The following is a 43,547-nucleotide window of genomic DNA, read 5'->3' as shown; positions in this document are numbered from 1 at the left end:
ATAATTACAAGAAACTTATCCTGGATAATGTAGAAGAATAATTAGATCTCACTAGATGTACTTGCTCGGGTGCATACCTATTTGCAGAAACGTAAATAGCTTGAATATTTTCCTCATAAGTGAATTTGTCCGTTTGACCAAAATACTCTATACTAGAATCTGAAATAGCAATATGGTTAGTCGTTTTAGTAAAACTCATTTTCCCTCCGACCGAAAATGTACCCCAAGAAATAGGAAAATCTAGATCTAACTTACTTGATAAATTACCCGTATCTTGATTATTTTTATTAGTCCAAAGAGTATAAGGTTCTATTATGTTATGGTGGATTCTTGTTTGATTAAACTGCTCATTGTGTTTATCAGAAGAATAGTTTAAATAATCTAAATCAACAGTGATTTTTGTACCTATTGTATCTAATTTAGAAAAAAATGAAAGTGTAAATCCGTGATTAGAATTCTCTTTTTCTATATACCCAAAAGATTCCTGAATCTTTTCTATTTCTTTGTTTTGCATGGAATAAATATCTGTTTTCCCATATTGCCTCACCTTTGGTTTAGTACTATTTCCTAAGTATTGAAAACTCAACCTAGTTTTATCTGTTATATTATATCCTAAATTTAAAATAGCTCCAAAACTATATCCCTTGGTTTTATTGTAGACTTCACTTTTCCAATGCGCAGTAGGATAGTAATAATTTATATCATTTGTATAAACATCCTCTTTATGTAGAACTGACACATCTAAGAGGACACTAAATCTTTCTTTTTGATAGCTGAAATTATTTCCTATAGAAAATGATGGATAAATTGCTTGTTTATAATGCGATCTAGCTGTATTGCTCCAACTATTTTTAGTTGTTTTTTTTAGATTAATATTAATCACCCCACTATCTCCTTCTGCACTATAGTTTGAAGGAGGAATAGTAATTACTTCAATATTTTTAATATTATCCGTTGCAATGCCTTTTAAAAAGTTTATCAAATCATCTCCTGATAATTCTACAAGCCTATCATCAATCATAATGCCCGCATTACTTTTACCAATCATGGCAATATTGTTATTTTGAACGCGCACACCAGGGGTTACTCTCAAAGCATCCAGCACATCTCCACCTGCTGAATTAATAGAATTTTCAACGTTAAAAATCAATCGATCTGCCTTTCTTTCAATTCGTTTCTTTTGTGTTGCTATTGTAATCTCATCTAGGAGCATAGCGTTATCTACCTCAACCACTCCTAAATCTATATTCTCTGTTAACACAATTTTCTCACTCAAAAACGCTTGTTGATAATTTTTTATAACCAATAGATAATTTCCGCTCCCTGCTGAAATTTTAAAATCACCTAAACTATCTGTATATACAGAACTAGCTAATTCATCATTATCAGTTCTGGCTAAATAAACTAAAGCAAATTCTAAAGGATCCTTGTTTTGATCAATCACCTTTCCTGTTAACATGTGTTGCTGCGCGTAAAGAACACTGTCTAAACAACAAAAGAGTAATACACAAAAGGCAATAAGAGTAGATTTCATAATTTTTTTGTCCAAGTTTACATTAGTTAACAAATAAGCATGTTTGTTTTTTTTATCTTTATCCTAAACTACAACTAAAAAATTATCTAAAAAACTAAGAATAAACAACTTAACAAAAACAATACTTAGGATATTATTTTTGTTAAAATCCCGCATAATGAGAATTACAACTATAAAAGATTTTGTTTTTTAACCACTTGAATAAGCTCTAGGTTATCGCGAACGTCAAACTCTTTCAACATTTTACTAATCCGCTTTTGTACTGCACTATGACTTAGATTTACAACCTCCGGTAATTGAGAAACTTTAAATCCAGCCCCTAAATAACTCAGTATTTCTCTATTTTTAGATTCTAAAAGTGATGTGGTCTTTTGAAGTTGCGCAATCGCTTTTTTCACTCCATTACTATAGTAAATCTCATTTATCCCTTCAGCGTTAACTATCGCTCTGAATTGATCAGGAGTAAAATCCGATTTTAGAATTAAAGCGTTGAGAATTTCTTGTTTATAAATATTGTACAACACAATAGAGGCTTTCTGACTGATTACCATAATAATCTTACAATCAGGAAAACATCTTCGAATAACTTTTGCACAATCAAACCCTGTTCGTATATTCTTTTCTTCAAAAGCTTCCAGATTATGTCCAAGAATGGCTACATCAAATTTTAATCGTTGTAAAAGTTTAGTATAAACCTCCTCACAACTCTTTGCTGTGTAATACTTGTTAACAGAATTATTTAGGGCTAATATATAGCCATCCAAACACATTAGGTGATCATCCGCAAGTAATATATTCATCTTTATTCTTTTATTTGAAAGCAGTCAAAAAAGATTATTTTTTCGCTTGAAAAACAACCACCACTCACTTCTTTTATTCTTTTAATAACCAATTTACACACTTACATAAAAATTAAAAAACAATAAACACATTTTAATAAAATAAAAATTAAAAATAATTAACATTAACAAATAAATATTAATTAATATTTAAAAAACAAAGATTTAACTCAAACCAAGGAGAGTAGAAAGATTACTCTATGTGATTTTTTATTCAACTCGAAGAACATTATATATGACGATCTAAAAAAGACGGTAAGCGCTTGTATGAACACGCAAGAAATGGAGAAGAGATTGAAATTAGTACCCGTCCTATCACAATCTCCGATTTTGAATTAACGCGTATTGCACTACCTGAAATTGACTTTAGAGTGGCTTGCTCCAAGTTAACGTATATTCGTTCACTGTCTTTTGATTTTGGAGAAAAACTACAAAGCGGTGGTCATTTAACAGCTTTACGCCGTACAAAGATTGGCGACTATGACGTGGCTAATGCATGGAGCATTGAAGCGTTTGAAAAAAAAGTAATGGATTCTAAATCAATATAAAAAACAAGAGGCTACACTGTTGGTGTAGCCTCTCTCATTTGATCGTATTAAAGCAATTATTCATTTAAAATTACCTCCTCAAGCTGAGACAGCTCTTCTGGTGTAAACATACGATACGTTATTGTAAAGGTTTTTTGCTTAGGCGTTTCTAAAGAAAAACCACCTGCACCAAAACCATCTGTTACATCTAGGGTAAAATGGGCGTGTTTCCAATATTCGAACAGATCGCGATCCACCCAAAAGTCGAAACCACAAACTTCTCCGATCTTAACATCCTTACGTCTCAAGTAATATCCTCCTTTGACAAAACACATGGGTTGTGTCCCTTCACAACAGCCTCCAGCCTGATAGAACATCAAATCTCCATTTTCGGCTTGTAGTTCTTCAATCAGTGCTTTTGCTTTTTCTGTTACATCAATACGGCTAACTTTTGACATCTCTTTATCTGTTTTAGAAAAACCCTAATTTGTTTTTATTGTATGAAATCAACATGTTTTTTGTTTGACGGTAATGCCCTAACATCATTTTGTGATTCTCACGTCCAATACCCGACTGTTTATACCCTCCAAATGGAGCACCTGCAGGATAGTTGTGATAGTTATTGACCCAAACGCGTCCTGCCTTAATTGCTCTTGGAATTTGGTATAACTGATGCGCATCGCGGGTCCATACCCCTGCACCTAATCCATATAGCGTATCATTGGCAATTTCTATCGCTTCTTTCTCGTCTTTAAACGTTGTAACCGCTAATACAGGCCCGAAAATTTCTTCTTGGAAAATGCGCATTTTATTATGCCCTTTAAACAACGTAGGTTGGATGTAATACCCCGCTTCTAAATCACCTCCTAGATGGTGGATATCACCCCCTACCAACACTTCAGCTCCTTCTTCTTTCCCTAATTTTAGGTAAGAGCTAATCTTGTCGTATTGAATTTTCGAAGCCTGTGCTCCCATCATTGTTGTTGGATCTAATGGATTCCCCATTTTTATCGCTTTTACGCGTTCAATAACACGAGCTATAAATTTGTCGTAAATACTTTCTTGAATCAGTAAACGAGACGGACAAGTACAAATCTCTCCTTGATTAAAAGCAAATAACACCGCACCTTCAATTGCTTTATCTAGGTACTCATCATCGTGATCCATGATCGATTCAAAGAAAATATTAGGTGATTTCCCTCCTAATTCAAGCGTAACGGGAATGATGTTTTCTGTAGCATATTGCATTACCAAGCGTCCTGTAGCAGTAGATCCTGTAAATGCAGCTTTGCTAATTTTAGGGTTTGTTACCAATTTTTGTCCCAATTGAGAACCAAATCCATTGACAACATTAATCACACCTGCCGGAACAAGATCTCCGATTAACTCCAGGAGTACCATAATAGAAATAGGAGTACTTTCTGCAGGTTTTAATACCACACAGTTTCCTGCAGCTAATGCTGGTGCTAATTTCCAAACAGCCATTAAAATCGGGAAGTTCCAAGGGATAATTTGAGCAACAACACCTAGTGGTTCATGGACAATCATCGAAACCGTATGTTCATCTAGTTCTACCACTGAGCCTTCCTCTGCGCGTATCACCCCTGCAAAATAGCGGAAGTGGTCAATAGCTAACGGAATATCCGCATTCATCGTTTCTCGAATTGCCTTTCCGTTGTCAATCGTTTCCACTTGAGCGATATAGTCCAAATTTTGCTCCATACGATCAGCAATTCGATTTAAGATGTTGCTGCGTTCCGTCGCTGATGTGCGACTCCAAGATTCAAAAGCCTTTTCTGCAGCGTCAATAGCTAAAATTAAATCTTCTTCTGTGGAGTGAGCTGCTTTCGCAAAGGGTTTTCCCGTAATTGGGGTAATAGAATCAAAGTAGTCTCCCTTTACTGGCTCTACGAATTTTCCGTTGATGTAATTTCCGTATTTTTCTTTAAACTTGGGGAATTGCATGTTGTTTGACATAAATAATAGTATTTTTTTATGGTTAATTCTCCTAATATACAATTAATTACAAGTCAAGACAATGGCAAAAATTGGATTGTGTAAAATTTAACACAACAAGAAAATATCCCTTTCAGTCATAGGTCAAGGTTTTTCTTCTTTCATTGCATATTGGCAAGATAGTTTTACTTTTGTTGAAACACAGAAATTTATGAAGAAAATAGTAGCGCTTATCAGCTTACTTTGCACGATAAGCTACGGACAACAGACTGTCTTTCAAGAAGGAGATTTGATCTTTCAAAACCTCCAATGCGGTCCTTTATGTGATGCTATTAACGAAGTTACTTTTGGGTATGAGGGGTTAAATTTCAATCACATTGGCATGGTGATTGAACACGACGGTAGCTTACAAGTTATTGAAGCTACTTGGCCCGAAGTTTGCATTACACCTCTAGATCAGTTTTTGAGCAAAACCCCTGAAACGATGTATTTGGGAAGATTGTTACCTAAGTATCAGAAAATGATCCCAGCAGCAAAAACTTTTGCTATTCAACAAGTTGGCGTTCCCTATGACGATAATTACTTATATGCCAATAACAAGTACTATTGTTCAGAGTTAATTTACGATGCCTTCAAATCAGCCAATAAGAATAAAGAATTCTTTCCGCTTTATCCGATGACCTATCGCTCAAAATATACAGGTGAACCCTTTCCAGTTTGGGTAGACTATTTTGAAAAACGCGATCAAGTCATTCCTGAAGGCGCTTTGGGGTGTAATCCAGCAGGAATGTCCTTGTCAAAAAATATCACTATTGTAGGTCCTATTGTACAATAGTGATACTTCAATTTTATTGATCAATAGAGGTCATCAAAGCTGCTACTTCTTGTTGCACTTGTTGACCTTTATTTTTGGTATACCATTTATTCAACAAGATAATTCCATCCTCGTCAAACTTTCCGTTTTCAGCCTTATAATCGTTAACCAATTTCACCGCATCAGCAGGACGAGGTCCCCAATCCCCCATAACATTCAACGTATCCTTTGCTACAATGAGCAATTTGGGAATAGCTCTTCCTCCGTTAGTCAGATACTGATCCATTAATTCGAGGTGACGATCGCGAAATACAATACGCAACTCGACCTTTCCTGTTAGTTCAGCCATTTTGTTTAACATGGGTACAGATTGAGCTGCATCTCCACACCAGCTTTCCGAAATCACCAACCAAATGTAATCACTACTAAGGTTTTCCATCACTAGAGCCACTTCTGGTTCAACACGTAGTGTCTTATCCAAGCGATGTAAACGCGCTTCATTCAGTTCTGCATAAGGTAGATAATCAGCAGACAACTGCAATTCCTCTGGATTGTTCTGGAGGGCATCCGTGACATACGCACGAAACTCCGCATAAGAAAAACTATTATTCAAGTCTTTTAGGTCAACTTTATTCATTTTTGTGTAATTTTATTAGTTTGAATTCAAAGTTAAACTTTTAAACACTAATCTCTCAATACTTTATTTATGAAAACGCCTAAAATAGGTTTGGCATTATCTGGCGGGGGGTACAAGGGAATTGCGCATGCCGGTGTGCTTTCATTTTTAGTAGATCAAGATATCAAACCTAAAATTCTTGCAGGCACAAGTGCAGGCTCCATTGTTTCTTGTTTGTATTCCATCGGGTTATCTCCAAAGGAGATTCTCGATTTTTTCAAATCTGTCAATATTTTAAACTGGCATTTTTTTACTTTCAAAAAAGCAGGATTAATCGATTCAAATGCCTTTGAAAAATACTTATTTTCCATTTTTGAAAATAGAACATTGGACGATCTCCCCATTCCTGTGGTTATCAATTCTACAGATATTGCCAAAGGGGAAATCCACGTTTTCCATCCCAATACTCGTGTCATTGACGCCATACTAGCGTCGAGTGCTTTTCCCGCTATTTTCTCTCCTCACACGATCAATGACCAGTTGTTTAGTGATGGAGGAATACTCAATAACTTTGCGACGGATTTAATCCGCGAAGAGTGTGATTTTTTAATTGGCAGCAATGTTTGTCCAATCGAACAATTAGACAAGAAGAATTTAAATTCACTGCGTTCTGTGGCCATACGCGCTTATGATCTGATGGCAGCCAATCACAATCGAACACAGTCGGCTTTGTGTGATTGGTTGATTGAATCGCATCACATCACACAATATTCGACTTTTGAACGAAACAAACAGCGCATGGACGAAATTTTTGACTTGGGATATCAAGCAGCTGCAAGAACCTTTAAAAATCATCAGGATAAATTCGCAAAAGCTGTTTTATAGTAGTATATAATCTTTATATTTGCAAAACTTTAAAAATATCATATCCATGAAATACAAAAGAATTCTGCTTAAATTAAGTGGAGAGGCTTTAATGGGAGAGAATCAATATGGAATTGACCCTAAGAGATTAGCTGAGTACGCAGCTGAAGTAAAAAAAGTACACGATTTAGGTGTTGAAATAGCGATTGTTATTGGTGGTGGAAATATTTTTAGAGGAGTAGCAGGAGCTAGTGTTGGTATGGATCGCGTTCAAGGAGATTATATGGGCATGCTTGCAACCATCATCAACGGGATGGCACTACAAGGGGCTTTAGAAGACGCAGGAATGCTGACTCGCCTTCAGACAGCCTTAAAAATTGAAGCTGTTGCTGAGCCTTATATCAAAAGAAGAGCAGTTCGTCACTTAGAAAAAGGAAGAATTGTTATTTTTGGTGCAGGAACAGGAAACCCTTACTTCACAACAGATACCGCAGCGGTACTAAGAGGAGTAGAAATTAATGCCGATGTTATCCTTAAAGGAACTCGTGTTGACGGTGTTTACAATGCAGATCCAGAGAAAGATCCAACAGCTGTAAAATTTGAACAAATCACTTTTAGTGACGTATTGACTAAAGGTTTAAATGTAATGGATACCACAGCTTTTACATTGAGTAGAGAAAACGAATTACCTATTGTGGTGTTCGATATGAATAAAGAAAACAATTTACTAAAAGTTTGCCAAGGAGATGATTCAGTAGGAACTACTGTTTCCGTAAACATTAATAAATAAACGTTATGACAGAAGAAATAGATTTAATTATTGCAAGTGCAAAAGAGGCAATGGACGGTTCTATTGCTCACTTAGAAAAATCTTTATTAAATATTCGTGCTGGAAAAGCAAGCCCTCAAATGTTAGGTGGTGTTTTTGTAGACTACTACGGTTCACAAACTCCACTATCACAAGTAGCGAGTGTGAACGTTCCAGATGCTCGTACGCTTACCGTTACTCCTTGGGAAAAAAGTATGTTACAACCTATTGAAAAGGCAATTATGATTGCTAACTTGGGACTAAACCCAATGAATAATGGAGATAACATTATCATCAATATCCCTGCTTTAACAGAAGAAAGACGTAAAGACTTGGTAAAACAAGCGAAAGCTGAAGCTGAGGAAGCAAAAATTGGTATACGCAATGCGCGTAAAGAGGCAAACAACGATATCAAAAAAGAAGAAAAAAACGGAGTTTCTGAAGATGTTTGTAAAGACGCTGAAGAGCAAGTACAAAAGCTAACAGACGCTTATGTGAAGAAAATCGATGATATCTTCGTACAAAAAGAAGAAGAAATTCTTAAAGTATAATAGAAAGTCCGCACGATGCGGACTTTTTTGTTTCTATAGTTTTCAACTATTTTACATCTCTTCTTTTCCTTACAAAATATACAAATCTATATTTCTTCTATAAAAGCGTATTTTCCATGCTAATGTTTGATTAATAACGTGCTTATTTACGCAAATATCTATTGTTTTTTAGTACATTTGTTCGTATTTCAATTCAATGATTTGATCTACTAGGTAACAAAAATATATTCAAAAATGAAACACACCAAAATTATCGATCTGCTTACCGGAAAGGCACTTTTGCACGAAGTAAAAGCAAAGGGCTGGGTAAAAACATTTAGAAACAACCAGTTTATTGCTTTAAATGATGGATCGACAATCAATAACATCCAATGTGTTGTTGACTTAGATAAGTTTCCTGCTGAATTACTGAAAAAGATTCACACAGGAGCAGCTATTTCTGTAAGAGGTACCTTAGTTGAAAGTAGAGGAGCTGGACAAAATGTAGAAATCCAAGTTGAAAACTTAAAAGTTTATGGTGAATCCAATCCAGAAGAATATCCTATTCAACCTAAAAAACACTCGCTAGAATTTTTACGCGAAAATGCTCACTTGCGCATTAGAACGAATATTTTCGGCGCTATTATGCGTGTAAGAAGTACCCTGTCTTTTGCAGTACACAAATACTTCCAAGACAACGGTTTCTTTTACTTCAACGCACCAATCATTACAGGATCTGATGCAGAAGGAGCTGGAGAAATGTTTAAGGTTACGAATTTCAACCTAAATAAACTTCCAAGAACAGCGGAAGGTGAAGTTGATTTCTCAGAAGATTTCTTTGGGAAAGCGACAAACTTAACTGTTTCTGGACAATTAGAAGCCGAGACTTATGCAATGGCCCTAGGATCAGTGTATACCTTTGGACCGACATTCCGCGCAGAAAACTCGAATACATCTCGTCACTTAGCTGAATTTTGGATGATTGAACCTGAGGTTGCCTTCAACAAATTAGCCGACAACATGGATTTAGCAGAAGATTTCATCAAGTATGTAATCAGCTATACCCTAGAAAAATGTCACGATGATTTAGTTTTCTTAGAAAGCCGTTTACTAGATGAGGAGAAAAGCAAGCCACAAGCAGAACGCAGTGAAATGTCTCTTCTTAAAAAATTGCGTTTTATCACAGAAAACAATTTCAAACGCGTAAGCTACACTGAAGCAATCGATATCCTCAAAGCTTCTAAACCAAATAAGAACAAAAAATTCAATTATATCATTGAAGAATGGGGAGCTGATTTACAAAGTGAACACGAACGCTATTTAGTGGAGAAACACTTCAAATGTCCTGTAATTTTATTTGATTATCCTGCAGATATTAAAGCGTTCTATATGCGTATGAACGAAGATGGAAAAACCGTTCGCGCTATGGATATTTTATTCCCAGGTATTGGAGAAATTGTCGGAGGTTCTGAAAGAGAAGAACGCTACGATGTATTACTAGACAAAATAGAGAAAATGGGCATCGACAAAGAAGAACTTTGGTGGTACCTCGATACTCGCAAATTTGGTACTGCTCCACACAGTGGTTTTGGTCTTGGATTTGAGCGTTTAGTCTTATTCGTTACAGGAATGACAAACATCAGAGATGTGATTCCTTTTCCTAGAACTCCTCAAAATGCAGCGTTTTAATTATTCATAGAAAGAAACCCTACAAATGTTTACTTTTATCGTATTTTTTCCGTAATTTAGGATGAATGTCGATTAAAAGTAAACATTTTTATTTCGTTAATTTTATTTAGCATGCTCAAACAAAGCTTACAACTTAAATTATCTCAGAAATTATCTCCTCAGCAAATTCAATTGATGAAGCTTATTCAGTTACCTACTTTGGCCTTTGAACAAAGACTAAAGGAAGAGTTAATTGAAAATCCTGCATTGGAAACAGGTAAAGAAGAAACAGCTGATGAGTTCGATAGCTTAGATAATGAGTTTGACGACTTTGACAATGAACGCATTGACGCAGAAGATATCAACATTGATGATTATCTCAGCGACGATGAAATTCCCGAATATAAATTACAGGCTAATAACTACAGCTCTGATGACGATGACTATGAAGCGCCTATCATTGCAACGGAGTCCTTCCATCAAAATTTAATTAACCAATTAAACACCTTCATCCTCTCTGATGAAGATCGTGTTATTGCGGAATTTTTAGTTGGTAGTGTAGATGAAATGGGATATATCCGAAGAGAGATCCAAGACATCGTTGATGATTTAGCGTTCACCCAAGGGGTTTACACCAACTTAAAGACGGTAGAAAACATCTTGGCCCTTGTTCACGAACTTGAACCGATTGGCGTAGGTGCGCGTAATCTTCAGGAGTGTTTGCTGTTGCAACTCAAACACAAAACGCCAACCGATGCTATAACGGTTGCTAAAGATATTATCGAAAATCAATTCGATGCCTTTACCAAAAAACATTACGACAAGCTGTTGTCCCGTTACAATATCACAAAAGATCAATTGCGCAAAGCCATTGATGAGATTGAGAAACTCAATCCTAAACCAGGTGGCGCTTATACAGGAACCAATCGCTTTATTGAGCAGGTGATTCCCGATTTTACAATTAAAATAGTAGACGGTGAAATTGAGTTAACTTTAAACAACCGCAATGCACCAGAACTACACGTTTCTCGCGATTATCAAGAGATGTTACAAACGTATAAGGATTCTACACAAGCGAGTGCCTCACAAAAAGATGCTGTACAATTTATTAAGCAAAAACTAGATGGAGCAAAATGGTTTATTGACGCTATTAAACAACGTCAAGAAACGCTTTATGTGACTATGAGTGCCATTGTACACTATCAAGAAGAGTATTTCTTAACAGGAGACGAAACCAAACTAAAACCAATGATCCTCAAAGACATTGCCGATTTAGTAGGGTTGGATATTTCGACAATTTCTCGTGTTGCCAATAGCAAATACGTAGAAACTCCCTATGGTACAAAACTGATCAAAAACTTCTTTTCAGAAGCGATGATGAATGATCAAGGGGAAGAAGTATCAACCATTGAAATTAAAAAAATACTAGAAAACATCATTGCAGAAGAGGATAAGAAAAAACCTCATCCAGATGATAAAATAGCCGATTTACTCAAAGAGAAAGGATATCCTATTGCGCGAAGAACTGTTGCTAAATACAGAGAACAACTTGATATTCCTGTTGCTCGCATGAGAAAGAGAATTTAATTTACCGTACAACAAACCTTTAGTTAAAATAGGCTGGTCCTTATGAAAAAAACAGCTCAACTTGTTTCTTATCTTTTTCATCCTATTCTATTGCCCTTACAAACCGTTGGGTTGTACTTTCTAATTCAATATTATTATTTTACGCCTCTTGAGCTATCAATTATCCTTAGTCAAGTTGCGATTGTAACTTTTTTCATTCCCATTTCGATTTATTACTTCATGCGTTCTTTGCGCATACTGAAATCGAGTGTTATGGTCAGTGAAACAAAAGAACGTATCTTTCCCTTTGCCATTAATATTGCCCTGCTCTATGCTCTCAAATCACTGGTTTTATACAACAATAGTGCGTATGAGTTAAAGCTATATTTTTGGGGATTACTAGTTACCTATTCGCTTTTGTTGATTGGAGCCATCTTCAAGCAGAAATACAGCGTACACACAGCGCTATTAACCGCAGGTCTAGCATTCTTCACACTTTTGCTTATTCAACAAAAAACACCAGCACTGATTTTGTTAATTGTCTGTATTTTAATCACAGGACTAACAGCAAGTGCCCGTCTTTATCTAAAAGCACACACCTCCTATGAAGTATTCATTGGGGCTTTGTTGGGTTTTCTACCTCAACTTGGTTGTTGGTACCTCTTAACTCAATAAAAAAAAGAGCCACTAGGCTCTATAAAATATAAAAGATAACTCCGACCTTAAACAGCCTGAGTTTTTCAGAATCACCTTTGATTGGTGCGTCTTTATAAATGGTATTCAAACCATAATAGGCATAAAAATTCCAGGTATTAAATCCAGCTCCCACATACATTCCCATCAACCAATTATTGATATTCTCATCATTTCTTGCGGTGATTGAATATTGATCTGTCGTCGTTTTAACTCGGTTACCCAGTACATAACTAGCTTTAAACCCAACATAAGCTCGCCAAAACTTATGGCTTGCAGGCGTTGAATTTCTCCACCTTAATTCGATGGGAAAGTCCAACATATGCAAAGACAAGCTACTGCGTTTAAAGTCAGTTAAAACCGTGTGAGTTCCGTCTTCTGCCAAACCGAAACTATTGCGTAAATTTTGATATGAAAAACCAAACCCAGGGGCAATAGCTATAGTTCTACTTTTATTGATAGGAAAATCACGCAGAAAGCCAACATCTAAACCCAAGGAAACCGAGTTCGATTTAAATCCCCCCGGTTTCCCCTGCATTAAAGTATGAGACAAACCAAAATAAAATTGATCTTCTCTGTATTTTAAATCTAAAGCCGCTATACTATCCTTTTTTTGTTGCGTTAATTCCACAAGCGCTCCTGATTCTTGTCCAAAAGAAAGAGAACTAAACAAACAGCAAACACCAAGTAAAAAGAGATTCTTCATAGCACTAATTTATAAAATTAAAACGAATAGACTAACCCTACACCTAAGGTTTGTTTGAACTGAATTTTCGGTCCTTCCATCACTTGTACACCGCCTCGTTCTACTTTATTCTTCACGTTGTCATCATAAATCAAGTTGACTCCCACATTAGCGCGTACAAAATCGTTAACCTTCATATCCAACTTCAAATCCCACATGACATCAATATTACCAAATTGATCGATATAATCACTGTATAACGTCAATTTTGTATCGATAAAAATATTGGTAAAAATTTCTTTTTTCCATTCTGTACTCAACAAGAGTCCTACTTCAGCCTTGTAGCGTTTACCGTTTTTAAGAATATTCCCCTCTTCATCTTTAATTGCTGAGTCCACACCAAAAGCGCCTTGATTTGCTAAAGTTTGATCGTTAACAAAGGTTGCTTTATAGGTGATTGGTGAAACATAGTATTTGATTCCCGTTTTGGAATCCATGTATTCTCCCCCAACCCCGACATATAGATAAGCCGGTGCTAACCATCTAGAAACAGGATCATCGGTATTAGGATAGTTGAACCCATCGGTAAACTGCGTTCTAAAATTCAATTTAGACACATAGTACCAATCAGAAGCTAGTGAATATTTATAACCAAATGTTGAATTGAGTTCCAACACATCATCTGTCTTGCGCAATTCGCGGTCTGACTGTTTATTTACGCCATAGCGAATGTTTAATACATTATCCCAAATCAAACGACCTTTGATGTACTTTCGGGTAAAATCTCCCTTCAATAAGCCCGAAATAGAGTTTTCTCCCCCTGCACTCCAATTGACAAAAGCAATTTGATTAAAATCCAATCCCACTCTGTTTTTTTTCTCCCAGTAGCCAATAATTTCATTATTTACTGGAATTGCTGACAGTTGAATTTGAGGATTAAATTTCGTTTTGATTGCGCTGTATTTGGGTTTACTGCGTTCAACAAAAACTTCGGGTTTAAAAAAAGCCAAATCTTCTCTACTTCCCATATTCATATAACTCATCAACAAATCTTCTTCTGCGTAATTTTTACGCGGTAGAAAATTCATCAAAGGGTTAAAGGGATTTTCTTGTACGTTTACTGTATCCTTTACAACCTGAGTATTGGGTTGTGGATTCACTGTAGGAGTCGTTCCTTCCTGTGCGAAAGTTGCCCCTCCATACAAACTGAGTACAACAGAAAAAAAAGCAATCTTTTCTAATTTGTTCAAAACTTTTCTGTAATTAATTTAACAATCGAATCTACGTCTATACCACAAACTTGTTGTTGTTGTTTGACGGTTCCATGTTCAATAAAAACATCTGGAACACCTAAATTCTCTACACTTATATTGGGAAAATGTTGAGAAACAAATTGCGCTATACTACTGCCAAAACCACCTTTTACACTACCGTCTTCTATCGTAACAATATGTTGATGGGTTTGACAAATTTCATGCAATCGTTGCTCGTTTAACGGTTTAACAAACAAAAAATGCTCATGTGTCCATGCATCGGTCTCACATTGCTGAAAGGCCTCTATTACATTATTGCCAATAACTCCCGTAGAAATTAGGGCAAATTTATTGCCTTTTCTCAAGTTTTTAGTTATTGATACGTTAAGTTTTTTAAAATCCGTACGCCAATTGATCTCTACAACCCCTTTGCCTCTAGGATAGCGAATCGCCCAAGGCGTATCAATTCCCAATTGAGCGGTATACAAAAGGTTTCTCAACTCTATTTCATTCAACGGTGCCGCGATGACCATATTGGGAATACAATTGAGATAGGCTAGATCAAACACCCCTTGATGTGTTGCCCCATCCTCTCCTACTAATCCGGCGCGATCTAGACAAAAAACCACGGGTAATTTTTGTAAAGCCACATCGTGAATCAGCTGATCGTAGGCCCGTTGCAAAAACGTAGAATAAATCGCACAATAGGGAATCAACCCTTGTGTAGCCATTCCCGCAGCTAAGGTTACTGCATGTTGCTCTGCAATACCCACATCCAAAGCGCGAGTTGGAAACGCCTCCATCATATATTTCATCGAGCTTCCCGTTGGCATAGCCGGTGTAATACCGACAATCAGCGGATTTTGTTCTGCTAATTCCACGAGCGTATGCCCAAAAACATCTTGGTATTTCGCAGGATACGCTTTCTCTTCTTTTTGGATGAGTTCTCCTGTTGCACTGTCAAATTTTCCTGGTGCATGATATTTAACCTGATCTTCTTCAGCCTGTTTTAACCCTTTTCCCTTGGTGGTAATTACGTGTAAGAATTTTGGACCCTTGTGTTTCTTCAACTTCGTCAACTCCTTAATCAATTGCTTTAAATCATGTCCGTCAACCGGTCCTCTATAGTCAAAATGCAAAGACTTGATCATGTTATTACGCTTGTGATTGCGTCCTTCTTTTACTGCTGTTAGATAATCTTTCAATGCGCCCACACTAGGATCAATACCAATGGCATTATCGTTCAAAACAACAAGCATATTAGCATCACTAACACCGGCGTGATTTAGTCCTTCAAAAGCCATTCCCGCTGCAATAGAAGCATCACCAATCACCGCAATATGCTGTTTATCGTGATCGCCTTTTAATTTGGAGGCGATTGCCATACCCAAAACAGCAGAAATTGAAGTAGAGGAATGCCCCACTCCAAAAACATCATACACACTTTCCTCTCGATTGGGAAATCCACTGATTCCTCCTTTTTGTCGATTGGTGTGAAATACCTCCTGACGTCCTGTGAGTAATTTATGCCCATAAGCTTGATGTCCTACATCCCAAACCAATAAATCATTCGGCGTATCAAAAACATAATGCAAGGCAATTGTCAATTCAACCACCCCTAAACTCGCTCCTAAATGCCCTTCCTTAGTAGCAACGATATCGATGATAAATCGTCTAATTTCAACCGCCAGTTCTTCCAATTGAGCTACACTCATTTTTCTGATATCTGAAGGTTTTTTGATTTGTTCTAACAACATGGGAATACGTGTAACATTTATATCAAACAAAATTACAACTTTGTTTCTTGTTTTTGACTTTTGTGAAGTTGCTTTTTTACCAGCTACTTTTTTGTACGCTGAAAAAATTCGCGATTTAAGAGAATATCATCCAAGTATTGAGAAAACTCTCCTCTTTTCTCTTTATCGCATTAGGTTTATATTTATTTTGGTATTCGATGAATCTACGCTACGCTCCGATTTCCTCTTTCCTCTTTCCTCTTTCCTCTTTCCTCTTTCCAATATCCTTCCCTAGAACTAGTGATTTTTTTACGATATAAAATAAGTGCAACCGTTTTTCACTTAACTTTGCTTAAACTTTAAAGAAGATGATGGATCTATTCACGGATGAATACTTTATGCGCATTGCGTTAAGTGAAGCACAAATGGCCTTTGAAAAGGGGGAAATTCCCGTTGGTGCAATTGTTGTTTCCAACAATCAGATCATTGCCAAGTGTCACAACCTTACCGAGTTATTGCATGATGTCACTGCACATGCAGAATTACAAGCCGTTTCTTCTGCAGCTAATTATTTAGACGCTAAATACCTGAAATCATGCACTTTATTCGTAACTTTAGAACCCTGTCAAATGTGTGCTGGCGCCTTGTATTGGAGTCAGATTTCCAGAGTCGTTTGGGGGGCGAGTGATGAAAAAAGAGGTTATCAAGCAATGGGAGGACAACTCCACCCCAAGACGGCGATTACACCGGGTGTTTTGGCCGATGAATGCGCGACACTAATGCGTTCATTTTTTGAAAAAAGAAGATAAAAACAAAAGCTATGAATAAAAAAATTGTATTAACTGTAGTGTGTTTGCTCTTGGCCTTCCTACAGGCATGTAAAAAAGACCAGATGCAAGATTTCCCGCTTTCAGATCCCAAGGATTTTAGCGAGTACATCAGCGCTTTTACCACGGGGATGATTTCGTCCAAATCGCCTATTGACATTGCGCTAACGAAAAATTTCGGGGACTGGAAAGACCAACAAGAAGTTGATGCTAAATTGTTTACCATTTCACCTGAAGTGAAGGGAAAACTGTACTATTTAGCCAACCAAACCTTGCGTTTCGAACCTTCAGAACGCTTAAAACAGGACCAAAAGTATTATATTACCTTTCATTTAGGTAAGGTAACCGCTGTTGAACAACAACAAGAATCGTTTTCTTTTGTCGTGCATACCGTGCCTCAGCAATTTACTGCAACATTCACCGATCTACAATCCGCAGACAAAGACAGCTACCTTCAGCATGGAGTGATTCAGTCAAGTGATTGGGTCAGTGTGGAAGCAATGAAAAAAATAGCTACTGCTCAACAGGGAAAGCAAAACACAGCACTTACTTTTCAAGTAAATGACGGGCAAGAAGCGAAAGAATTTCCCTTCACCATTCGAGGGATTCAGCGCCAAGCAGAACAAAGTGAATTAACGTTGACGTTAGATTCAAAAGCCGTTCAACTCGATCAAAAAACATCTTTGGACTATGAGATTCCTGCCAAAGAAGTTTTTGAAGTACATCAGATTTTAACAACAATAGGAGACAATCATGCCTTTGCTGTTAACTTTTCGAATCCCATCAAAAAGAATCAAAACTTAGAGGGATTAATCCGCTTACAAGGATTGGAGCGTTTACCTCTAACTTTTTTAATTGAGGGAAACCTAATTAAAGTTTACAGTGAAAAGGCATTACCCGAAGAAGTTACACTATTGGTGCAAGAAGGTATTGTCGATAGTTATGGCAATCGCTTGAATAGCATTCACTCGGAAGTCATCACCTTTGCTATCCCAAAACCAGAAGTTCAATTATTGCAAAACGGAACTATTTTACCTTCTTCTGAAAATTTAAAGATCAACTTCAAAGCAACCTCTTTAAGAGCCGTAGATGTAAAAGTATACAAGGTTTTTCAAAACAACATTTTACAATTCTTACAGTCTAATAATTTAGACGGTTCGTATTCTCTTTATACGGTAGCAGCTCCTATTGCAAAAACGACGATCGAATTGACAAATCCCGATCCAAAAGCGCTATTGCGTTGGAATGCTTATGCTTTAGATTTATCGACGTTAATCAAACCCGACCCAGGTGCGATCTACCATGTTAAATTCTCCTTTAAAAAAGCCTATGCTATTAACTGTGCCGACGCAGGAGACAGCGAAGTAGATTTCGATACAGAAGACGAGTTAGATCCAGAAGATGACGAATATGATTCTTACTATCGTTATTACCCTTGGGAAGAGCGTGAGGATCCGTGTTCAGATGCTTACTACTATTACACCCAAATGCCGAGTACCAATGTATTGGCTAGTGACTTAGCGATGATCGTCAAAGGAGGAAATGACAATGTATATACTGCTGTTGTAACCCATATTTTAACAACTGCACCTGTCAATGGTGCTACAGTTGAATTCTATAGCTACCAACAGCAACTATTAACCACTGCAAAAACAGACAATAACGGAATTGCAAAGGTTAATCTAGGCAAGAACAAAGCTTATTTTGCTCTTGCCAAACAAGACAACAATACAACCTACATCAAAATAGATCAGGCAAATGCCCTTTCTGTCAGTAATTACGATGTAGATGGAACGACCCTTCAAAAAGGAATGAATGGCTATGTGTACACAGAACGCGGTGTTTGGCGTCCTGGAGATGCGATTTACATCGGATTTATCTTGGATGATATTGCCAATCCCCTACCGGAAAACCACCCAATCAAATTGACGTTATCTGATCCTTTTGGAAAAGTAACCGAACAAGTGGTACAAAAGAAAAATACAGCCAATCACTATGCATTTAAAGTACAAACCGACCAAGAAGCCCCTACAGGCAACTGGGAAGCTGTTGTACAAGTAGGAGGTGCTAAATTTCACAAGCGAATTAAAGTCGAAACGATCAAACCTAATCGCTTAAAAATAAAGAACAACGCCGAAGGAAAAGTGATCACTTCAGATTATTACAACAAGCAAATTGACTATACCGTTGAATGGCTACAAGGAAGTACCGCAAAGAACTTAAAAGCAGATGTTCAAATCAAATTGCTACCGGAGCAAACAACTTTTAAAACGTATCCAAACTACCGTTTCAACAACAATTTATCTTCTTATGCTACGGAGGACATCAATGTATATTCGGGCAGAACAAGTGAAAGTGGTACCTTTTCATTTGCTTTAAACTTAAAGAATACGGTTGAAAATTCGGCTATGTTAAAAGCTATTCTGACAACGAAGGTCTATGAAAACGGCGGAGATGTATCAACCGATGTTTCTACTTTGACGTATTCTCCTTATGCAAGTTATGTCGGAATTAAAGCCCCAGAGGCGAATAAATACGGCTATTATGAAACGGATAAACCGCTTGCTTTTTCTCTTGTAGCTGTTAACAGCGACGGGAAAGCCTTAGCACAAAATGTACAAGTAGATGTTTACCGCAAGAAAGGATACTGGTGGTGGAGTTCTAATGACTATGGGGTATCGAATTACAATGCATCGGATTACTACAGCTTGTACAGTTCGGATCAAGTAACCACTTCTGCCAATGGAGGAACGAAGTACGAATTGAAAATTCCGGAACAAGATTGGGGGAATTATGAAGTGGTTATTACCAACTTAAACAGTGGACACATTGCTTCTCAACAGGTTTATGTCGATTGGCCGTATTGGTCAGCTAAGACCAAACACCGAGAAGGAAAAGATGCCATTGCCTTGTCGATTGCAACAGATAAAAAAGAATATACCGTAGACGAGAAAATCAAGTTGTCTTTCCCTTCTAGTGAAGGAGGAAGAGCTCTTGTGTCAATCGAAAGTGGCAGTAGCGTTTTAGAAACGCATTGGGTTCAGACCAAACAAGGGGAAACGACCTTTGAGTTAACAGCTACAGCAGCTATGGCTCCAAATGCCTATATCAATATTACGCTGATTCAACCCCATGCGTATACAATTAACAATGCGCCTATTCGCCTTTATGGTATTGCGCCAATTAGCGTCTACAACAAGAAGACAAAATTAGAGCCTGAAATCATCATGCCTGATAAATTGCGTCCTGAAGAAAAGTTCACGCTAAAAGTAAAAGAGAAAAACGGAAGTAAAATGACGTATACCGTTGCCATTGTAGAAGATGGTTTACTGGACCTTACGCGTTTTAAAACACCTACACCATGGCAAAACTTCTATAGTAAATCAGCTTTAGGCGTTCGCACCTGGGATGTTTTTGATTACATCATAGGGGCATATGGCGGAACGATCAACCAAGTATTCAGCATCGGTGGTGACGAAGATTTAGGTGCAGGACAAGTCAAAAAAGCCAATCGCTTTAAACCAGTGGTTATTTTCTCTGGTCCACATACTTTAGAAAAAGGCAAAACGGCGTCACATGAAATTAAGTTACCTAAATACATCGGTTCCGTACGCACCATGATTGTCGCTTCTAGCTCAGAGCACAGAGCGTATGGCAATACAGATAAAACGGTCAAAGTAAATAATCCGTTAATGATTTTAGGATCCTTGCCGAGAAGAGCCGTTCCAGGGGAGAAAATCACCCTACCGGTTACTGTTTTCGCAATGGAAAATCACGTAAAAAACGTACAGATTTCGGTTAAAACGGATGACAAATTTAAAATCAGCGGTCCTGCAACTCAACAGCTATCTTTTAGTGAGCCAGACGAAAAAATCGCTTATTTTGAGCTAGAAGTAGGCAATAAAACGGGAATTACTAAGATTGAAATCGAGGCAACTTCTGGAAAAGAAAAAGCGACGTATAGCATTGAAATGGATGTTCTCAATCCTAATCCAGTTACCACGCGAACCCAGATTGTTAGCATCGATCCACAGCGTGAAGACAACTTAGATTGGAGTCCTTTTGGCATTACAGGAAGCAATAAAGCAACGTTAGAGCTTTCGGCTTTCCCGAATATCAACTTGACTACGCGTTTAAATTATTTAATCACCTTCCCTCACGGGTGTACGGAACAAATTACATCGGGTGTATTCCCTCAGCTGTATTTAGCAGATCTAATCACATTAGATGACAGTAAAAAACAAAGTATCCAACGCAACGTAAATGAGGGAATCCAACGCTTAGCACAGCGTCAGTTCTCCGATGGTGGATTCGCTTACTGGCCAGGAAATAGTTATGCTGATGATTGGGCAACCTCTTATGTGGGTCATTTCTATCTGGAGGCTGAGAAAAAAGGGTATGTATTACCTGTTAACAGTAAGGCAAATTGGATTGCTTATCAACAAAAAATGGCTCGTCAATGGAAACATGATCAGCGTTATTCAACTGATTTTGCACAAGCTTATCGCTTGTATACCTTGGCACTTGCGGGGCAGGCAGATATTGCTTCTATGAACCGACTACGCGAAACGCAAGGAATTTCTACCAATACGAAATTCCGCTTAGCTGCTGCTTATGCGCTTGCTGGACAAAAAGACGCTGCACAGAAACTAATCGCTCATTTATCTTTGGATAATATCGCAGGTTTCTCTTACTATGGTTCTTATGAACGCAATTTAGCCATGGCCTTAGAAACCATGATAAACAGTAACGGCAACAAAGTTAGAACACATGAATACGCCATTGAATTAGCAAACAAATTGGGATCCTCTCAATGGATGAGCACACAAACAACTGCGTATGCCCTTAATGCAATTGCCAGTTATGTTACGATCAACAAACCAAGTGACGGGATCAATGTACAGTATACCTATAACGACCAAGTGGCAACAGTTAATACAACCAAAGCCTTAGTTAGTGCAGAGCTAAAAAACAGCAAAGCAACCAATACACTTGGAGTGAAAAACAAAAGCAATGCAATCGTATATGCGCGTTTAACCTCTAGTGGGATTCTACCGGTTGGACAAGAACAAGCAGATCAAAGTAATTTGAATATTAAAACAACGTATCGCTCAACGAATGGCTTAACAATTAATCCAACGAGTATCGAACAAGGAACGGAGTTTATTTGTGAAATTTCCATCTCGAACACGAGTAATCGCAGTATTCAAAACGTAGCCTTGACGCATATTGTACCATCAGGTTGGGAAATTGTCAACCTTCGTTATACGGATGCTGGCGGAACCCAAAACCAGGTAGATTACACCGATATTCGAGACGACCGCACGATGTTCTACTTTACCCTACAAGCGAATAGTACGAAAACGCTTCGCGTAACACTCAATGCTTCTTACCTAGGTAATTACTATTTACCAGGTGTACAAGCCAATGCAATGTACGATAACGCCTACCGCTGTCGAACAGTTGGACAATGGGTAGAGGTAATTCAATAACCTTCTAAATCAATATAAATACAGGGATTCACATCCCTGTATTGCTTTATATGAAATTCAGACTCAATCTACAATGGAGCACATGGAGCACAAAAAAGAAAGTGCTTTCTATTCTAATGGGAATCGCTTTGATTGCTTACTACTTTTGTTTGCCTCAAACCCTATTTGACAAGCCCTATTCTACTGTGATCGAAAGCAAGGATCACCAACTTCTTGCAGCTCAAATTGCCCGTGACGGTCAGTGGAGATTTCCCGCTATGGAACACGTGCCCGAAAAGTTTAAGACGTGTATTATCACCTATGAAGACGAGTATTTCTACTACCATTGGGGGTTCAATCCGGTTTCCATCGTCAAGGCTTTCTTTTCCAACCTATCGGCTAAGAAAATAAAAAGAGGAGGTAGCACACTAACCCAACAAACCATTCGCTTAGCGAGAGATGGTCAACAGCGTACCTATTTCGAAAAAATAATAGAACTCATCCAAGCGACTCGTTTAGAATTTAAATACAGTAAAGCGTCTATTGTAAATTTATACGCCTCTCATGCTCCTTTTGGAGGAAATGTCGTTGGACTTGATGTAGCAGCGTGGCGTTATTTTGGCACATCACCAGAGCAACTCTCTTGGGCAGAAAGTGCCACTTTAGCCGTTTTACCCAATGCACCGCGTTTGATCTACCCTGGGAAAAATCAGGAGATTTTGCTTGAGAAACGCAATCGACTTTTGAAGAAATTACTAGACAACAAACACCTCGACTCAAGTACCTATGAATTAGCGATTGCAGAACCTTTACCACAAAAACCACATGAGCTGCCACAGCTAGCCCCGCATCTCTTGCAGTTTGCTGCAAAAACCAACAGAGAAGAACGCCTTGTTACCACGGTGGATTACGCCGTCCAACAACGAGCCAATGACATCGTAGCCAACTACTATTTGCATTACAAACAGGCTGAAGTTTACAATATCGCTGCTTTGATCGTCGACGTAGAAAATCGAGATATTGTGGCTTATATAGGAAATTCCCCTACGACAACAGCCCATCAAAAAGACGTCGATATTATTCAAGCTTCCAGAAGTACGGGAAGTATCCTAAAACCCTTTTTGTATGCTGCTATGTTAGATGATGCTTCACTAACTCCTCATCAGTTAGTGGCGGACATTCCCATTGTTATTGCAGGATATAAACCGACGAATTTTTCCAATAGTTACGAAGGTGCTGTAACGGCAAACGAAGCACTATCACGTTCGTTAAATATTCCTTTTGTATTGATGTTACAACAATATGGCGTGTACCGTTTTTATGACAACCTCCAACAGCTCAAATTATCCTCCATTAACAAAGCTCCGGATCACTACGGGTTATCCTTAATCTTAGGAGGAGCCGAAAGCAGTTTGTGGCAATTGACTAGAGCCTATGCGGGTATGGTAGGAACGGTAAACTATTACAACCAAGAACAACACTATCGCACCAAAGAAATTCAAGACTTAAACTGGAAGGCTGCTGTGACACAATCCTTTGGGGAACAAACGAAAGAGAAGACAATTTGGGGTGCAGGAGCTATTTACAACACTTTTGACGCCTTAACGAAGGTAAATCGACCCGAAGGTGATGAAGCGTGGCAATATTACGACTCAGCGCTTAAAATTGCATGGAAAACAGGAACGAGTTTTGGTGGACGTGACGCTTGGGCGATCGGTGTAAATAAAAAATACGTGGTCAGCGTGTGGGTGGGCAATGCTACCGGAGAAGGTCGACCGTCTATTAGTGGCGTTCGCATGGCAGGTCCTCTACTTTTTGATTTGTTCAAACTCCTTCCCAGACAAAGGGAAATTGCTGCACCACTCAATGATTTAGAAGAGGTAGTTGTATGTCAAAGTTCAGCTTACCTTGCTGGATCCAATTGTTTACAAACAAAAACGGATCTCATTGCTTTCCGCGAAAAGAAAACAACACTTTGTCCTTACCACAAGCTCATTCATTTAGACCCAACACTGCAATACCAAGTTAACAGTCAATGTGAAGCCATCGATCAGATCAAGCCTACTCCTTGGTTTGTTCTACCGCCAACAATGGCGTATTTCTACCGAAAAACACATAGTGATTATCAAGATATTCCGCCTTACAGAAGCGATTGTTCAACTCAAGATCAGCTCAAAAAGATAGAGTTCATCTATCCCAAACACGGAGAACACATTTACTTGACGAAAAATTTTTACTCCGAATTACAGCCTTTTATTGCCAAGGCAAGTGCGAGTAGCGCAAATAAAACGTTGTTTTGGTATTTAAACGAACAGTATATCGGTACAACCAAACAGTTTCACGAAATGGCCCTTCGCGGAAATACGGGAATTAATTATCTGACGATTACCGATGAAGAGGGGCATACACAAACGATCGAGTTTTACATCGAAAAACACAACTAACAAAAAACCCAAAACGGATGCCGTTTTGGGTTTTTCGTTATTCTGATATTTCCTTTCCTTTATCATCAAAGAAATGGTATTCTAAATACGTGTAAGCGTCACGCGGTACAATTTTGATCCATTTCTTGAATTCCATCCACCACTTCATTCGCAATGACGGCAGACCTTTCGTAAGGTATGCAGCCACAAAAGGGTGCGTATTCAAGATTATTTTGCAAGATGGATCTCTTGCAATAATATTTTCGATACTCGCTCTAATCTTGTCTATAACTAAGATTGGTGCTTCGATCTCACCGTGTTCGTTTGGATCTTCCTCTCTAGTTTCGATCGACACTTCAGGGCGAACGCGTTGTCTAGTGATTTGAATTAATCCAAATTTACTCGGTGGTAAAATTTTGTGTTTGGCTTTATCATCGCTCATTTCTTCTTTCAAGAAGTCGTACAAGGTCTTTCTGTTTTCGGGATTTCCCATATCAATAAAATCGACCACGATAATTCCCCCCATATCTCTTAACCTCAACTGACGTGCTATTTCAGCAGCCGCAATTAAATTAACTTCAAGGGCAGTGTCTTCTTGCGATTGTGCTTTATTCGAACGATTACCGCTATTCACATCAATAACATGTAACGCCTCCGTATGTTCTATAATCAAATAAGCACCTTTGCTCATAGAAACGGTTTTACCAAAAGAGGTTTTAATTTGGCGTTCAATGCTGTATTTCTCAAAAATCGGAACTTCTCTCGACTGATAATGTTTAACAATCGACACCTTTGCAGGGGCAATTTCTTGCAAATAGTCCTTCGTTTGATAATACAGATCCTCATCATCCGTAATAATACCCGTAAAGGTATCATTAAAAACATCTCTTAATATGGAAGAAGCTTTATTGACTTCCCCCAACACTTTCGAAGGATGATGTGCAGTTGTTAACTTTTTGCACATATTGTTCCATTTGGCCATTAAGTTGCGTAAATCTTTGTCGATTTCGCTCACTTTCATACCTTCTGCAACTGTGCGTACGATTACACCAAAACCTTTGGGTTTGATAGACTGTACTAGTTTTTTTAGGCGCTCCTTTTCTTCTTTGGATTCAATTTTTTGAGAAATTGAAATGCGATTCGAAAAAGGTACAAGTACGACGTATCGACCTGCTATGGATAGCTCCGAACTAATACGAGGTCCTTTGGTTGAAATTGGTTCTTTTACAATCTGAACTAATAAAGACTGATTAGCGCTTAATACATCCGTAATAGCGCCATCTTTATCAATTTCTTCTTCAAAGACAAAGTTCTCTAGGGCGTAATCTTTTAATTTACCTCCACTTACAAGTTTAGTGAACTTCAATAGCGTTTTTAAGTTTGGGCCAAGGTCGTGATAGTGCAAAAATGCATCTTTTTCAAAACCTACATGAACAAACGCTGCATTCAATCCGGGAACGGGTTTTCTAATTTTAGCGATAAAGATATCGCCGACTTGAAAACCATAACCTTCATCTGCTTCACGCTCTCTATGCAGTTCAATTAGTTTTCCATCTTTTAATAAGGCAAAATCTACTGTATCAGAATTCGACCTAATAATTAGCTCTTTATTCACACTGTACATTTTTATCCATACTCATTCATTACACTGCTTTGGTTATTCGGAGTATCCGTTCAAAACAAAATGAGTTTGTATAGATGGATTAAACATTATTTTAAAAACAAGTGTGTACTTGTTTATTCCTTCTTTAACTTGATAAGATAGCTATCAATGAACGTACTGTTGAACTTTCTTAGAAAAGAAAAAAGTAGTTTTAAACTACTTTTTCTTTTTGTGACGGTTAGCTCTCGCTCTTTTTTTACGCTTATGCGTTGCTACCTTATGTCTTTTTCTTTTTTTACCACTTGGCATAATGTGTGTAATTTAGAGATTAATAAATTATTTTACTTTTACTTCTGTGTTTGATTTTACACCTTCTACAAACACTTTAGCTGGTTTAAATGCAGGAATGTTGTGAGCTGGAATCCTAATTGTTGTGTTTTTAGAAATGTTTCTTCCAGTTTTCTCAGCTCTTGTTTTGATGATAAAACTTCCAAAACCTCTTAAATACACATTTTCACCTGTTTCTAACGACGCTTTTACTTCATCCATAAAAGATTCTACTGTCGCTTGAACGTCACCTTTCTCAAGCCCTAATTTCTCTGAAATTTTAGCTACAATGTCCGCTTTAGTCATTTTAGATATTAATTATATTTGTTGTTGTCCGTTTTTTTTAGAGTGTGCAAATATATTAATTTATAATCCAATAATTCAATCTTAATCGATTAAAATTTAATTATATATCGTTTATTTTTGCCCTTCACACATTTTAATCATGATTTTCTCTAACAAACTAATAGCTTGGTACTTAGACAACAAACGCATTTTACCTTGGCGTGAAACAAAAGATCCTTATTCCATTTGGCTATCAGAAATTATTCTTCAACAGACGCGCGTAGCGCAAGGATTACCCTATTTTGAGGCTTTTAAACAGGCTTATCCTACCGTTTTTGATCTAGCAAATGCCCAAGAAGATGATGTTTTATTGCTTTGGCAAGGATTGGGTTACTATAGTCGAGCGCGTAATTTACACGCTACAGCTAAAAAGGTAGCCCACGAACTAAACGGACAGTTTCCAACTACTTATCAAGAACTACTCACGTTAAAAGGCGTTGGCGAATACACCGCTGCTGCGATTGCCTCTATCGCTTATAACGAGGTTGTTCCCGTAGTGGATGGAAATGTTTTCCGAGTTCTCGCACGAATTTACGGAATTACATCTGATATAGCTACTCAAAGAACAAAAAAAGAATTTCAAGCCGTTGCCGCGGGTCTGATTTCACCGCAACAGCCTGCGATTTTCAATCAAGCCATTATGGATTTTGGCGCGATTCAATGCACGCCCAAAGGGACTAATTGCGCTCCTTGTCCTTTTATTGCAGACTGTGTTGCTTATCAAACCAATCAGGTAGATAAACTACCGGTCAAGCTCAGTAAAGTCAAGGTGAAAAATCGATACATGGATTTTCTGATCTTTTTAGATGAGAACAAGCATACCCTTTTAGAACAGCGCACCCAGAAAGACATTTGGCAAAATCTCTACCAATTTCCGGTTATTGATCGGTTTACGGATGAGACAATTGACTTAGAAAAACAGGTGTATGCGCGCTATCCGCATCAACCTATAACGCAGCTGAGCTGTCTGACTGAAGAAGTAATCCTTCACCAACTATCCCATCAAAAACTACACATTCGCTTTTGGATGATTCAAACTCAGACGCTACAGGGAGCAACAACCCCTTGGCAGGATTTAAATAAATTTGGTTTTCCGATTGTAATTCATAACTTTATTCAATCCTTAACCGTATAATTTTTGCATCTATGAATGGTACATTGAACAAAGTTACCCTAATTGGCCACTTGGGCGAAAATGTCAAAATACACTATTTTGAGAACGGCAATTGCATTGGCCGTTTTCCCTTAGCAACCAACGAGGTGTACATCAACAAAACAAGCAATGAACGCATTACTTCTACGGAATGGCACAACATTGTAGTTCGCAATAAACAAGCGGAAATATGCGAAAAACACCTAACGAAAGGAGATCGAATCTATGTAGAAGGAAGAATCCGAACTAGACAATGGACAACGGAAGAAGGCATACAAAAGCAAATTGTCGAGATTATTGTAACGGAATTCATGTTTCTCGACACTAAAAAAGACAGTAGTAAAACAACTACACCAGAAGAAATTGAACGCAAAAAGGCGATTGACAACTTCTCCATCCCAGGAGAAAGCAACAATGACAATTTGCCCTTTTAATCGGATAAGTAAATCAACCCTATGTTCCACAAAACACTTTCCTTATATGGCATAGCCTTTTTAGGCTTATTCCTTACTTTAGGTTCTTGTAAAAAAGAAAGTACCCCAAGACCCAACGCTTATTTAGCGCTTAATTACCCTGAACCTTCTTATCAAAAGTACGAGAACTCCTATCATCATTTTACTTTTGATCTAAACAAAAATGCCTCGGTAAAAGAACTTAAACCAACTGCTTTTGAGGTGCATTACCCCCAAATGAAAGCAACGATTTTCATGAACTATAAAACCGTTGACAACAATTTAGATGCCTTGCTAAAAGATGCACAAAAATTGACGTACGAACACTTCATCAAAGCAGATGAGATCGTAGAGCAACCTTTTATTAACGCAGAAGATCGCGTTTACGGCATGTTCTATCACGTTGGAGGTGATGCAGCAACCAATGTGCAGTTTTACGCTACAGATAGCGTTAAAAACTTTGTTGTGGCGTCTTTGTATTTTTACGCCAAACCCAACTTTGACTCCATCCTTCCTGCGAGTCATTATATCCAACAAGACATGCGACAAATGCTAGAATCTTTACAATGGGAACATCAGTAAGCCTAAAAAAGCAATTCAAACGCAAAGAAGGAACTTGTTGTATAGTACTACTACTTCAACAAAAAAAGGATCTTTTATTTTAGAAAAATATAGCTATAAAAAAAGCTTTCGTTTGACGAAAGCTTTTTTTGATTAAAGCGTTTTAACCGCTAAATTTTCTACTTTATAACTACCGTTTGCAATTTTCTGAACGGTTTGTGTCAATGACTCTCCATTTTGTTTGGCGTCATCAAAAATGACAGTTGCTGTTTTGCTTTCAAAATCAACCGTTGCTTCTTTTACTCCTTGCAATCCTGTCAACTTTCCTTCGATCATTTTAGCACATCCCAAAGCACAAGTCATTCCTTCGATTTGAAACGTAGCTTCCTCCATATTTCCTGCTACTTCCGTTGATTCAGTAGCTGCTGTTTCTACTTGCTCTACTGTTTCTGTAGGCGTTGCTTCTTTTTTTGTTTCGCTTTTACATCCCACTAAAAAAATACCTCCTACTAAGGCAACTAATCCAAGTTTTACTATTTTCATCTTGTTTTTATTAACGAATTAATACATTGCTTTTACAACTACAAAAATACAAAAAATAAACGCGCATCATCTTGCAATTCACTCTTTTTGTTTTGAGAATCAATACCTCAAAGGAAGTCCCCTTGTATTTCCGAGGTACACCCCTTGTTTTCAAAAACAAAAAGTCGCTATTCGTAGTGAATAGCGACTTCTCAAAAGAATTATAATTAATTTTAAAAAAGATTATTTAAAATCTGCATCCGATACTCCTTCGTTAACTTTAATCTCTTTGATTCTCATTTCGATTTCAATACCGACATTCATCGATTGAACGAAAGGAAATTTAATTCCTTTTACTTCTTTGTAATCAGAGTAGTTAACCACTTGTTGCATTTTTTGCCCCATTTGTTCCACTTCTTGTACCACAGCTACCTTTAACCCTGTTGTTGTATCATAATAGCTCGTTGTATTTCCGACTTTTACGCCATACGCATCAACCCCATTAATAGCTTCAATACCAGTTAAGACAGCTGTTGCATCTACTTTTAATTCACCAAAAGGAACTGCATCCGCTTGTGCTGCTTTTAGTTCTTCTCCAGCTAAATCCGTTTTTTGTCCTTGTACAATAGCATATCCCATTTTTGGTGTAATCACTTGCTTAGACATCACTGCACCCATCATTTTTTGTTCGGATGATAAAAAGCCTTCTTTGATTTTATTAACCATTTCCAACTTCATTCCTTGTACTTCAGCTTCACTCGTAATCAATAGTGACTTAACGGCTTTTACTTTCTCATCTCCACCAATGGCTTGGATGTAGTTTGCCAAAACAGTTTGCACCGTTACTCCAGCAGGCACTTCTTTTTTAAACACCGGCTTTTCAATTGGATTGGCTTCTTTATCATAGAAATACATTGGCTTATTTAACCCTTCTAATCCTTGGATAACATCTGCTCCTTTTCCAACAATAACGATACGCATATTGTCATTTAAGAAATATTTCTGTGCTGCTTTTTGAATATCTGCAGGTGTCACTGCATTAATACCCTTGATGTAATTTTCGTAAAAATCAGCAGGTAATTTGTGTAGTTCTTTATTTAAAGCATAGCGAGCTACAGTTTCTGGTTTTTGAATTTCCATTACAAAATTTCCGATATACTTCGCTTTTGCCATTGTCAACTCTTCGTCTTTGACTAAAGTGTTGCGCATTAATTCAATCTCTTTAATGAACTCCGTAACTGCGCTATCTGTTACCACATTACGCACAGAAGCTGCTGCTCTAAATTTTCCTGGGTATTTACGAGCCGTACTGATTGAAGAGTATGCTCCATACGTCCATCCGTGAGCCTCACGCAAGTTTAAGAACAAACGTCCTTCACCACCACCACCTAAAATTTGGTTGGCTAAGATGGCTGCAAAGTAATCGTCATCTGTCATTTTCAACTCAACCTCATTGATCAATGCGATTTCAGATTGAACCGCATTTGGCATATTAACGAAATCGATTTGCGTCTGTGCTACATTTTTATTGGTTGTTGACGCCTCAAAAGTTGTTGTTGACTTTTTCCAACTGTCAAACAAAGATTTAATTGTCTTTTCTGTTTTTTTGTAATCAACATCCCCAACAACCACTAAATAAGCGTTATTTGGTGTAAAATATTTAGTGTAATAGTCTTGTACATCTGCTAAAGTAACATTAGATACGGTAGCCTCTGTTTCAAACTCTCCTGCTGCGGTATTCTTACCGTATAACAAAGCATCTTCCACGCGACTTGCAACAGCAGTTACACTTTTCTCACTAGTTTTTAATGATTCAATGATTTGCGCTTTAGCTTTGTCAAACTCCTCCTGTGTGATTACAGCATTCAATGCACCATCAGCCAACAACCCAACAATGGTTTCGTTGTATTTAGACAATCCACTTGCATAAGCTCCACTTGAGAAAAAACGCACATTAGCTCCTAAGAAATCAATTTCCTCATTGAATTGCTCTTTAGACATTTTTTTCGTTTGATTTCCCAATACTTGAGATAAGATAGAAGTAACTCCAGCTTTATCTCCTTCAGCAATTAAAGGATTATCAAGGGTTAGTGTATACGATACTTGAGGTAATTTATGATTGGGAACAACCAATACTTTTAGTCCATTCTTCAACGTAAATGAAGTAGGTTTTCCTACGTGTACCACAGGTACAGGCCCTGAAACGGGTTGTTTTCTATCTTGTGCTTGTAATTGAGCAGCAGCTAATGCAAAAACCAAACTAGCTGCATAAATATATACTTTTTTCATTTCTATTTCTTCTTGTTTAGCATTAGTTATTCGCTTCTTTCTCTGGCATATAATCCAAGGTTAATCGCTGATTTTTATTCAGATATTTTTTAGCTACTTCGCGAATTTCTTCACGTGTAATATCTTTGTACATCTCAATATTGGTATTAATCAGATTGGTATCCCCATACAATAAGCTATACGTTGCTAAATTATGAGCTAATCCCTCTAAGTCCGCATTTCCTCTCACGTATTCATTTTCTAATACGTTTTGCAATTTTTGAAAGTCGCGCTCAGAGATCAATTCTGTTTGTAACTTTTCAATTTCTTTATCGATTTCAGTCACTAAATCTGCTGTCGTGTACCCTTGCATAGGTAAACCGAAGATTAAATAAGCACCATAATCTTCTTGACTTAAATTAAATGCGCCAATTTCTAAAGCTTTCTTCTGTTCGTCTACAATTTTCTTGTACAATCTAGAGCTTTTTCCACCGGATAAAATTGTTGAAATCATATCCAATACACGAGCGTCACGTGTCTTCATGGAAGGTGTGCGATAAGCTTGCACCAACATTGGAATTTGAACATTCGGATCATGATACTCTGCTCTGATTTCTTTGGTGATCGGATTTTCTTGCATGGTTACACGCGTAATAGGATTTCCTTTTTCAATAGCACCAAAGTACTGTTGAATCCACTTTTTAGCTTGAGTAGTTTCAAAATCACCAGCCACCACTAAAACTGCGTTATTAGGAATATAAAACTTCTTGTTAAACGCTAAGAATTCCTCTAAGGTAGCAGCATCTAGGTGCTCCATAGATCCGATAGGAGACCAACGGTAAGGGTGATTGGTAAATAAATTCGCTTTAACTTGAGGAAGAAGTTGTCCGTATGGTTGGTTGTCCATGCGCAAACGCTTTTCTTCTTTAACCACTTCATTTTGTGTATCCACACCAATTTGGTTGATGATCGGATGCATCAAACGCTCTGATTCCATCCACAAACCAAGTTCTAAATTATTTGACGGAAACACTTCATAGTAATACGTTCTGTCGTCTGAAGTATTGGCATTGTTCTTTCCTCCATTTGCCGTAACCAACTTAAACCATTCCCCGCGCTCAATATTCTTTGTTCCTTCGAATAATAAATGTTCAAAGAAATGAGCAAAACCTGTACGTTCAGGATTTTCATCCTTTGCACCTACGTGATACATTACTGAGGTAATAATAACAGGAGCTGATTTATCCTGATGTAAAATAACTTTAAGCCCATTATCTAAAGTGTATTCTTCGAATTCCACTTTTTGAGCAGACGCTGTCATTCCGTAAAAAAGCGCGCCTAAAATCAAGAGTGATCTTTTCATTATATAGTTTTGAATTTAGTTTATAGTATGATAAGACGCTTTTTTTTCTAAATGTTACAGGCTAGTTAACTTTTAGTATCAATTTTAACATTTACAAGCTTTACTATATGAGGGTCTGCTCGTTAGTGTACCTTAAGCGAATTAACATATCAGACGACAACAGCATAAAAATGAGAAAACAAAAAGCAAAAAATACTTGACCAATTAAAAAAGAATTGTAACTTTGCACACTTAAATAAACCTTAATAATTTATTGTTATGTACGCAATCGTAGAGATAGCTGGGCAACAATTCAAAGTTAGCAAAGACCTTAAAGTTTATGTTCACCGTTTGGCAACAGAAGAAGGAGCGACTATCACTTTTGATAAAGTTCTTTTAGTTGATGACAACAACAACATTACTGTAGGCGCCCCAGTTATAGAAGGTGCTTCTGTAGAAGCTAAAGTTTTACAACACCTTAAAGGTGACAAAGTAATCGTTTTCAAAAAGAAAAGAAGAAAAGGTTACAAAAAGAAAAACGGTCACAGACAAGCTTTGACTCAAATCGTAATTGAAGGAATCAACTTCGGTGGAGCAAAGAAAAAAGCGACTAAAAAAGAAACAGCTGAAGCAGCTGAGTAATTAACAATTTTAAAATTATAACGTCATGGCTCACAAAAAAGGTGTCGGAAGTTCGAAGAACGGTAGAGAATCAGAATCGAAACGCTTAGGTGTTAAGATTTACGGTGGTCAAGCAGCTATCGCTGGAAACATCCTTGTAAGACAAAGAGGTTCTAAGCATAATCCTGGTGAAAACGTTTATATGGGAAAAGACCATACTTTACATGCTAAAGTTGACGGTGTTGTTAAATTCCAAAAGAAAAAAGACAACAAGTCTTACGTTTCAATCATTCCATTCGAAGCTTAAGAATCTATCTATCTGTGTGAACAGATAAAAAGGTTACAAAATAAAAAAAGGTATTGTGTTTTCACAATACCTTTTTTTTTGAAAGAAGACTAGGTTCGTTGTTTGTTGTTATCAACCACTCAACCTTTCTATCTCACCTATTTTATATTTATTTTGGTATTCGATGAATCTTCACTACGTTTCGATTTTAGCTGTGCTTCGATTTCTCCTCTCTCCTCTATATCTCACCTAGTTTATATTGGTTTTGGTGTTCGATGAACCTACGCTGCGCTCCGATTTCCTCTCTCCTCTCTCCAATACACTATTCTTATTTAGAAAAAATAAAAATAATATTGCACATCTCATTTATCTTATTTATTTTTGGTCTAAATTAAATTATAACTAAAAACATAATAATTTTCTCATGATGAAAGTAACTAAACTCTTATCTGCTTTAGCAGTGCTTGCGTTAATTTCAGTTGGTACTACAAGTTGTTCTAGTGATGATAACGTAATCAGAAATGAAAAAAACAACGACCAAAAGGAAGTAGGTTCTGAATTACCTTTTGAAGGAAACTTTGCTTATGCACATGCTGGAAACCCAATTCCATTTGAATTCACAAAGAAAACAATTAGCATGAAAATGTCAGGAATGGCTGGTAGCGGTCTAGAAGATGACAACTATAATGTTATTAAAGTATACAAAGACAAGAACAATGTTTTAAAAGCTGTTGCAAAAAACACAAAAGAAAGCGAATACAAAGCATTTTTCTTCAAAAACATCAAAGAAGAATCATTAGACATCAATATCAACTACTCATTTAAGTCAGAAATTGAAGCGATTGAATCTACTTACCCAACGGCTGGTGATATTACGCCAGATCACGGAAACAATATCTTCCCTTGGTTAAAACTGACCAGAACAGGTGGTGAAGAACCAGTAAAAATCAACTTACCTGTTCAAGGAAAATACGTTTTCTCCTCTCAAGGTTATACCTACTTCTACAAATTCTCTAATACTGTAGTAAACTTCAACGATTCTTATGACATGAAGGTATTACAACACAATACAAACACCAATAAAGTATTATTAGAAGGTGTAGGTGAAAAAGCTGGAACTTTCTATGTACTACAATTAAACAACATCACGGAGAACACAGTAGATGTAGCACGTTTAACTTATGGTGAAGCAGACGCTAAAACAAAAGCAGAGGCTGAATTTGCATTGGCTTCAGAGTTAACAGGAGGTAGATTCAATACATACACAAAAGAAGGTACAGATGGTGGTGAAACTACACCTGCCTTTACAGAATTAAATGGTACTTATTTATCAGCGATAATTAAAGTAAATGGAGCTGACATGGGACAATATGAGTTTCACATTGGAGAGAATGATGAAGCGTTCATCTTTATGGGAGACTTCAGAGGTACAGGTACGTTTACTCCAGGAGGAAAAATCGAAATGAAACGCGTATTTGCAGACGAATCAAAAGGACAAATCATCTATGAAATCTTACATTCTGAAGGATACTATGATGGTAGAACAGGCGAGTTCTTAACGCTATACGTAAGAGATTATAAAGAGACAGCAAACAAAGCTACATTTGCTATTGCGACTAAAAACGGAGAAGGTTCAATTGCAGCAAGCAAAGGAAATGCTATCGGAAAAACATTAGAAGAAGCGAAAGCAATCGCTGCTCCAGATGCCATGAAAATGTGGAATGGAGGAATGATGGAGTACGCTCACGTTTGGATACCAACGACAAAAAAATAGTACATTTTCCATATTTGATTAACCAATGAAAAAGGCTTTTGAACCTAAGTTCAAAAGCCTTTTTTTTATTTTGTTACTTTAATTGTATGATACAATTCCAAAGCCTTACCATCGGTTAACATAGACACGAAATGGCAAATACTCATTAAGCGTTCATATAAACTATCGCTTTCTACAAGATAGCGTTCAGGCAATAATTTGATAATTAATCCGTCATAGTGGTTATCCTCGCCGTAGTATCGGTTATTTGTAGCTGTAATAAAGCGCTCTAAAAGCGTTTCGATAACTTGATACCCAATGATTTCCTTTTCAATAACTTCTTTACTCTGGTATACGTTATTGATACTCACAGCCAAGATATCTTTCATTTGTGCGATATAAGAACACTTCTCTGTCAAGGCAAACGGATAATCTCCTGCCAAAATCTTCTCTTCATTTTCGATAAACAAACGCGTCACATCGTCAATCAAACTACCGATTGCCAACGCGCGTAAATAGCTTACGCGATCTTCTTTTGAATTTAGTTGAGAATACTTTTGTGTATTAATACTATTCTGAACGATCATAATAAGGAATTCCAGCGCATGCTCTTCTGGAATCCAACCCAAATTGATCCCATCTTCAAAATCCGTAATGGTATAACAAATATCGTCGGCGGCCTCCACTAAATAAGCCAAGGGATGGCGATAAAACGCAGTCTCTACTCGATCGTCTTTCATGATCATCCCCAACTCAGAAGCTACATCAATAAACGCTTCTTTGTCTCCTTGGAAGAATCCATACTTCTTATCCGAAATATCTCGTGTTGGTTTTTTAGGCAAACTCTCTTTAGGATACTTCATAAAAGCTCCAAGGGTGGCATAAGAAATACGCAATCCTCCTTCAATTCCAGGACGAGATTTCGTCAAGATAGAAAAACCATTGGCATTTCCTTCAAAATCAATTAAGTCTTGCCATTCCTTTTCCGTAAGTTTATCCTTAAAAACAAGTCCTTTTCCTCTACTAAAATAATCGCCAATCGCTTTTTCACCTGAATGACCAAAAGGTGGATTTCCAATATCATGTGCTAATGATGCTGCAGCAACTATGGCTCCAAAATCATTAACGGTATATCCGTACTCTTCCGCTAAATACGTATATTTTTTTAGCAGTTTCTCACCAACATTTCGACCAAGCGAACGACCAACTACAGAAACTTCTAAACTATGGGTTAATCTCGTGTGAACAAAATCTGTTTTAGACAAAGGGATAACTTGTGTTTTATCTTGCAAACTGCGAAAAGGGGATGAAAATATAATGCGATCATAATCTACTTCAAAACCAATACGCGTTTGACTTTCATCTTGGCGATTTCTAACAAATGTGTCACCGTGCTTCTTTAAAGAAAGCAACTTTTCCCATTTCATCATATACTATATTCTTTTGTTTCTATACTAATTTTCTACTTCTTGTTGGCTTGCAATAATGTTGTTCTTTACTGTGCGATAAATATGTGTTTTTGCTTCGGCATAGGAGATATTATACAAGCGTTCTACACCAGCGTATTCAGCAGGGTATACCGCCAACATCTTATCGTAATACAAATCCAATGCTTCTTTTTCAGGAGCTGTGTACTCTAGCTTCAATTCAAAACGGCGAACTAAAGCTTCATCAATCATGTGAATTTGATTCGTTGCAGCAATCAAAATAGATTTTTGCGGAAGGTTATCAATGAGTTGCAGAATGGCATTTACAACGCGTTTCATCTCACTGTTATCTTTATTGTCATAATCGCGAATTTGTCCTAAAGAATCAAACTCATCAAAAAACAAAACAGCACTCTCGTATTGAATTTCCTTAAATAAACTCTCTATATTCTTGGCTGTCTCTCCAAGTTTAGAAGAAACGATCGTCGCCAAGTTTACAATAATCAACTTTTTATCTAACTGTTTGGCAATTGCCTTGGCGGTCATTGTTTTTCCACAACCTGTTTTTCCATATAACAAAATCTTATTACTAACAGGAAGGTTGTACTTCGTCAAAATTTCACGATACTTATACTCCTTCAAAAATGCTTCGACCTCTTGTTCTACTTTTTCCGTAAACATAACATCAGCTAAACTAATGTCAGTGCGATCGATATAATACAAAGAACTCATCTCAAACTACGATTTGAACATTATTAACTACAAATATAAGCTAAAAAAAACGTTACCCTCCAACGAGTTTCCTTAAAAAAGCCCAGGAATGTCTATCTATACTTAAACCAATTTGATGAAGCTAAAACTGAGGTTTACGACCGTGTTTATTGGGTAAATCTTCCCCTTTAAGCAGAAGGAGAATCAATAAAACCGCAATATTTAACAAAGGAACGAGCAGTAGTAAGGAAAGTATTCCATGTCGATTCACGTCGTGAAGGCGTCTTGCCGAACAAATAAGCAACACATAAATCAATACGGTACAAATAAATGAATAGGTTCCATCATGCTCAAAATGGGGTTCATAGAAATACGCCATCAAGAAAAACAGCGTTAAAAGTGCAACGCGTAAACTATAATCTTTTCTTGAACTACGTCCTAAAGGCGCTAAGAATCCCAAACTCCAGTGATGAGGGTTTGCGTAATTCGCTTTTTCGATTGTGTCTGTTTCGCTAAATTTCATATACACCCCATTATTGAGGTGGATACTTCTCTTTTCTACATGAGAACTGTGGTTATTCACCGCGGTTAGCTCAAAAGTTAGAAACTTTGCATCAAGTTCCTTTACGCGATAAATAATTTTTCCTCTTAATTCATCCATATACCCCAAAGGATAGATGCGAATAACATCTGCTTGTTTGCAATCCCAACTAATTTCAAGGAGATCTCCCATAAAAAAATACGTTTGATTACAAGAAAAACGAACAATTTCAGGGGTATAATATGCAGTATTTGATTGCGTTGATTTTGCCGTATATGCCTGTGAAGATTGGGTACTCTTAGACGTGGTTTGAGCGCGAGAAAGCGTTACGTCATACGCGCGTCGTTGCGCTTCATCACCTAAAACCTCATAGGCCTTGATCACCTCAAACAATTTGTCTTGGTAGCGGGTATTCCCCTGATTCATGTCGGGATGATACAACTTCGATAACCGTCTGAATGCCTGTTTAATTTCACTTGAACTAGCTGTTGGGTCAACCTCTAAAATGGCATAATAGGTACGCATACACTTTGGAAAATTGAATAAGATGTAGGAAGGCTTAAAACAGATTACCTTATCCGTTTAAAGTAAAAAGGCATGATTTCCAACCATACCTTTTCACTTGACAATATACTATTTCCCTAGAAGAGTAAAAAATTAATCTTCGTCTGCAAGGAAAAATTTCATTGATTTCATCGGATAAGCCGTTCTACTTTTACCACTAGGGTTAGCAATTACCGTCTTGATACTCACTAGGTCGCCTAATTTAAACTGAGACTCTGTATATTGATAGTCTAATAAATAAGGACCGCAGAAGTAGTTTCCCAGCTCATCTTTTTCAATAATCCCTCTAAATATTCCTTTTTTTGTTTCTTTCGACATGGTAGTACTTGTTTAACGCACAAAGATACGATAGAAAGTACTTTTTCCACTATTTTTTGAATAAACAAATAAGTACACCTCACCCCCAGCTCGATATCTTTGTATTGATACAGTTGTTTGTTGTTTACGACAAAGAGCTACAGATCTAATTGCGTTTTCTACAAGGTTGTTGTCTATCTGCAAGTTTCCATCATATAAATATGCACTTAGGTTATCCCATCTAGTTTGGGAGTAAGCAAAAGCTTTACCTATTTGACTTATAAGTAAGGTAAGTTTCATTTGAGCGAATACACACTCAAATAACTCATTAATAGTCAATGAATTCTATTTTAAACAAAGTTCTTTGATTTGCTCTGGAAGATCACCAATACTAATTTGAGTATTGTCTTTGTCTTTGGTAACGTATTTGTATCGGATGTAGCTCTTGATTTTAAAATATCCTGGAACGTAGTCCAATACATCTGTAGTTTCTTGTCCAATACGGTGTGAACTACTTAAATTAAACATTAAACAAGTTGTAATAAAGAATATAACGCACTCCAGTTTTCCGTACAAACGCGAAGCTTAATTCCATTTTTTTGTTTGCTCATCTTTTTATTATTTGAGACAAACTTGCTATCTTACATTACGCTGTGAACTATGCAGTTGCTCGGGCACATACTACAATAGTGCAATACAAAATATTTATACTTAGAATTTTTTTAATTTAAAATATATGAACGAAAGGGAAATTAGAGGTGTTTATGATGACGAAACAATTATTGTTTATCAAGCATTTAAGAAAGAAATTGCAATACCCGCAGTCAAAAATCAAAGATTTGTACCCCCTTTTAAAATGGAGCGTATGACTTGGATAAAACCTTCATTTTTGTGGATGATGTATCGTTCTGGCTGGGCATTAAAAGAAGGACAAGAATATATCTTAGCCATTAAAATTAAACGTGAGGGGTTTGAATGGGCTTTAAGAAATTCATGTTTATCTACTTTTAAAGAGGCTATTTATAAAACTCATGAAAACTGGAAAGAAAAACTCAATAATACTTCTGTACGTATCCAATGGGATCCTGAGAAGAATATTATATTAGAAAATCTCGAGTATAAATCAATTCAAATAGGATTAAAAGAAATAGCAGTAAAAAAATATGTGCATGACTGGATTGTTCAGATAGAAGATGTTACAGATTTTTCTAAAGAAATATATCAACTTATTTTAAATGGTGAAATAGAAAAAGCAAAGGATAAACTTCCTAAAGAAGAACTCTATCCTTTACCTAATGATATTGCATCTGCTATTAATATTTAAATAGTTTCTGTTCTTTGTATTAATATTTTAGCCGTATCCTTTAAATCTTCGTAAGGTGAATCTAAATACCTATTTAGAATATCTAAAGTTTCATTATTAGCCCCTGTTTTATACAAATTCCAAAGGCTTTTCTTCCAAATAGGGACCATAAATGTTTCTATATTATCAATATCTCGTTTATAAAATTTATTAATATTTAATATTTCTAAATAATATTCTCTATTTTCTTTAACTATATCAAGTGAATCCAGAAATCTTTCTAAAAGATGACAAGGTATCCAATCTGCTGTTATTAATTGTTTATAAATCTTGTTAAGATTATTTTTGATGTATTTATCATCATGCAAACATTCTTCTATATCTAAATATACTTCTAATAATTCAGGTTTTTTTTATCAATAGAATCCAATAAATTATTATAAAAGTAATCTACATTTCCTTTCAAATTTATTGGATAATTATTATAAAATACATCTAAATCTATTTTATTAGTTAATAAATCATAAATTAGGTTTTCTTCTTTTTGTGTCATATTAAAAAATTTACTTATGTTTAGTATCTACTTTTTCAAATGATATAATATTTTTATTGAAAGTATCAAGTCCTTGTCCTTGCCCTAAACCAATATTAATTTGTTTGTTTTTCCCTACTTTTTCTTGTTTAAAATATGCAGAAGATTGATTCCACCCAGATTTAACTTCTGGCATATCAGGATATTTAGATTTAACTAATTTAGACTGGTCTCTTACTCCTATATTTTCTAAAACATCAGTAGTACCATCTTTCATCGTAAATTTATAGGTAACTCCATCATAATTACTAGAAAATGCTAATGTGGAAGATGTAAATGTTTCTTTAGTTGTTGGTAACTTACCTGTACTCTCCAGTATTTTTGCATGTTCTTTGGATATAGTTCTAAAAAATTCTTCATCCAACCCAAAAACATCCACCTCCCCATTGCTATCCCACACATACGCATAGAACGTTGGGTTGTTACCTGCCAAGCCTATCGGATCTTTTGAAATATACAACCCACTATTCGAATCGTAGTATCGAAAACTGTTGTAGAATGGTGATAACAAAAAAGTTTAGCTTTAACCAACTAAACTTTTGAATCCTATTAAAAAAGAATATAGGCCGATAATTACATTATCCCCTAATCTCAGCACTTTTTTTAAACAATCAAATCTTCACAAAAATTAACATCCTTACATTTAATAAAGTAACCAGAACTTCTATCTATTATTAGATATGAATTATTCTTATGATTGTATTCTAAATGAAAATGAGTTTCCATATACCACATAAAACTACCTTGATAAAACGATGGGTTATTGCACATTAAATAAATAATTCTTTTATCCTCTTTTTCTAAATAACGTAATGTATCGCTAGGTTCAATACGAATTATAATTTCTCTTTTATTGGAATTCCAAATTTGGACCTTTGTAAACTTCCATCTTGTCAATATTATTTTTCCTTTTTTTAATTTCTCTTCAATTGAACTTAAACAACTTTGCCCTACAAACTCCTTTTCTTTAATATCTATTGACTTATAAATTGACAGAGAACTACTTATTATACAAAATCTATTATTTAAATCCTTAAACTTAATAAGCTGAATTAAAGTGTCTCGGTTAGTTCTTACATTTAAAAAACTATTCCTAGATTCTTCAACAAAAGAAAGTTTCAAACTACAATCTTTCCATCTATCTAAACTTCCTTTAAAATATTGTGTTTGATTAAATACTAGATATAATTTTTGAGTATCTTCTTCTACGGATATGATAATTTCCTTAGAATGGAAAATGTTATATTCACAAATCTCAATTATTGGATTTGTAAACGACAACAATAACGAATACAAAGATTTGTTTTCTAAAAAAATATTATTTTCCATTATTTATATCCCATTTTTTGTTTAACCTTATTCTTATCTATTGCAAAATAATTACCTGTTTTAGGATCTAAATCATAAAATCTTGTTTTTGCAAATAATGTAGAATCATTTAATATACGATTTAACTCTACATCAGTGACATCTCCACCTCTCAATATACCATTATTATCAACATCAAAAATAAGCCCAGCCTTAGACGATTTTGAAAAATTAATACCACTTACATTAAAATGAATAACATCTGCTTTTTTAACCGCCTTTTCAAATTCTGACACAAAGTTCTTTGGGGTAATCGGCTTTAAAGAAATCCCAGCTTTTTTCATATCCCAATCTCCATCGGCGAATACCCCTTCTAGAACTGCATTAAACCCATTTTTTCCCTTTGTTAAGTCATCTGCCAAATTATAATTATGTGGATTTAACCCCAAAGCAATTTCAAATAACCCAAAAACATCCACCTCCCCATTGCTATCCCACACATACGCATAGAACGTTGGGTTGTTGCCTGCAAGGCCTATCGGATCTTTAGCTATATACAACCCGCTATTCGAATCGTAATAGCGGAAGCGGTTGTAGTATAAACCATCGAGCTCGATATCTTCGTATTGCCCCAGTTGTCTAAAAGGGATAAACATCCGATCCCCGACAAGGTTTCGAAGTTTACCGTAGATGTCATAGTCTGTACTCCAAACCAGCGCTCCTTCTTCGCTATACGCTTGAATTGGTCTGCCGATATAATC

The 43,547-nt window shown here is 36.6% G+C and carries 39 protein-coding genes and 2 pseudogenes; 18 read left to right on the top strand and 23 right to left on the bottom strand.

Features of this window, described 5'->3' with window-relative positions; genetic code table 11:
- Positions 1-4: 4 nt before the first annotated feature.
- On the bottom strand, positions 5-1,534 hold the full coding sequence (locus tag ACPDG9_RS12885) for a hypothetical protein (RefSeq protein WP_430528127.1): 1,530 nt from the start codon (positions 1,532-1,534) through the stop codon (positions 5-7).
- Between the two features lie 170 nt (positions 1,535-1,704).
- Positions 1,705-2,334, bottom strand: a complete 630-nt coding sequence (locus ACPDG9_RS12880) for a response regulator (RefSeq protein ID WP_430528126.1) — start codon at positions 2,332-2,334, stop codon at positions 1,705-1,707.
- A 284-nt stretch (positions 2,335-2,618) separates the two neighbouring features.
- Between ACPDG9_RS12880 and ACPDG9_RS12875 the strand changes: the two are divergent.
- A pseudogene (locus ACPDG9_RS12875) lies at positions 2,619-2,921 on the top strand (tRNA pseudouridine(55) synthase TruB); the annotation flags it as partial.
- 56 nt (positions 2,922-2,977) lie between these two features.
- On the opposite strand, the gene ACPDG9_RS12870 reads toward ACPDG9_RS12875, so the two are convergent.
- Entirely contained in the window at positions 2,978-3,358 is a 381-nt protein-coding gene (locus ACPDG9_RS12870) for a DUF779 domain-containing protein (RefSeq protein WP_430528125.1), read from the bottom strand.
- Positions 3,359-3,371: 13 nt separating this feature from the next.
- A complete protein-coding gene (locus tag ACPDG9_RS12865; protein ID WP_430528124.1) occupies positions 3,372-4,877 on the bottom strand; it encodes an aldehyde dehydrogenase family protein in 1,506 nt (501 codons plus the stop codon).
- 190 nt (positions 4,878-5,067) lie between these two features.
- On the opposite strand from ACPDG9_RS12865, the gene ACPDG9_RS12860 reads away from it, so the two are divergent.
- Entirely contained in the window at positions 5,068-5,691 is a 624-nt protein-coding gene (locus ACPDG9_RS12860; protein WP_430528123.1) for a YiiX/YebB-like N1pC/P60 family cysteine hydrolase, read from the top strand.
- A gap of 13 nt (positions 5,692-5,704) precedes the next feature.
- On the opposite strand, the gene ACPDG9_RS12855 is transcribed toward ACPDG9_RS12860, so the two are convergent.
- A complete protein-coding gene (locus ACPDG9_RS12855; RefSeq protein WP_430528122.1) occupies positions 5,705-6,307 on the bottom strand; it encodes a thioredoxin family protein in 603 nt (200 codons plus the stop codon).
- Between the two features lie 69 nt (positions 6,308-6,376).
- Between ACPDG9_RS12855 and ACPDG9_RS12850 the strand changes: the two genes are divergently transcribed.
- From ACPDG9_RS12850 to ACPDG9_RS12825, 6 genes are all read left to right on the top strand, one after another.
- The gene (locus ACPDG9_RS12850) at positions 6,377-7,171 is read left to right on the top strand and encodes a patatin-like phospholipase family protein (protein WP_430528121.1); all 795 of its coding nucleotides are present in this window, start codon (positions 6,377-6,379) and stop codon (positions 7,169-7,171) included.
- Between the two features lie 46 nt (positions 7,172-7,217).
- Positions 7,218-7,940, top strand: coding sequence for a UMP kinase (gene pyrH, locus ACPDG9_RS12845; RefSeq protein ID WP_430528120.1), 723 nt, complete (start codon positions 7,218-7,220; stop codon positions 7,938-7,940).
- Positions 7,941-7,945: 5 nt separating this feature from the next.
- A complete protein-coding gene (frr, locus tag ACPDG9_RS12840; protein WP_430528119.1) occupies positions 7,946-8,509 on the top strand; it encodes a ribosome recycling factor in 564 nt (187 codons plus the stop codon).
- 234 nt (positions 8,510-8,743) lie between these two features.
- Positions 8,744-10,177 carry an asparagine--tRNA ligase gene (gene asnS, locus ACPDG9_RS12835; protein WP_430528118.1) on the top strand — a complete coding sequence of 478 codons (1,434 nt, stop codon included), beginning with the start codon at positions 8,744-8,746 and terminating at the stop codon, positions 10,175-10,177.
- A 111-nt stretch (positions 10,178-10,288) separates the two neighbouring features.
- Positions 10,289-11,743, top strand: a complete 1,455-nt coding sequence (gene rpoN, locus ACPDG9_RS12830; protein WP_430528117.1) for an RNA polymerase factor sigma-54 — start codon at positions 10,289-10,291, stop codon at positions 11,741-11,743.
- 42 nt (positions 11,744-11,785) lie between these two features.
- Complete coding sequence (locus ACPDG9_RS12825) at positions 11,786-12,397, top strand: phosphatase PAP2 family protein (protein ID WP_430528116.1); 612 nt, start codon at positions 11,786-11,788, stop codon at positions 12,395-12,397.
- 19 nt (positions 12,398-12,416) lie between these two features.
- Here the strand turns inward: ACPDG9_RS12825 and ACPDG9_RS12820 are convergent, their stop codons facing one another.
- The 3 genes from ACPDG9_RS12820 to ACPDG9_RS12810 are packed head-to-tail and all read right to left on the bottom strand — an operon-like array spanning position 12,417 to position 16,110.
- The gene (locus ACPDG9_RS12820) at positions 12,417-13,121 is read right to left on the bottom strand and encodes a porin family protein (protein WP_430528115.1); all 705 of its coding nucleotides are present in this window, start codon (positions 13,119-13,121) and stop codon (positions 12,417-12,419) included.
- A 17-nt stretch (positions 13,122-13,138) separates the two neighbouring features.
- Positions 13,139-14,350, bottom strand: coding sequence for a DUF3078 domain-containing protein (locus ACPDG9_RS12815; RefSeq protein ID WP_430528114.1), 1,212 nt, complete (start codon positions 14,348-14,350; stop codon positions 13,139-13,141).
- Positions 14,347-16,110 (bottom strand): 1-deoxy-D-xylulose-5-phosphate synthase, encoded by a 1,764-nt coding sequence (locus tag ACPDG9_RS12810; protein WP_430528128.1) that lies wholly within the window; start codon positions 16,108-16,110, stop codon positions 14,347-14,349. Before ACPDG9_RS12810 ends, ACPDG9_RS12815 begins: the two co-directional genes overlap by 4 nt.
- A gap of 347 nt (positions 16,111-16,457) precedes the next feature.
- Here ACPDG9_RS12810 and ACPDG9_RS12805 point away from each other — a divergent pair, with 347 nt between their 5' ends.
- From ACPDG9_RS12805 to pbpC, 3 genes are read left to right on the top strand one after another with little or no spacing between them, the layout of a single operon-like run.
- On the top strand, positions 16,458-16,898 hold the full coding sequence (locus ACPDG9_RS12805; RefSeq protein WP_430528113.1) for a nucleoside deaminase: 441 nt from the start codon (positions 16,458-16,460) through the stop codon (positions 16,896-16,898).
- Positions 16,899-16,909: 11 nt separating this feature from the next.
- Positions 16,910-22,408, top strand: coding sequence for an alpha-2-macroglobulin family protein (locus ACPDG9_RS12800; RefSeq protein ID WP_430528112.1), 5,499 nt, complete (start codon positions 16,910-16,912; stop codon positions 22,406-22,408).
- A gap of 50 nt (positions 22,409-22,458) precedes the next feature.
- Positions 22,459-24,831 carry a penicillin-binding protein 1C gene (gene pbpC, locus ACPDG9_RS12795; RefSeq protein WP_430528111.1) on the top strand — a complete coding sequence of 791 codons (2,373 nt, stop codon included), beginning with the start codon at positions 22,459-22,461 and terminating at the stop codon, positions 24,829-24,831.
- Positions 24,832-24,868: 37 nt separating this feature from the next.
- Here the strand turns inward: pbpC and ACPDG9_RS12790 are convergent, their stop codons facing one another.
- Entirely contained in the window at positions 24,869-26,425 is a 1,557-nt protein-coding gene (locus tag ACPDG9_RS12790) for an Rne/Rng family ribonuclease (RefSeq protein WP_430528110.1), read from the bottom strand.
- A 324-nt stretch (positions 26,426-26,749) separates the two neighbouring features.
- The gene (locus tag ACPDG9_RS12785; RefSeq protein WP_002989807.1) at positions 26,750-27,046 is read right to left on the bottom strand and encodes an HU family DNA-binding protein; all 297 of its coding nucleotides are present in this window, start codon (positions 27,044-27,046) and stop codon (positions 26,750-26,752) included.
- Between the two features lie 139 nt (positions 27,047-27,185).
- Between ACPDG9_RS12785 and mutY the strand changes: the two genes are divergently transcribed.
- From mutY to gldD, 3 genes are read left to right on the top strand one after another with little or no spacing between them, the layout of a single operon-like run.
- The gene (gene mutY, locus ACPDG9_RS12780; protein ID WP_430528109.1) at positions 27,186-28,220 is read left to right on the top strand and encodes an A/G-specific adenine glycosylase; all 1,035 of its coding nucleotides are present in this window, start codon (positions 27,186-27,188) and stop codon (positions 28,218-28,220) included.
- Between the two features lie 11 nt (positions 28,221-28,231).
- Complete coding sequence (locus ACPDG9_RS12775; RefSeq protein WP_430528108.1) at positions 28,232-28,672, top strand: single-stranded DNA-binding protein; 441 nt, start codon at positions 28,232-28,234, stop codon at positions 28,670-28,672.
- Between the two features lie 21 nt (positions 28,673-28,693).
- Positions 28,694-29,272, top strand: a complete 579-nt coding sequence (gldD, locus tag ACPDG9_RS12770) for a gliding motility lipoprotein GldD (protein WP_430528107.1) — start codon at positions 28,694-28,696, stop codon at positions 29,270-29,272.
- Positions 29,273-29,404: 132 nt separating this feature from the next.
- On the opposite strand, the gene ACPDG9_RS12765 is transcribed toward gldD, so the two are convergent.
- From ACPDG9_RS12765 to ACPDG9_RS12755, 3 genes are all read right to left on the bottom strand, one after another.
- Positions 29,405-29,794: a heavy-metal-associated domain-containing protein gene (locus ACPDG9_RS12765; RefSeq protein WP_430528106.1), complete on the bottom strand. Its 390-nt coding sequence runs from the start codon at positions 29,792-29,794 to the stop codon at positions 29,405-29,407.
- 222 nt (positions 29,795-30,016) lie between these two features.
- Positions 30,017-32,062, bottom strand: coding sequence for a M16 family metallopeptidase (locus ACPDG9_RS12760; protein ID WP_430528105.1), 2,046 nt, complete (start codon positions 32,060-32,062; stop codon positions 30,017-30,019).
- 22 nt (positions 32,063-32,084) lie between these two features.
- Positions 32,085-33,404 (bottom strand): M16 family metallopeptidase, encoded by a 1,320-nt coding sequence (locus ACPDG9_RS12755; protein WP_430528104.1) that lies wholly within the window; start codon positions 33,402-33,404, stop codon positions 32,085-32,087.
- A gap of 258 nt (positions 33,405-33,662) precedes the next feature.
- Between ACPDG9_RS12755 and rplU the strand changes: the two genes are divergently transcribed.
- The 3 genes from rplU (at position 33,663) to ACPDG9_RS12740 (ending at position 36,064) form a co-directional block, all read left to right on the top strand.
- Positions 33,663-34,025 (top strand): 50S ribosomal protein L21, encoded by a 363-nt coding sequence (rplU, locus tag ACPDG9_RS12750; RefSeq protein ID WP_002989791.1) that lies wholly within the window; start codon positions 33,663-33,665, stop codon positions 34,023-34,025.
- Between the two features lie 25 nt (positions 34,026-34,050).
- A complete protein-coding gene (gene rpmA / locus ACPDG9_RS12745) occupies positions 34,051-34,311 on the top strand; it encodes a 50S ribosomal protein L27 (RefSeq protein ID WP_182646837.1) in 261 nt (86 codons plus the stop codon).
- 403 nt (positions 34,312-34,714) lie between these two features.
- Positions 34,715-36,064, top strand: coding sequence for a hypothetical protein (locus tag ACPDG9_RS12740; protein WP_430528103.1), 1,350 nt, complete (start codon positions 34,715-34,717; stop codon positions 36,062-36,064).
- Positions 36,065-36,129: 65 nt separating this feature from the next.
- Here the strand turns inward: ACPDG9_RS12740 and dgt are convergent, their stop codons facing one another.
- The 6 genes and pseudogenes from dgt to ACPDG9_RS12710 all read right to left on the bottom strand — a co-directional run bounded on the left by dgt (position 36,130) and on the right by ACPDG9_RS12710 (position 40,111).
- Entirely contained in the window at positions 36,130-37,473 is a 1,344-nt protein-coding gene (dgt, locus tag ACPDG9_RS12735; RefSeq protein ID WP_430528102.1) for a dGTP triphosphohydrolase, read from the bottom strand.
- A 24-nt stretch (positions 37,474-37,497) separates the two neighbouring features.
- Positions 37,498-38,202 (bottom strand): AAA family ATPase, encoded by a 705-nt coding sequence (locus tag ACPDG9_RS12730; RefSeq protein ID WP_430528101.1) that lies wholly within the window; start codon positions 38,200-38,202, stop codon positions 37,498-37,500.
- Positions 38,203-38,323: 121 nt separating this feature from the next.
- Entirely contained in the window at positions 38,324-39,247 is a 924-nt protein-coding gene (locus ACPDG9_RS12725; protein WP_430528100.1) for a DnaJ domain-containing protein, read from the bottom strand.
- 132 nt (positions 39,248-39,379) lie between these two features.
- The gene (locus tag ACPDG9_RS12720; protein WP_430528099.1) at positions 39,380-39,604 is read right to left on the bottom strand and encodes a hypothetical protein; all 225 of its coding nucleotides are present in this window, start codon (positions 39,602-39,604) and stop codon (positions 39,380-39,382) included.
- 123 nt (positions 39,605-39,727) lie between these two features.
- Positions 39,728-39,904 (bottom strand): annotated as a pseudogene (locus ACPDG9_RS12715) (IS66 family transposase); the annotation flags it as partial.
- 24 nt (positions 39,905-39,928) lie between these two features.
- The gene (locus ACPDG9_RS12710) at positions 39,929-40,111 is read right to left on the bottom strand and encodes a hypothetical protein (protein WP_430528098.1); all 183 of its coding nucleotides are present in this window, start codon (positions 40,109-40,111) and stop codon (positions 39,929-39,931) included.
- 208 nt (positions 40,112-40,319) lie between these two features.
- Between ACPDG9_RS12710 and ACPDG9_RS12705 the strand changes: the two genes are divergently transcribed.
- On the top strand, positions 40,320-40,907 hold the full coding sequence (locus tag ACPDG9_RS12705) for a DUF4291 domain-containing protein (RefSeq protein ID WP_430528097.1): 588 nt from the start codon (positions 40,320-40,322) through the stop codon (positions 40,905-40,907).
- Here the strand turns inward: ACPDG9_RS12705 and ACPDG9_RS12700 are convergent.
- The 4 genes from ACPDG9_RS12700 to ACPDG9_RS12685 all read right to left on the bottom strand — a co-directional run.
- On the bottom strand, positions 40,904-41,254 hold the full coding sequence (locus ACPDG9_RS12700) for a hypothetical protein (protein ID WP_430528096.1): 351 nt from the start codon (positions 41,252-41,254) through the stop codon (positions 40,904-40,906). The two genes, ACPDG9_RS12705 and ACPDG9_RS12700, sit on opposite strands and share 4 nt — an antisense overlap.
- A 195-nt stretch (positions 41,255-41,449) precedes the next feature.
- Positions 41,450-41,989, bottom strand: a complete 540-nt coding sequence (locus ACPDG9_RS12695) for a hypothetical protein (RefSeq protein WP_430528095.1) — start codon at positions 41,987-41,989, stop codon at positions 41,450-41,452.
- Positions 41,990-42,081: 92 nt separating this feature from the next.
- Positions 42,082-42,807: a hypothetical protein gene (locus ACPDG9_RS12690; RefSeq protein WP_430528094.1), complete on the bottom strand. Its 726-nt coding sequence runs from the start codon at positions 42,805-42,807 to the stop codon at positions 42,082-42,084.
- On the bottom strand, positions 42,807-43,547 hold a 741-nt coding region (locus tag ACPDG9_RS12685; RefSeq protein ID WP_430528093.1), incomplete at its 5' end, for an RHS repeat domain-containing protein. The genes ACPDG9_RS12685 and ACPDG9_RS12690, both read right to left, overlap by 1 nt.

Origin of the sequence: Myroides sp. C6-3 (assembly GCF_050522425.1) — a bacterium.
Classification (GTDB): domain Bacteria; phylum Bacteroidota; class Bacteroidia; order Flavobacteriales; family Flavobacteriaceae; genus Flavobacterium.
The sequence above is the reverse complement of the archived record's forward strand: the minus strand, read 5'-3'. Positions and strand labels throughout refer to the sequence as shown.

Coding starts and splice junctions, on each gene's coding strand:
- ACPDG9_RS12885 (WP_430528127.1), bottom strand. CDS start 1,534: ATGAAATCTACTCTTATTGCCTTTTGTGTATTACTCTTTTGTTGTTTA.
- ACPDG9_RS12880 (WP_430528126.1), bottom strand. CDS start 2,334: ATGAATATATTACTTGCGGATGATCACCTAATGTGTTTGGATGGCTAT.
- ACPDG9_RS12870 (WP_430528125.1), bottom strand. CDS start 3,358: ATGTCAAAAGTTAGCCGTATTGATGTAACAGAAAAAGCAAAAGCACTG.
- ACPDG9_RS12865 (WP_430528124.1), bottom strand. CDS start 4,877: ATGTCAAACAACATGCAATTCCCCAAGTTTAAAGAAAAATACGGAAAT.
- ACPDG9_RS12860 (WP_430528123.1), top strand. CDS start 5,068: ATGAAGAAAATAGTAGCGCTTATCAGCTTACTTTGCACGATAAGCTAC.
- ACPDG9_RS12855 (WP_430528122.1), bottom strand. CDS start 6,307: ATGAATAAAGTTGACCTAAAAGACTTGAATAATAGTTTTTCTTATGCG.
- ACPDG9_RS12850 (WP_430528121.1), top strand. CDS start 6,377: ATGAAAACGCCTAAAATAGGTTTGGCATTATCTGGCGGGGGGTACAAG.
- pyrH (WP_430528120.1), top strand. CDS start 7,218: ATGAAATACAAAAGAATTCTGCTTAAATTAAGTGGAGAGGCTTTAATG.
- frr (WP_430528119.1), top strand. CDS start 7,946: ATGACAGAAGAAATAGATTTAATTATTGCAAGTGCAAAAGAGGCAATG.
- asnS (WP_430528118.1), top strand. CDS start 8,744: ATGAAACACACCAAAATTATCGATCTGCTTACCGGAAAGGCACTTTTG.
- rpoN (WP_430528117.1), top strand. CDS start 10,289: ATGCTCAAACAAAGCTTACAACTTAAATTATCTCAGAAATTATCTCCT.
- ACPDG9_RS12825 (WP_430528116.1), top strand. CDS start 11,786: ATGAAAAAAACAGCTCAACTTGTTTCTTATCTTTTTCATCCTATTCTA.
- ACPDG9_RS12820 (WP_430528115.1), bottom strand. CDS start 13,121: ATGAAGAATCTCTTTTTACTTGGTGTTTGCTGTTTGTTTAGTTCTCTT.
- ACPDG9_RS12810 (WP_430528128.1), bottom strand. CDS start 16,110: ATGTTGTTAGAACAAATCAAAAAACCTTCAGATATCAGAAAAATGAGT.
- ACPDG9_RS12805 (WP_430528113.1), top strand. CDS start 16,458: ATGATGGATCTATTCACGGATGAATACTTTATGCGCATTGCGTTAAGT.
- ACPDG9_RS12800 (WP_430528112.1), top strand. CDS start 16,910: ATGAATAAAAAAATTGTATTAACTGTAGTGTGTTTGCTCTTGGCCTTC.
- pbpC (WP_430528111.1), top strand. CDS start 22,459: ATGAAATTCAGACTCAATCTACAATGGAGCACATGGAGCACAAAAAAG.
- ACPDG9_RS12785 (WP_002989807.1), bottom strand. CDS start 27,046: ATGACTAAAGCGGACATTGTAGCTAAAATTTCAGAGAAATTAGGGCTT.
- mutY (WP_430528109.1), top strand. CDS start 27,186: ATGATTTTCTCTAACAAACTAATAGCTTGGTACTTAGACAACAAACGC.
- ACPDG9_RS12775 (WP_430528108.1), top strand. CDS start 28,232: ATGAATGGTACATTGAACAAAGTTACCCTAATTGGCCACTTGGGCGAA.
- gldD (WP_430528107.1), top strand. CDS start 28,694: ATGTTCCACAAAACACTTTCCTTATATGGCATAGCCTTTTTAGGCTTA.
- ACPDG9_RS12765 (WP_430528106.1), bottom strand. CDS start 29,794: ATGAAAATAGTAAAACTTGGATTAGTTGCCTTAGTAGGAGGTATTTTT.
- ACPDG9_RS12760 (WP_430528105.1), bottom strand. CDS start 32,062: ATGAAAAAAGTATATATTTATGCAGCTAGTTTGGTTTTTGCATTAGCT.
- ACPDG9_RS12755 (WP_430528104.1), bottom strand. CDS start 33,404: ATGAAAAGATCACTCTTGATTTTAGGCGCGCTTTTTTACGGAATGACA.
- rplU (WP_002989791.1), top strand. CDS start 33,663: ATGTACGCAATCGTAGAGATAGCTGGGCAACAATTCAAAGTTAGCAAA.
- rpmA (WP_182646837.1), top strand. CDS start 34,051: ATGGCTCACAAAAAAGGTGTCGGAAGTTCGAAGAACGGTAGAGAATCA.
- ACPDG9_RS12740 (WP_430528103.1), top strand. CDS start 34,715: ATGATGAAAGTAACTAAACTCTTATCTGCTTTAGCAGTGCTTGCGTTA.
- dgt (WP_430528102.1), bottom strand. CDS start 37,473: ATGATGAAATGGGAAAAGTTGCTTTCTTTAAAGAAGCACGGTGACACA.
- ACPDG9_RS12730 (WP_430528101.1), bottom strand. CDS start 38,202: ATGAGTTCTTTGTATTATATCGATCGCACTGACATTAGTTTAGCTGAT.
- ACPDG9_RS12725 (WP_430528100.1), bottom strand. CDS start 39,247: ATGCGTACCTATTATGCCATTTTAGAGGTTGACCCAACAGCTAGTTCA.
- ACPDG9_RS12720 (WP_430528099.1), bottom strand. CDS start 39,604: ATGTCGAAAGAAACAAAAAAAGGAATATTTAGAGGGATTATTGAAAAA.
- ACPDG9_RS12710 (WP_430528098.1), bottom strand. CDS start 40,111: ATGTTTAATTTAAGTAGTTCACACCGTATTGGACAAGAAACTACAGAT.
- ACPDG9_RS12705 (WP_430528097.1), top strand. CDS start 40,320: ATGAACGAAAGGGAAATTAGAGGTGTTTATGATGACGAAACAATTATT.
- ACPDG9_RS12690 (WP_430528094.1), bottom strand. CDS start 42,807: ATGGAAAATAATATTTTTTTAGAAAACAAATCTTTGTATTCGTTATTG.